The following is a 57671-nucleotide window of genomic DNA, read 5'->3' on the forward strand; positions in this document are numbered from 1 at the left end:
GATACTTGCCGAATTAACGGTTGTGCCGCCATATCCTGTCGCATTTGAAATCTGGATACCCGGGATAATGCCATTTAGTGATTTACGGTTGAAATACGAGCCTTCAAAACTTATCCTGTTATTCAGAAATTTTAATTCTAACCCGGTTTCAAATTCTTTCAGCTTCTCGTTTTGCAGGTAAGGGTTTCCAAGGGTAGAGCTTTGTAAAAAGCCAGGCTGGCTCTGGAATGGAAATGGAAAATAACCGGCATTTGTATTTCTACCGGCAAGCACATATGGCGTATTCAACGCATACGGCCCTACCGCATCGTTACCCACGGTTGCATAGGACAGGCGAAGTTTACCAAAATTCAATACCTGCGTTACCTGTTCAGGTAAAAAATGGGTGAATATAAAACCACCGGCTACTGATCCGTAAGGATAAAACTGCTTTTTCTCGTAAAGTACCGAACTACCATCATAGCGACCGGTGAGCGATAAGATCAGGAATTTGTCATATTCAATATTTGCCTGGGAGTAAAAGCCAATTTTCCGTTGGGAGCTGTGACCCTCAGAACCAGTTAAGGTTGAACCGGCAGCTACGTTATAGAAGTCTTTTACAGCCAAACCAGTACCGGTTAAATTGGTACTTTGCGTATAAATCGAATTATAATTATTTCCCAGTAACAGGTTCAGATCAAACTTTCCTACTTTCTGGCTTGCATTGGCGATCAGGTCATGATTGAATTGTCTGTAATTAACATCCTGGTTTTTTATCTGTCCCTTCAGGCCGATAGCCTCGCTTGGATTTTCCGTGTATTTGTCCTGTTCGGTATAAATGTCTGCCCCAAGCCTTTCTGTAATAGTCAGCCATTTGGTTGCGGTATAATTAAAAGAGGTTACCGGTAAAAACCTGTTTACTATAGCTGTGTTACTGATATTGTCTAATGTCCATAAAGGTGCGTTTCTGGAGAATCTGTAAAGCCGTTGGGAACCATCCGGGTTAAGTACCGGGTAAGGGTTCCATGATATGGGCTGCACTAAAACAACAAACAAAGGTCCATTACTTGCTCCCTCCGGCAAACGTTCCTGGGCCGAATTGGAATAGCCCAACTGGAAACTTGTGGTAAGGTTTTTTACAATATTGGTGGTATATTTAGTGAAAAATGAATGTCTTTTAAAATCATTGTTAGGTGAAATACCCTGTTGATTTAAATATGAATAGGAGATAAAGTAAGTGGAATTCGTGCTACCTCCGCCAATGCTTAAAGTATTGGTGGTAGTGTGCCCGGTTCTGAAGAAAGAAAAAGGATCATAGGTTGGCGCTTTTACACCATTGATCTTAAGGGTATCCATTTTGGGCCCCCAGGATGCACTGGTTTTCTGGGTTTCGCCATCGTAAAAAACGCCGCCCGTGCCCTGCCCGTAAATATTTTGTTTTTCAGGGAAAAGACCTTTTTCAAAGGAATAGTCGGACGTAAATGTTATTGCCGCCTTTTTATTAAGTGTGCCGCTTTTGGTGGTAATGAGTACGGCACCGGAGGCACCTCTTGAACCATACAAGGCAGTGGCTGCGGCCCCTTTTAAAACGTTTACGCTTTCTATATTATTGGGATCGATATCAATAATACGGCTGCTTCCGGCCCCGGCCGCGCCACCGCTTATGTTGCCGGTTTCCGTATTATCAATCGGAACACCGTCCACAACAAATAAAGCCTCATTATTACCGTTTACAGATACCGCACCGCGTACCACAATACGTGTAGAGGCACCCGCGGTACCGGACGAGGATGTGATTTGTACGCCCGACAGCTTACCATCCATAGCATTGATAACGTTGGATTCTTTAGCGCGGTTGAGTTCTTCGCTTTTTATTTCCTGTGTGCTGTAGGTAAGCATACGTTTTTCGCGTTTAACGCCTATTGCGGTTACCACGACGTCGCTAAGTTGCGTTACATTTTCAGAAAGTTTAATGTCAATACTGGTTTGTGAAGAAATCGGGACTTCAAAGGCTTTGTAACCCAGGGCGTTGACCGTTAAGGTGCCGGGCTTGGTATAACTTAATGAAAAGTTGCCGTTGCCATCGGTGATGGTCCCGCCGGTGCCCCCTTTAATTTTAATCAGGGCACCCGGAATGGCTTCCCCGCTTTCTGAACTTACGTGTCCCTTCAGTATAGTCTGAGCGAGAATTGTAAGTATTGAACAACACACAAATACGTGTGTTAGTAGCAATTTTTTTAGTAATGGTTTGATATACATAATTTTACAATTGAAGGTTTCTGATTTTCAACTTGTAAAGTTATTGGTGGCCGCAGGCTGTTTTTGTTTATAAATTAACCGAAGCTAATTATATCTTAACTTTTAACGTGCTGACTTTAAAATCGCCGTGGCTGAAGATGCATCCGGGGGAAATTAAAGCTTTAAGACCTTGACGGGATGCCGACGTAGATGTCAACATCGTTAATATATAAGAATAAGTTATCAATATCCTGAATTTCCCCCGCCGCTTGTCATCGTTAATTTTGATTATCAGTCAGATAACTTACCTAACTCCCGATCCTATTTAATTTACCCATAAAAAGTCCGTATGATGGTGCCGCGGATTTTACCGTACCGGCAAATACCGCTTATTTATGGCTGGTAGTAAGCGGTTCCCCGACCCGGCATTGGGAACATATCAGCGATGGGAACGCGAATAATGATGAAGAATGGCCGTACCAGATCAAACTATCAGGTACTACTTTGCATAGTTCTGTTATTAAATAGTTGAAATCGCAATATTCTTGTCCTGAAATGGCAAGACATAAAAAAGGCCTGAACCGCGAGTGTAAACCGTGATTCAGGCCTTTTTGCTGGCTGGCTACTATAGTTTTATTTCACCGCCCATTCATGGATTCCGGTAGAATTGTCGGCAGGAAGCTGGATCACCATTTTTAAAGCAGTGGTGTTAACCGGTTCAAACGTTATCTTATTGTAACTATCCTTGCTTATGGTATAGGGCGTTGTGTTTTTTACAGGTACCCATTCTCCGTCTTTTTTATAAAATAGCTGGTATGAAGCTGGTATACGGCAGCCTCCCCATGGTCCGTCGTCATACCAGTATACTTTCGATTCACTAATGGTATGCTCGGTATTAAAGTCATACTGCACATATTCACTGGTATTATGGGCCGGCCACCAGTGCAGGTAAGGGTAGTTGGTATCGCCCGAACTGCCTGGCTCATACTGATCTTTAATAGCCATGTACATTCTTTTGTTTTTTAATGACGAGGATACTGTACTGGTGCTGGCGATGGTTGGTGCCGGTTTCGGGCTTGCGGCTGATGCTTCATAAGGTATCCATACCGTCATTTCACTCGGCCCGCGGTTGGCCCAGGCATAATAGGGGATGGCCTTTACTTGTTGATCTGTTTCTATCAGGCTATCACTGTTTAACTGCCTTTTGGTGCTTTTACCGCCAATACTAATAACGTCCACGCCATTTAACAGGTCGGTTTTATAATTCGCTTCGGCAATAGCATTCTTATCAATTAATATGTTCTGAACAAGGCTGTCGCGGTTATCCGGTCCTTCCAGGCAATAAACTATCGGGCCGCGCTCAAATGCAAAACGGCCTCTATCGTCTTTTACATTTTCATTAGCCAAAACCTTTTCAGTCTCTAAAGGTAATGCCAGGGAAACTTTATCGCCTTTTTTCCAGCTGCGTTTTAAAACTGCATAACCTTTTTCGGTTACAAATGAGGTTGCTTTGCCGTTTACATATAGGACAACAGGCAGCGGAGTTTTATTCATAAAGGTATACAGGTTGCCCGGAACGGGTTGTTGTTTGGCCCAGCCCGGTATACGTACCCTTAAGGTAAACGCTGTTGTTTTTACAGGATTAACAGTAATATCAACCTGTCCTTTCCACGGGTAATCCGTTTGCTGAACAATGTTTACATTGCCCGAAGTAAGCTTAATATTGCTGGAGTTGCTCATGAACAGGTTTACATAAAGATCATTTTTGTTTTTGGCGTAAACGTAACCCGGCAACGATGGTAAAAACCGGGTCATGTTACTGATGCAGCACGCACAGCTGATCCAGGCACTGCGCTGGTGTTGAAACATGGAAGCTAAGGGATTGGGGTAAAAGAAACGATCGCCGCTCAATGATACGCCCGATAACAGGCCATTATAAAGTGTTCTTTCCAGTACATCAATGTATTTGGAGTCGCCATGCAGTAAAAACATGCGGTTGTTCCAGTAAACATTACCTATGGCCGCGCAGGTTTCTGCATAAGCCGACATATTGGGCAACTGGTAGGCATCACCAAAAGCCTCGCCGGCACCGGTGGCGCCTATGCCGCCTGTGATGTACAGCTTTTTATTAACCACATCGCCCCAGATGTCATCAATAGCATTTAAATATTTGGTGTCGCCTGTTAGTGCTGCAATGTCTGCCATGCCGGTGTACATGTAGGCGGCACGTACAGCGTGGCCTTCGGCTTCATGCTGGTCAACCACTTTTTTATTGGCTTGATTATAAGCATCTCCTTTTGGTCCGCGAACGTCTAAAAAGAATTTAGCAAGATCCAGGTATTGTTTGTTGCCCGTAACCCTGTACATTTTTGATAAACCGATCTCCACGATCTGATGACCGGGATATTCTTCGATCTTACCCGGTCCGAAGGTTTTTACCAGCAGGTCGGCGTTTTTTATGGCGATGTTAAGCAGGGTGCGTTTGCCGGTAGCCTGGTAATGGGCAACAGCGGCCTCATACAAATGCCCGCAATCATACAACTCGTGACTTAATATCTCTTCATTCACCCAGCGTTTATCACCAATCCATTCGTGTGGTTTTTTTGCATGCACCGTACGGAAGGTGTACAGGTAGCCATCAGGCTCCTGAGCAGCACCAATAATATTAATAAGTGTATCTATGTACCTGTCAAGCTTTGGGTTCTTTTTATTTTGCATGGAATAAGAAGCACCCTCAATTGCCTTATAAACATCCGTATCATCAAACGGAAACTCGCTTAGCTTATCGCCATCCAACTGCTTGCCTGCACGCAAAAAGTTATCCATGCGGCCATTTTTTTTGCATTGCGCAAGCACATAAGGGATGGTTACATTCGCGTTAACCTCCATTTTAGGTTCCCAAAATTTGTCGTTTACATGTACGCTGGTAAATGCTACAGGCTGTATAGGGTAATCCTTTTGCTGCCCAAACACTATGTTGCTTATTCCTATCATTGATAATAGCAAACAAGCTACTTTTCCTTTTTTTATCATTATATAGTTTCTTGAATTGTTTAATTAGTTCTTTACCATGCGACTGCCATAAACCGGGCCCGCGCTGTTGTCTTTTTTGGGCAATAATTTAACGGTTACTTTTTGTTTGCCTTTAGTAAGTTCGATAGGAATAAGATAGCTGATATCATAAAAGCGGCTTTCCTTATATTGATTCAAATCTTCGGTAGATAGCTTAATATCGTCTATCATGATATCAAATATACGGCCCCGGTTATCCATGCCCCAGTAGGTATTAATGAGCGTGTTTTGGCTGTTGGCATCAACCTTCATTTCATATTGCAGGTAACCTCCGTTTTCGGTAGATCGCCATTTTTTCTGATGATCTTCCCCTGTGACAGCGTTTTCCCCGCCAAAATTGTGGTCACGTTCGGGCTGCATTTCGCCTACGCGCAAAATATCTGTAGTACGTGCTTCCAGTTCCTGTTGTTTCTTCCTTTGCTCATCGTACGCCTTTTGCTGTACAGCCCATGAGTCTGGCGTAAATACATCCCAATAAACAGAATAGTATTCGTTTTTGGTTTGATTAAAAGGGATCAGCTTAACATCGGTTGGTTTGGCAATATTGGTGGCATTAAAGCTTAATTGCTTTTTATCAACCATCTGCAACCACTTGTTGGGGTCGGTTTCGCTGGTTACAAATACGGGCACACCCTTAAGCGGGTCGGGTTCGGTATTGCCTAAAACGCCTGCCAATAAAATCGGTCCGTAAAATACCGCGCGCCTGTTGGCGTTATCCGGCATGGCTTCGGTGTAAACATCCTCAGGCATGGTGAATTCAATTTTATCGTTGTTTTTCCATTTGCGGTTTAAGACCAGGTAACCCTGTGCATCTGCAGTAAGCTGCTGCTTTTTCCCGTTTATGCTGATACTGGTATTAGCGGCCCATTTGGGTTTACGTACGCGGATGGCCATCTGAACAGGTTTTACGGTTGTTACCGTAAGTGTGGTTCTGTCGCTCTCGGGCAGGTTGCTTTCCTGTTTTATTGATAAACCTTTTTCTTTCCAGTTTAATACCGATGGGATAAACAAATTAACATATAAGCTGCCATCGGCACCTCTGAAATAGATGCTTTCATTATACTTAACATGGTTTTCCATGCCCGAGCCTACGCAGCAGGTAAAGGTGTCAAAGGGACTGCTGTAATCCTTTTTTCCGCCCATCCTTAGAGGTACAAAGTAGCACATCATGCCTGTTTCATGGTTTTGCGATGCCAGGATGTGGTTATATAAGGCCTTTTCGTAATAGTCCATAAACTTTGCAGATGGCTCAAGGGCAAATAAATGCCTGGTGAGTTTAAGCATATTATAGGTATTACAGGTTTCTGTCGTATTTTCTGTAAGTTTATCGTTTAGTTTGTTGGGTTCGCTTAAATACTCGTAATTGCTGTTACCCCCGGTGGCATAAGAGTGATTATTTACAATGGTTTCCCAAAAGAAATCGGCAATGGCTTTGTCTTTTTTATCGCCGTTAAGTTCATACCGCCTGGCGCTGGCAATTATTTTAGGAATCTGCGTGTTGGAATGTTTACCGGGCAGTATATCTTTCTTTTCGGCAAGCGGATCTAATATGCGTTTGTCGTAAAATTTATAGGATAGGTCAAGGTATTTCTTATCGCCAATTATGGAGTATAAATTAACCAGGGTTTCTGCCATGCCTCCGTATTCGCAAAGCAACATTTTCTGCAGCTTTTCATCATCGAGGTTTTTAAGAGTTTCCCCGGTCCAGTCGGCCATGCCTTTGCATATTTTTAGCGCCTGGGTATCGTTACAGTATAAATAGGCATCCAATAGTCCGGCCATTACCTTATGTACAGTGTACCATGGCGACCAGCCACCATTCAGGTCGAAACCGCGTGAGCGGATATCACCTTTTGCTACTTCGGCCCAAATGGTATCTTCTTTTGGGATAGCGCCCACATAACCTGTTTTACGTGCAACCTGGCATTCCCCCAATTCTTTAACTATATAGTTTACCCGTTTTAAAAATTCAGGATCGCGGGTTGATGCATAATGCATAGATAGGGCCGATAGGTAGTGACCGAGTGTATGCCCTGCTAAGCCCGATGTCTCCCAGCCTTCATACATTTTTCCCTTTGGTTTTAACCCCGAGTGAGAGCGGAAGCCAGCTAATAACCTGTCGGGCTCAATGGATAATAGGTAAGCCGCATCAGCCTGCATAGCCTGTTTAAAAGGGCTATTAAGTAATTGTACATCTTTTAAATCAAAAGTGTAGGCCTTGATCTCGGTTTGGGGTTTCACTTTTAAGCGGGTCTCGTTCCACTCGGGTACGTATGATTGCGCATAAGTTATGTTGGCGGTTAGAAAGCCCAAAACAACAACTACATTTAATATAAAACACTTTTTATTTACCATAGCATTATCGGTTAGTTAGATCTCTTTATGAAAAATCTAAATTACTACGACTGCATGAGCTATTTTTAATCATATTTGCTATAAATAGCAGGATTTTAGCTTCTTTATTTAATTGGTAATGTATTTGCCTTTTTTACCAATACAATCGAAACTTCATTTTTTTTGATTAAACAGGAATCTGGTGGCTTTCTCTTTTTAAAAGATTATTTGGGAATAAGAAGGATTGATGCCCTGTATTCTACTATTATTGTGTAATCGACAATTATTATTTTGAATGCTTCAATTTTACCCATATTAAGTATTGTATTCACAATATATTAGCCTGTTGTGGTTGTAAATTACCTTTTTGGCGGTAAAATTTGGATTCTAATATTAAATGATTGTAAATTAAACACTAATTAATCTTGTTGTTATGAAAGTTTTACAGTTTACTATTCCGGTAGCGCATGATAAAAGCGTGATCGCAGAAAAGGTTTGTCAACCGTATCATTATCCCTATTTACATCGCCACAAGGAAATTCAGCTTACGTGGATTAAGAAAGGGGAGGGGACTTTAATTGTAGGAAATAATATGCATCATTATGTGGCAGGTGATGTGTTTTTAATAGGCGCTAATATGCCCCACGTATTCAAAAGTAGCCCTGAGTATTTTTTACCAAATTCGGGTAAAATGGTAGAAGCATTAACTGTTTTTTTTAATTCTGATGGGGTACTGGCCAATGTATTTAATCTTCCGGAGATGAAGCCCAGCGCTATCTTTATACAACAGCACCAACAAGGCTTTAAATTGCCTAACTATACTTTAGGTAAAATTTACAAGGCTATGAATCTTTTACAAGATCAATGTGGTTTGGATCAGTTTATGGCTTTTTTAAACCTTTTAAAAGAATTTACCTGTATCAGGGCAAAATTAGATCCCTTATCTACCTACGGTAATTTGCCGGGAATAACAGAAAACGAAGGTATCCGTATAGGTAGTATTTATAATTATATCATGCAGCACTTTATGGAGGATATTACTTTAGAGGATGTTGCAAAGGTTGCTTTTATGACCCCGGAGTCTTTTTGCCGCTATTTTAAAAAACATACCGGGCATACATTTGTAACTTTTCTTAATGAAGTAAGAATTAACGAAGCTTGCAAAAAACTCATTGCACACCGCTTTGAAAGCATTAATACGGTTGCTTACAAATGCGGATTTAAGAGCATTACCAATTTTAACCGCGTTTTCAAACTTATCATAGGCAACTCGCCACGAGGATACCTGGATAATTACCATCATAATATCATTACCCTTGCCAGGGCGGCCAGCTAAATCATCCTGAACTATTTTTTTAATTATTTTACTTTTTAATACTTACTAAGTGATAGTCCGTTGCAATAACATAATATCAAATTTAATGGTAGTTTTTTTGGTCATGATAGCTTTTATGACCAAAGCACAGAATACGTCTTTTTCAAATCCTCTTTTTGAACAGACAAGCGAGGTTGCAGGGAAGATTATACAATATGGACAGGATATCAATGCCATAAAGGATTTTTACTCTCCTTATAATGTTAACAAACATGCAGAGGATCAGTATAAACTTCACGTTCTCAATTCTCCGGAGCAAAGAAAAAGATTATTGGAAATAAACGCGGATTACCTGAATCAACTGGGCGAAATGGATTTTGCATCGATGAGCATATATGGCAAAGTGGACTATATCCTCCTGAAAAAAAGAATTAACTATGAAATTGACATGCTTAAAAAGGAGGATGATCAGTATAACCAGGTGGCCAAATTTGTTTCATTTTCAGATAGAATTTATGCGTTGGAAAAAAAGCGCCGCCGGGGCGATTTTGTTGACGGAGAAAAGGTTGCCGGCGAATTAGTCCTTATACTGCAGCTACTTAAAAAAGACTCGACTGTTTATTCCAAGCTGCCAAGCATAGATTTGCCATTGGCAAAAAAAATGCATGATGCGCTTTTGGGGCTAAAAGGGAGGTTGACAGATTTTTATGATTTTTATTATGCTTATGATCCTTCATTTACCTGGTGGGTACCTCAATCTTATCAAAAACTTGATAACTCGCTAAAAAAATATAGTGATTTAGCGTTAGTTAAAGGTAAACTAAATACTACGCAAAAGGCCGATAGCAGTGGTATTAAAGGGGTTCCGATTGGCAAGCAGGAATTGATAAGGCAGCTTCAGTCCGAAATGATCCCTTACACGCCGGAGGAACTGATAAAACTGGCTAATAAAGAATTTGCCTGGTGTGATAAAGAAATGCTGAAGGCCTCGCAGGAAATGGGTTTCGGCAACGAGTGGAAAAAAGCGCTCGAAAAGGTAAAGAACAGCTATGTGCCTGTGGGCCATCAGCCAGAACTGATTGTTAAACTATATAACGATGCTATAGGCTTTATTAAAGAGCGCGACCTGATCACCATACCACCACTTGCCGAAGAAACCTGGGGCATGGTTATGATGTCGCCCGAGCGCCAATTGGTCAATCCATTTTTTACAGGTGGAAAGGAGATCAGTATCTCTTACCCAACCAATACCATGGAGGCGCAGGATAAGCTCATGAGTATGCGGGGCAACAATCCCTATTTTTCCAGGGGGACTGTACAGCATGAGCTGATTCCCGGTCATAACCTGCAATATTTTATGAATAGCCGTTATAAGGCCTACAGGCAGGATTTTACTACTCCCTTCGCCGGCGAAGGCTGGTCTTTATATTGGGAGTTATTGTTGTATGATAAAGGTTTTGCTAAAACGCCCGAGGAGCGGGTTGGTATGCTGTTTTGGCGTATGCACCGCTGTGCCCGTATTATATTTTCTTTAAACTATCATTTGGGCAATTGGACCCCGCAGCAGTGCATTGACTTTTTAGTAGATAGGGTAGGCCACGAAAAAGCAAATGCCGAAGGCGAAGTAAGGCGCTCATTTGAAGGTGGATACAGTCCGCTTTACCAGGTAGCCTATCTCCTGGGCGGATTACAGCTGATGGAACTGAAAAAGGAGATGGTTGACAGCGGTAAAATGACCTATAAGCAATTTCATGACGCCGTAATGAAAGAGAATCTTATTCCCATAGAAATGGTAAGGGCCACATTAACCAATCAACCCTTAACCAGGGATTTTACTACCAGCTGGAAGTTTTACGATTTTAACAAGTAAGCATCAATACTTATTCCTCATTTTTTTAAATAAAGATCAAAATTTTGCATGGATACTAATACCTCATTTAAACCATCGTTAAGATTAATTGATGCAACTATGCTGGTAGCAGGTAGTATGATCGGTTCGGGCATTTTTATTGTAAGTGCCGATATTACCCGTAATGTAGGCAGCGCGGGCTGGCTACTATTTGTTTGGCTCATAACGGGCTTTATGACCCTCACAGCCGCCCTTAGTTATGGTGAATTAAGTGCGATGTTCCCAAAGGCCGGCGGACAATATATTTACCTCAAAGAAGCATATAATCCACTGGTAGGTTTTTTATATGGCTGGAGTTTTTTTACCGTTATTCAAACGGCAACCATAGCAGCCGTAGGTGTAGCCTTTGCAAAGTTTACTGCCTATTTAATTCCGCAGCTTAGCGAAACACTGGTAACTGTTGATCTCGGCTTTATTACCATTTCGCCCGCGCAGTTGCTTTCTATACTGGTTATAGTACTGCTCACCTACATCAATACGCGAGGGGTAAACAGTGGTAAAATTGTTCAAACTATATTTACTATGGCCAAGCTGTTAAGTCTGCTGGGTTTAATTGTGTTTGGCTTATTTGCCGTAAAAGCCTCCGTATGGAGCAGCAACTGGCATAATGCCTGGACATTGCATAGCTTAAAAGCCGATGGATCAATTGCATCTTATACTACCCTTGCTGCATTAGGTGCCATCGCCTCGGCCATGGTTGGTTCCATATTCAGCAGCGATTCCTGGAACAATGTTACCTTTATTGCTGGCGAGGTTAAAAATCCGAAAAGGAATATTGGTCTAAGTTTGGCTTTAGGTACAGTGATCGTTACGGTTATTTATATTTTAACTAACATCATGTACACAGGTGTGCTGTCATTACATGATATTGCTACGGCAGATAAGGATAGGGTAGGTGTAACGGCATCTCAACAGATATTTGGCAGCTCTGGTACTATTATTATAGCTCTGCTTATCATGGTATCCACTTTTGGTTGTAATAACGGGCTGATCATGTCTGGTGCCCGTGTTTATTACTCCATGTCGAAGGATAAATTGTTTTTTAAACAAGTTGGTATACTCAATAAAAACTCGGTGCCTGGCTTTGGCTTATGGCTGCAATGCATTTTTGCCTGTTTGTGGAGCCTTAGTGGTAAATATGGCGATCTGCTGGATATGATATCATTTGTTGTTGTCGTTTTTTATGTACTTACCATCATCGGCATATTTATTTTACGCAAAAAAATGCCGGATGCCGAACGACCTTACAAGGCCTTCGGTTATCCTGTTTTGCCTGTAATTTATATCATTATGGGGCTCACCTTTTGCCTGTTGCTCATCAAATATAAGCCCGCGTATACCTGGCCCGGATTAATTATTACGCTTACCGGGATTCCTGTTTATTACCTGATAGGCAGAACCCAACAAAAAAAAGGAGCAGGCGAATCGTTGTTGGTTAACGATTAATCACGCTGCTTATCAATATAACTATAACATGATCAGATTTTTCATAGGCATAGCGCTTTGGTTTTCAATCCAGGTAGCCTATGCCCAAAACGGCAAATATTTAAAGCTGCCAGCCGCTAAATTTTCTATAGGTGATGCATCCGACTGGAAGGCCGCTGCTTTTAATGATAACCAATGGAAGGATATTAAAGTCGGTGAGGTGTGGCAAAGTCAGGGTTACCCAGACTATCACGGATATGCCTGGTACAGGATACATGTTACTATCCCATCGTCATTAAAACAAAGCGCGGTATGGGGTGATAGTTTGCGGGTTTTTTTAGCTCACGTAAACGATGCCGACGAAACTTATCTTAACGGTACATTGATAGGGAAAACTGGGGCGTTCCCTGATGACCAGGGCGGTTACATAAGCAAGTGGCCCGCCAGCCGCAATTATTGTGTCGCGGCCGGCAGTCCTGCTATAAAATGGGATGCAGAAAATATTATTGCCATAAAAGTTTTTGATGGTGGTGGTTCCGGAGGCATATTTATGGGGTCGCCATTTATCGATATGCTCGAAAAGTCTGATGGTATTGCATTTAATCTTTCCGGAATAGAATTTTTGCCTGGCAGCAAAGCTGAACAGAAGTTAACTGTAAGCAATAAATTCAATACTGCAATAGCGGGAATACTTCATTACCAGGTAATAGACGAGTTAAAGGACAGGGTTATTGAAGATAAATTGATACCTGCTTCTTTACCCGCATATTCTGGGAAAGCTTTTACACTTGCCTTTCCACACCGCGAAGGAATAAAACTTGTTTATGATTTTAAAGAAAAGGCATCAGGAAAAGTAAAAAGCTTTACAGAAATTGCCCCATACCTGCTAACCCCCAAAGAGCCCCTGGAACCTTTAATTAACGGCGCCGGAGTGTTGGGCGTACACGCGGGTTCACCTATAATTTATAAGGTACCGGTAAGCGGGCAAAGGCCTTTTAAATATAGTATTCAACACCTGCCCGCAGGTATAAGCTTTGATACACAAAAGGGTATTATAACAGGTAGCCTCCCAAAAAACGGGAGCTATACCTTAAACATTAAAGTAAGCAACCGTTTTGGGGAAAACAGAAAAGCATTTATAATTAAGGTTGGCGACAAGCTGGCCTTAACCCCGCCCATGGGCTGGAATAGCTGGAACTGCTGGGGATTAAGCGTGAGCGATGCAAAAGTAAAAAGTTCGGCCCGGGCCATGATTGATAAAGGACTTACTGATTATGGCTGGAACTATATTAATGTTGATGATGGCTGGCAGGCGGCACAAAGGTTAAACTCAGGCGAGATCATCCCTAATGAGAAATTTCCGGACATGAAGGCTTTGGGCGGTCAATTGCACCAGGAGGGGTTGAAATTTGGCATTTATTCTTCGCCGGGGGCTAAAACATGTGGCGGTTTCTTAGGCTCATTTGGTCACGAAGCGCAGGATGCCATGACTTATTTTAACTGGGGAGTTGACTATTTAAAGTATGACCTGTGCAGTTACTCTGATAACACAGCTGGTGATACAACACTTTATGCCCAGCAAAAACCCTACATAGTAATGCGCGATGAATTGAAAAAACACCAGCGTGATATGGTTTACAGTATCTGCCAGTACGGTATACATGATGTATGGAAATGGGGCGCGGAAATGAACGGCAGCCTGTGGCGTACAACCGAAGATATTACTGATACCTGGGAAAGCCTTTATAGTATTGGCTTTAGTCAAACCAATAATGCGACCTATGCACATCCGGGCGGATGGAATGATCCCGACATGCTGATAGTGGGCATGGTGGGCTGGGGCGAGAACCTGCACCCAACAAACTTAACCCCGTATGAGCAATATACCCATATAAGTTTATGGAGCCTGCTATCAGCGCCATTGCTTATTGGCTGTGATATGAGTAAGCTGGATGAGTTTACCCTGAACCTGCTAAAAAACCGTGAAGTGATAGCCCTTGATCAGGATGTATCTGGTAAGCAAGCCGAGCGGTTGATAAATGATAATGGGATACAGGTTTGGCTAAAACCACTTGCGGATGGCAGTAAAGCGGTGGGGGTATTTAACACCGGCGATAAATATAAAAACTACAACCTGCAGTTTAAACAGATAAACCTGACAAAAGCAACCGTTGTAAGGGATGTTTGGAAGCAAAAGGATATAACTGCTGCACCGTTAAAAAATATATCCTTTAACATACCGCCACATGGGGTAAGGCTTTTAAAGATAATTGGCAGGTAATGACTGATTAAAGGGTAATTGCTGGGTAATAGTTGGTAATTTATTGAAAAAATGATGCCCGGCTATTATTTAATTTTAATAAACATAAACTCTTATCGTTATGCATGGTACGCGTTCGCACCTATACTCATTTTTTTTAATTCTGCTTGTTTTTTCAGCAGCTCACACTTATGCCCAGCAAACACCGGTTGCACCATATTTACCCACTCACCAGGAGGTATTACAATCCTATATCCATGCCGATAAACTTGATTCGGCCTGGAAGAAATTGGCAATTAACTATAACATTAAGCCCAACTGGCAGCCAAATAACAAACAATTTTGGTATGGCAAGCGGGTAAAAAACAATGAAACCGATTATTATTTTGTAGATGCTGAAAAAGGATTAAAACGCAAAGCATTTGACAGTAAACAAATGGCTGATGTTATTAGCACAGTACTTGGCAAACCATTGCCGGTGAACAAGCTGCACATCACGAAAATGTTTTTTAGTGCCGATGAAAAGCAGGTAACGCTTAAAATAAATGATAGCTGGTTGAAATGTGACCTGAGTAATTATCATTGCGAAAAAACAACCGATACGTTATTTAAGAGTTATGATCCTAATGAGCCGCTTCAAACACGCAGGTACCGTTGGGAAGGATTAGTAACTGATTCTGTTTCGCCTGATAAACAATGGGCTGCTTTTATAAAGGGCGGTAATATTTATGTAAAGTCATTAAAAGGGTCTGCCGAAATTCAATTCACTACTGATGGCAGCCTTGATAAACCTTATGGCGAGGTATCATGGGCTCCTGATAGCAAACATTTGGTAGCCTATCATATTGACCCTAAAAAAACAAAAGAGGTATACTATATTCTCAGTTCGGTACCCGGCACAACACGTGGTAAGCTTAAATCGCATGAATATGACCAGCCGGGAGATGAATTTACCACTTATGAGCCGTTTATTTTCAGCATAACCGATAAAAGTAAATTAAAGGTTGATGCAGAAAAACTTGACTTTTTTGGGGCCCCAGTGCTGCACTGGCGCGACGGGAACAGCCGATATTTTACGTATGAAAAGGTTGACCGGGGGCACCAGCGCTTCAGGGTTATTGAGGTGGATGTACAAACCGGGAAAACACGCAACATCATTGATGAAAAAACAAACACATTTATCTATGAGCAAAGGATTTATACACGTTATTTACCCAAAACGCATGAGATAATATGGGTTACCGAGAAGGACGGGTGGCGCCACGCATATCTCGTTAATGAACTAACAGGGAAAGAAAAGCTGATCACCGCAGGTAACTGGGTTGTGAGGGATATTGATAGTGTAGATGTAAAGAAAAGAGAGATCTGGTTTAATGCGAGTGGCAAAAATGCAGGCGAAGACCCCTATTTTATCCACTATTATCGTATAGGTTTTGATGGCAGGAACCTGGTTGACCTAACCCCCGAAAAAGGGAACCATAGCCTTACCTTTTCGCCTGGCAGGAAATATTATATCGACACCTATTCAGAAGTGAATATAGCGCCGCGTATGGTGCTTAAGAACACATCAACATTTAAAACAATAACCGAACTTGAACACCAGGATCTGAGCGATCTGTTAGCTACCGGTATTAAATTGCCCGAGGTGTTCGTTGCCAAGGCCCGCGATGGCAAAACAGATATTTGGGGCGTTATCTATCGCCCGGCTAATATGAACCCTAATAAAAGCTATCCTGTTATTGAAAATATATACGCCGGTCCGCAGGATTCATTTGTTCCCAAGAGTTTTTCAGTGATCAATGAAATGCAAAGCATCGCGCAGCTGGGATTTATAGTGGTACAAATTGACGGAATGGGCACGGCTAACCGCTCCAAAGCTTTTCATGATGTATGCTGGCATAACCTTGCTGATGCCGGTTTTGCTGACCGTATTTTATGGATGCAGGCTATGGCTGCAAAATACCCGCAGGCGGATATCAGTCGGGTAGGGGTTTATGGTACATCAGCCGGGGGACAAAATTCAGCAGGGGCATTATTGTTTCATCCCGAATTTTATAAGGCTGCAGTATCGGCCTGCGGGTGTCATGATAACCGGATAGATAAACAATGGTGGAACGAACAGTGGATGGGCTATCCGGTAGGGCCGCATTATGAGCAGCAATCAAACATTACCAATGCTGATAAATTAAAAGGTAGTTTATTGCTGATTGTAGGTGAGGCCGATAACAATGTTCCTCCGGAGTCGACTTATCGCTTTGCTGATGCCCTGATAAAACATAATAAGTATTTTGACCTGCTAACTATACCCGGAATGGGTCATAGCGATGGCGGCCCTTATGGCCGTAAAAAGAAAAGAGATTTTTTTGTAAGGCATTTGTTAAACACCGAACCTCCTGTCCGTAATACAGATGAACTTACCGCGGTGAGCATGGAAGAATAATCGCCTGGGTTTCCTCATCAATTGGTTGTTTGCTGAGAAATTAAACTTCATGTATTTTAATTTTACCATTATAACACTTATAACCTGTAAAAAGGCACACCACTCAGTGGTGTGCCTTTTTAATTAATTGTTTATCAAGTAATTAAATGTTAAAAATAGGATAATATATTGTTAATATGTGTTAAAATAACAATTAAAAAGCATAAGGTATCCGCATACATTTATCATATATAAATTACTTATTGATATTGAATTTAAAGTGATAATTTATGACAAGAACCTTTACACACCACAAGAAATTTTTGATCCTTTGTACACTGTTCTGTTTGCTTATACCCTGGCTGGCATTTGCGCAGAAAACAGTTACCGGAGTAGTTGTTGATAAAACCAATGGCGGTTTGCCCGGTGTAAGTGTAATTCAAAAGGGTACCACAAACGGAACAGTGACCGATAAAGAGGGGCACTTTTCCATAACCTTAAAGGGGGCCAACACCGTACTTCTATTCCGTTTGGTTGGTTTTAAAACCAATGAGTTTCCTGTAGGCTCAAGAAGTACCTTAAAGGTATTGCTTGATGATGACCTTAAATCGTTACAGGAAGTTGTGCTGATAGGTTATCAGGGAGTTCAAAGGCGTAAAACCACAGGCGCAATAGCCACTGTAAAGGGTAAGGATATTGAAAATACACCTTATGCCTCCTTTGATCAGGCCTTGCAGGGGCGGGTTGCCGGTTTATCAGTACTAAGTACCTCAGGTGAACCTGGTGCAAGCACTCTTGTTAATATAAGGGGCAGCAGTAATATTAACCAGGGCAGCAGTACAGCGCCTTTGTATGTAATAGATAATATCATTTATGATGTAAATGATAAGCAATCAAGCTATGGCAGCAACCCTTTAGCCATTATTAACCCTAATGATATTGAATCAATTGATGTTTTAAAAGATGCATCAGCTGCTGCCATATATGGTTCGCGCGGATCAAATGGTGTTATCATTGTTAAAACAAAACGCCCTAAACTCGGCATCCCCCAAATTCGCTTATCAACCTATTACGGTATTTCTGATAAGCCTTCATTAATACCTGTGGTTACGGGAGCTGCAGAAAGGCGTTTAAAATTAGGGATACTTTATGACCAGGGTGCTTACACCAACATACAAAACGGGCTGAGCCCAATACTTACTGATAGCTTGAATACTGCCTTTAACAACAATACCGACTGGCAGGGGCTACTTACCCAAAGGGCTACGCTCTCAAGTATTGATGCCAGTATTAGCGGAGCCGAAGAAAAATACTCTTATAAGTTCTCAATGAACAAGTATTATGAACAAGGTGTATTAAGAGGGTATGATTTTAACAGGTTAACGCCAAGCTTATATTTCCAGGTTAACCCGGTTAAAGCTATTCAATTCAGCACCAATGTTATTTATGGTACCACCAAATCAAAACATGGTATTGGTTCGGGCGATCCATTTGTCACTTATCCGTTCAGCGTTCAAAGTTTTCCTTCTTCGTTTTTTCAGATCAGGCCTGCCGAACAAGCGTTGTATGAAGGCCGGTATGATGACCTGAGAGATGATGACCGCAACACTTCTCTTTTGGCCAACTCACAACTGGTAGCAACACTGGCTAAAGGCTTAATATTTAACAGTAGTTTTTCATTTAACACCGATAATAATACCAGGAATTATTTCTTACCCGCCGAACTCAATAATGGTGTAAGTATGGCTTCAACAACAGTTCTGCAGCAAAGGATCTGGGAGGTTAACAATTTTTTATCTTATGACTTTAAGGTAAAGGAAAACCATAACTTTTCGGCATTGATAGGGCAGGGCGCTTATGACCTTACAAGGGATAATTCTTTTTTACAGGGACTAAATCTATCTATTGATGGCGTTAAAACCGTACAGGGGGTTGCTCCGGGTGCAAACTTAATAGGTAACTCTTACTCTGAAGAAAACAGGAAGCTATCATATTTTGCCAGGTTTAGTTACGATTATAAGGGTAAATACCTGTTTCAGGCAAATTATCGCAGGGATGCATCATCAAAATATAGTCTTGAACACAGATGGGGCAATTTTCCTTCTGTTTCAGCAGGATGGATACTTTCTGACGAGCCATTCTTTAAACCATTGAGCAAGGCCATCTCCTTCCTGAAAATAAGAGGAAGTTTTGGTATTACCGGGCAGGACCCATCTAATTATTATGCGCAGTATACCACACTTATTTCGGATGCATACTATGACGGATCATCGCTGGCTAATGGTACTGCGGGCGAGAGGCGGCTTGTAAATATCCCTACTTATGGCGGCACCCAGGTGGCTTATCCTAATTATTATATACCGGCAGCATCCCCAACCATTAAATGGGAAAGCAGCCCGCAGTTTAATATTGGGGCCGATATCAACTTTTTTAATGACAGGATAAATTTTACCGGCGATTATTATATCAGGAATACAAATAACCAGGTGTTTTCGGTACCGGTACCTATTACAACAGGTTACACCTCAATAAGCAGTAACTTTGTTGGCACGCGTAACACAGGTGTTGAAATTACCATCAATACCCGTAATATGGCAAGCTCTTCAGCTTTCCAATGGTCAACCAACTTTAACATTGCCTATAACCAAAATTATGTAACCAAATTGCCAAACGGCAACAGGGATATTACTTACGGGCCACCATACCTGTCAGAAAACTTAACGGTAGGTAAGCCATTATTTTATTACAATTCATGGATAGTTACCGGGGTGTACGCTAAAGATTCTGATGTGCCCGTTGATCCTTTAACCGGCCTTCGTTTGCGTCATGACAGCAAATCAGGTCCGTTTTATTCGGCAGGTGACCCTATACGGAAAGACATCAACGGCGATTACATTATTGATGATAAAGACAGGGTGGAGAACGGGAGTCCTAATCCTAAATTCACAGGAGGTTTTACAAATACATTCACCTATAAAAACTTCTCCTTAAGCATATTAACAACCTTCATGTTTGGCCGCCAGATCAGGAATGGTTATCTGTCAGATCTGTTGCAGGTTGCCGGAACTAATAATCCTTATGATGTATATGGTACAAATGCTGCAGTAGCCTTAAAACTTAACGACGGACAAACATTCTGGCAAAAACCGGGTGATGTAGCCACTTTCCCGGGACTGATAACCAACAATGTAGATAAGTGGAACATAGCCCAGTCAACCTTTGTACAAAACGGAAGCTTTATAAGAGTTAAAAGCGCAAGATTAAGTTATGCATTGCCGGCAAAATTAGCCAGCCGGTATAAATTACAATCTATCAGGATCTATTCCATAGTTGATAACATCTACCTTAAAAAGTATGCTAACATACCCGATCCCGAACTGGTGGGAGTTGATGGTTATGCAAATGGTACATCTTATCCTCAGCCTAAAAAAATAACATTAGGCCTCGACCTGACATTTTGATAAAGCCCGGTATCTGGCAATGAATAATTTTTACAACGTAAATCATCAAAAATTAAACAAATGAAAAAGACATATATAATAGCAATACTGGTTAGTATGAGCATATTAACTTTTTCCTGCAAGAAATTTCTGGATCTTAAGCCAGTTAGTACACCTATTACCACTGATTTTTTTAAAACAGCCAATGAGGCAAACAGTGCTGTTGCAGGATGTTATTCGCTATTGCGCACCGCGCTCAATAATAAAACAATAACGTATTATGCTTATGGCGACGTGGCTACAGATGAGTATTCCTCATTTGGAGGGGTAGAGGATATGAATGATGTTGGAAATGTTAACTGGTCATTACCGGTTGCAGCAACATCCGATTACCGAACCATGATAAACCTGCGCAGGTGGGATAATTTTTACAGGGTTATTGATAACGCTAACCTTTGTATCCAGAATATCCCCGGCATTGATTTTACTACCGATAACTCAGGGAATGATCTGGTGGTAACCAAAAACAATTTAATTGGTGAGGCTTATTTTATGCGGGCGTTTACCTATTTCTATATATCAAGGGTATGGGGCGATGTACCGCTGGTGATTAAAAGTGTTAATGCAGGCGATGCGGTAAGTACTGCAAGAACCCCGCAAGCCACCGTTTTGGCTCAATGCATCAGCGATTTGAAAAAGGCTATACCGCTTATGCAATATGGCTACGTAAACTCAAATAACCGCGCTGTTAGGGCAAATCGCGGGAGCGCTTTTGCCTTGCTTGCGCATATTTATGCATGGCAGCAGGATTATCAGAACTGCGCGGCAGCAGCAGATTCTGTTATAAAAAGAGGAAACTACCAGTTAGTTGACAGGAGCAGTACCGGGTATTTAAGTATTTACAAGGGTCAGTCGACAGAAGGTATTTTTGAGATAGCCCAAAGTGCCTCAAACGAAGGTTCAACAGCCGGGATCCCTTTTTATACCACCAAAGCTCCTTATAATACGCTGATAAATGGCTCCGCGGTATTTGTTATGAATACAGATCATTTAAACAGCCTTTTTGCAGATACCACCGATCTTAGGTTAAAGAACGCTTTTGCATTTACGGGAACTACAGACCCCATTTGTATTAAATACTCCAACTTTCAGTATACACAGCAAAATACCAATCAAATAGCCGTTGCTTACTATAACATTATTGTTTTCAGGCTTTCGGATATCATTTTGCTCAGGGCCGAAGCTTTGGCCGCAATTGGCCAGTCGGCACCGGCTATTACCTTGTTAAACCAGATCAGAACAGCAGCAGGCATCAAACCTTACAGCGGCACAGCTGATGAGTTGTTTGAAGCTATAATTGATGAACGTGGCCGGGAGCTGTTTTTAGAGGGACATCGTTTTTATGACCTGGTACGTCTTGCCCGCCAAAAGGGCATAGCCGAATTTGGCGACACCAAAATAAGCCTGTCTGAATTTAACCGGGGCAAATATTACTGGCCTATTGACCCTATTCTTATTACACTCGATAATAGTTTAAAACAAACCCCTTACTGGTCATCAAAATTGTAATAACATGAAAACTAATAGAACAACATATTACTTTTTTACACTGTTAGCTGCGGCTTTAATGATGACCACAGCCTGTAAAAAAACATACATAAGTGGTGGTGGCACACATACCGCTAAAACATCACTAAGTACATTTGATTATCTGCAAAGCCATCCTTACCATATTTTTGATACGCTTACCACCATTATAAAACACTATAATATGGTGGATGAGGTAAACAAAGCAGGTACCTTTTTTGCAGTTACAGATTATTCAATAAACAGGTACCTGGCCCTGCAAACCCACCGCGTTCAGTTAATTGATGAAAATAACAAGTTCACGATGGATAGCTTGTACGCCAGGCTAACTCCCGATTCATTGAGGCAATACTTGTTTACCAAGCAAATAAAAATCACCGATTTTAATGATGAGTTAATTCACGTGAATACCAATCTTGCCAAATTATCGTGCGGTATACTGCGTATAAAAAGTACTGATCCATCCTATTATACCAACTCATCGGCGCCGGTTTACTTCCTGTATTATGTAAAAATCAGGGGGGCAATTGATGTGCCGGGGCAATTGCCCACACCGGCAAATCCGGCCGATGTTACGGTAGTTTGCCAAACGCAAGGGATCGAAACTTCATCGGGAGGCATCCTGCATGTGCTATCCAACACCCACACTTTTGTAACATTTTAATTTGCACTACGATGAAAAAGAACTTTATATATTTATCATACCTTGCTTTTTTACTAACCTTAGTTATCTGTGGTTGTAAAAAACCAGAAGTGGGTTACATCAGCAATAACCTCAATTATAGCCCGCAGTTGCTTATTGTACCCCAGGGCTTAACCATGTATTCAAATTCCATCAATTCAGATCAGTCAACCCAGCCTTTAATGGTTAAATTGTTGGCTATCAGGAATAAAATTACGGGCAAGCCTGCTCCTGAACTTTTGCAGCCGGATACAATCAGTACATTTTCTGGTGAGATTACTGACGCCGATTCAACGCTTGCATTGTTAAATGCCAAGATCACCAAAAGCCTGAAACCACCATTTCATGTAAACCCCATAGGTGGCAGGCTTGAATTTAGTACAGCTACCGTGAATGTTGATTCGGGGTTATATACTATTGATGTAGAGGTAAGCAATCAAAGGGGAACAAAAACACTGCTTAACGCCTGTGATATTCAGCTGGTGGCTAAAATAAATTCGTCTATTGGCACCACGTTTTCCTCCTATTCAGATGTAGGGGCCGAAACTAATTTTATTACACTGCCCAATCCTGAAGCAACCATCGAGCGTACGGCCGGTCCTGATAAAATTATTATCAAGGTGGTTGATAAAAACGGAAAACCCTTTAACCCATCAGCAGGCGAGGTTATAAACAGGGGCGACAGGGGGAATTTTGCACAAATGAATCCATATTATCCGATGGTTAAAACCGTAACAGGCATGGAGTGGGGGTTCCCGGTTTTGCCAAATGGTTTCCCTATAAAATTAGGAGCCAACGGTACACTGAGTTATTACAGGATACCAGGCACGTTCAATACGTTAAATAAAAATGTGAACTTGGCTTTTGATGCATTTAAAGTGTATTCTCCAGGTACTTATACACTTACGATTACCTTGCCTACAATAACAAAAAAATAAAAATAAAATAGTTGATCCTGGTTAATTTAGTTGAAACGAAGATGGCCGTCCTGCAAAGCGCAGGCGGCTTCTTAGGCTTAGTTAATATCAACAAACCGAAGGGTTATTTATACTTTCTTACATGAGTTTACAACGGTGTGTTTTACTGACTTTTATTCTGTTTGCATGTTTCATTACCGCAAAGGTTTTAGGCCAAAGCCAAGCCGTTTCGGCAGGGAATGGTAACCCTATAATCCCCGGCTATTTTGCCGATCCGACGATAAAAAAGTTTGGAGATACGTTTTACTTGTATACAACAACCGATGGTAACGGTGGAGGCCTGGGACCGTCACAAGTATGGACTTCTAAAGATTTTGTGAACTGGACAATGCAGGACATGAACTGGCCTACCACACACAATTACTGGGCGCCTGATGCAACCCGGGGTAACGACGGGAAGTATTACCTGTACTATTGCCAGCCCACAGTTGAAATATATGGGGCATCAGCTTCGACACCGGTTGGACCCTGGACACCTTTGTATGCCGATAATAAACCCGTACTGACCAATTTATACGTTCCTGGTGTAATAACGCTTGACGGGCAAACATTCAGAGATGACGATGGCAAATTTTATATGACCTGGGGCACCTGGGGTATTTACCCGGGTTATGGGTGTGGTATAGGGCTTTTAAACCCCGATATGAAAACATTTGCTAAAACAGCGCAGATACCCAATACCGATGCTAAAGATTTTTTTGAAGGTTCATTCCTGTTTAAGCGCAAGGGTATCTATTATCTGATGTATTCATCGGGTTTTTGCGAAAATGAAACCTATCGGGTACAGTATGCCACGAGTAAGGCCGGGCCGATGTCTGGCTATGTGTATGGGAAAAACAGCCCGATACTTACTACCAATGCCGATGGAACGATTCATGGGCCGGGCCATAATTCGGTATTACAGGTTGGGGACGATTATTACATTATATATCATCGCCATAATAACCCGCATTCGGGTGGGGGCTATCACCGGCAGATCTGTGCCGATAAGCTTGTTTTTGACGCGGATGGCAATATTGAAAAGGTAATCCCGACGCACACAGGCATAGGCTTACTGGCGAAGACCACTAACCCGTACCCCAACCTGGCTTATCAAAAAAAGGTGACCGCTTCTTCATTTTACAGCGACGATTATAAGCCGGAATTCGCAGCAGACGATAATAACGGAACTTTGTGGAAGTCTAAAGATAACAGTACGGCTCCGGCATGGTTACAGGTAGACCTTGGCGCTGTGACGACAGTGAAAAAGGTGCTGACGCAATTTGAATACGCCACCTGGTATTACCAGTATTTTATTGAATACTCCATCAATGGAAAGGATTGGCAAATTTTTGCTGATAAAAGGGACAACCGGTGGCACGGCAGCCCCGTGATTGACGAAAAGGAGGTAAAAGCACGGTATATCAGGTTGACGATCACCGGGACGGAGTACCCGGGTTTATATAAGGCGGTGTGGAACTTAAAGGTGTTTGCTGACAGCGGCCACGATGTTGTTCCGGTTAATATCAATCCGCCGGCAAACAGAGCCAGCTTCAAACAACAGGGTTTACTTATCGATGTTGACGCGGATGGCCTGCAACCGGGAACGATGGTTAAGGAATGGGCCAATAAAGGCAGTTTAGGCAGTTCATTCCAGACACAAGGCCGGTCCCCTTATGTAGATTTAGTTGTGGGCAAAAAAGCGGTTGTTTTTAAAGCCGGGCAAACTTTGAGTTCGGGCTTTAACGTGCCATATTCGCTGGCTGGCAATAACAGTTATACGGTTTGCTTTTGGGCTTATACAGGCCAGCAAAAAGGCGAAAACCCGGTGCTTGACTGGGCCGATGGGGGTGGAGAGTTAACGGTTGCCACTTTCGGTTACGGTAGTAACCGCGATATGGGCGCCGCCCGGCATGGGGGATTTGCGGATCTTCCGTACCGAAAGGACATGGACCTTACCGGCAGGTGGCATTACGTCGCCATCAGTTTCGACGGTACGTTTGAGAAAGTATATGTTGATGGCGAACTGAATAACCTGGAAAATAAAATGCTTTTCGTAAAGCCGGCCGCTAAGTTTTTGATCGGCGGTCAGCAAGCCGGCCCTGGTCGTTTTTCAGGGGCCTTAGCTTCACTTCAGGTTTATGACAGGGTTTTGCCCGATACAGCGATAAAAGCGGCCTTTAGCCACGTAAAACAGCCAGATGTAGCCGTTTACCTTGATGCGGCCAAGCTGCCTTATGGCCAATTAAAAAGCTGGGCTAACGATGGCGAAGCGGGCGGGCGTTTTACACCTGCAGGTACGCCGCCCGAGGTGAGGGATGCGGCCGGGCGGATAGCCGTTTATGTAGATAGTAAACATTCCCTGGTATTAGATAAGGCCTTATTCATCGGTAACGGCAATGAAGGTTATAGCATAGTAGCCATGGTATACAGTAAGGCATCTCAGCAGGGCAAATTTGTCAGCGGTTTTATGCCTGCCGCGATCAAAAATAATGAGGGTTTAAAATTTAATGCAGGTGCAGGCAAATGGCACCTGCTCGTTAAAACGTATACAAGTAACCTGGTAAAGGAATACCTGGATGGTTATTTGACCGGCACGAAACGGTCAGCTGTATCCGCAAAAACAACAGGTATGCTGGCACTGGGTGCTGCGGATGCGCATGGTTTTACAGGTTCGATAGCCAGCCTGGTGGTCTATAAACATGCGCTGACAGCTGATGAAATCAACGCCATGGCTGCTACCTGGCGTCAAAATATCCACCGGCCTGCCGGGGCTGACCTGGTTTATAAAAAACTACCCAAAGCCTTATCGCCGGGAATGATAGCCATGGAAGCGGGTTTGGCTAACCGGTCTGCCGACCTGCAATATCTTTTTTCAGGTGGAGATGAGTTAATACCCGGTAACTGGACTGATAATCCCTATTATATCGATTATGGGCTTTCCCCGGGTAAAACTTACCGGTACAGCTATAAGGTAAGGGATAACTTTGGCAATGTTACTGGCCCTTCTGCCGTAGCGACCGCCAGCACCGGTTTATCACAGTTTGTGATAGCCGCGGATGATTTTTCAATCCGTAAGGATTTTACTACAGGCGATGTGGCAGGCTTCATATGGGATGGGATGCTGGGTAAGGGTACTACACAGACTAATACCAAAGTAGTAGCAGGTGACCATGCGCTCCGGATGGCATCCGTTGGTACCAACTGGGATGGAAATTCACCCTACGGTCCCTTTTTATACAAAAAAGTGAAAGGTGATTTTGTTGCCGAAGTGGAGATCACTAATGTGAGCGGGCTGGCTGAAAAAAAAGTGGCGGGAAACCATGAGGCAGGACTAATGGTGCGGGTGCCTCGCGGTGAGACAAGCGGTAGTGGAGGTGAGCAGCTTTTACAAAATGGCATTTTTCCTGCCTGGAACGTAGGTAATATGCTCACCAACCTGATGGATGGTGACCGCAGGCAAACCAACGCTCAATCTGCCTGGAATTTTAACCGTTACCTTCAGATCCAGCGCAGCGGGGATATTTTTTATATCCGCACCAGTAATGATAATGTTCACTGGGTGGATCTGCCCGGCAGCCCGGTTTTACGCACGGATATGAACGGTAAGGCAGTGCAGGTTGGGCCGTACCAATGCACTTATGGGCCGCAACCTGGATTTGGGGACTTTGCAAATTTTAAGCTGGTATGGGCCAGGTGATTAGGTGATTTTGCTTATCAATTGATTGCTGTACGAAACAGTGTGTTGACTGCTTCATTATCAAAATAATGATATGAGCCTCCGACTGGAAAATACGGAGCATCTTATAATTAAAAAACTCGGATCGGCGGCGAACAAAAAGGTGAACAAAGTTAAATAGTCGTTTTTAATTTATTGATTTGTAGATGAAAAGGGGATTGGGCTGGCATCCTGCCGTGATTAGAACCCGCATTACCTTCCCTGTCTATAAATGGGATTATCAGAGTTACCGATCAAAGAAATTCTAACACTAATTGCTCCCATTCCTTTTCCAGAGATAGGTTCGGGCGGATTTGCCGTGCTTTGCTATACCAATAATCGGCGTTCCCAATATCACCTTCTTTACGATGCAGGTAGGCATGGACCCACGCCGATGCTTGATCTTCGAGATGATCAACCTGTGCATGCGCTTTATGCCAATCGCCTTTACCATCATACCAAAGACTTTTCAACTGTACAGAGTACTCGCTAAGGGGCTGTTCTAGATTTAATGATGCTTTAAATTCCGTTAAAGTTTTCATTTTGCATTAATTTTTTCGACAATCAACGTTAAAACGTGGTTTGTAAGGGAGCTTTTAATAATTCGAGGTTTGTTAGACCACATAGTTTCGATTCATTACCGGCATCAAATCCTATAATCTTCGTAAAGGTCCTAAATTAATCGGGAAAATTAACCAGGATCTATATATGGGAAATTACTGGAAAAAATTAAATAGCAGTCATCGCTATTGTTCTGCTACTGACAATTTTTTTAAGGTGTTTTATTTTGGCTTGGTTTCGATAACAAAAGCTTTTAATTCGGCCATTTTGCCATCGCGAAAACGCCAAACATCGCAGTAGGAGTAGTCAATTACTTTTCCGTCTTCGTCCTTCATGCTGATTTTACCAATTGCTGAAACAAAATCACCTCCTGCGATTAAATTTTCGACGTCAAACTCCGGTGGTTCCACGTATACCTCTTTCATATACGCTCGAACGGCTTCCTTTCCCATTAAAGTCTTGTCGCCTACAAATTCCCATTTTATATCTTCGGTACATAAAGATAGGAACCCTTCATTGTCGCCTTCAGTCACAAAAGTATTTGCTTTTAATAGTATATCCTTATTATTTAAACTCATGTTTTAATAAACATTATCAGTACAAAAAGTTTCATTACCCCCGATAATTAATCATGTTGAAGCAAATGTATAAGTCTCAATTTTACCGGCAGCAATATCTTTCAACATGGCTGTTCCACCCGGTGTGCCGCCAATATAACCGCTTCCTTTTTTGTCCTGGCAACGTTTGAGTTCTGCCAGCATATAATTAAGCCGCCTGTTTAGTTCTGCATCATTGGTAGCAGCATACATATTAGCCAGTGCAGATAAATAGTGCCCACCAATATGGCCATCTAAACCAATATTTTCCCAGTTTCTGAATAGCTATACAGATTGTTTTTTCCTTATTTTTCTATACACAGTAATCCCAGCCAAAAGGATGGCCAATCCTGACAGATGATATTAAAAAGGGTGCTGTCTGGGCATCGGATTTCGAATAGCAGCCAACACTACAAAGAAGTGCACCTAAAAATATTTTTATTCTCCCCATAATACTTATTAGTCACCGGGAGAGGGAAAAACGTTACAATAATTTTTCTTTTTGTTACGTGATGACAATTTTCCGTGTCTACTTATAACATTATTAATAACAAAAAGCAAAGCTGTATTAAAACTGTATGGTAAGGGATGTTACCTCCTACTTTGCAAACAACGTCTGGCCTGCAAAGAAAAGGTTCTGCTTCAGTTTGCCCGTAAGGCCCGAAGACCCGTTGGCTAAATATGATGATTGGGGGCAATTATCGTTAGCTGTGGAGTTTGGTTATCATACTTTTCGTAACATCAATGAACCAGGTGAAAGCCGGCCTGGTAAATTCATGCTTCTTTGGCGGCAAAACTCCGGTCGCTGGCAGATTACCAGGGTTATCAGTTTACATCAGCAATGAAAGTTTAATCACCAAATACACCTCTATATTGATAACAGAACCACTGAGAAAATCAATTGATAAGCGTGGTATATTAAATATGCTTAGTCCCGGTTGCCAGTTTTTGCCTGTCGTGCCGAACCATCGTTGCTGATCTTGTAGGTTAAACTCACTCTGTACCGTGCACCGTTGAACCGGCTCATGGTGGTAAGTGAATAATCCTGTCCTGTTACAACCGTACGATAGCGCCGGGTGTCGAAGATGTTGGTCGCATCAGCGGCGATGGAAAAACGGTCATTTAACACTTTTTTACTCATGCCGAAATCAACCCATTGCATGGCACGTATCCGGGTTTGTGCGGTTGAGTTAGGGCCGTTATAATAGTAGCGTGTTTGTATGCCCAGTGCCTTTGGCAATTTAACCTGTACAGTAAGGCGCCCACCCGATGAGGTGCCGGTATAGTTGAAATTGAACCCGTTGTAGCTGCCCTTTTGGCTGAAACGATAAAGGTTAAAATCAGCATTCAGTTGTAAAGCAGTAATGGGATTATACATGAAGTTAAGCTCAAAACCGTGACGCTGCTCCCCGGAGATATTAACCGGTATCGTAACAAAATAGCCTTCCGGATCACGATAAGTATAATCAGAAATAGGTTTGGCGATATGCTGATAAAAGATAGTTGGGTTTATCGTAATGAATGAGCTTTGTTTTAAGAACCCTAACTCATAAACATGCGCGTATGATGGGTTAAGGTCAGGATTGCCTATTTCCCTTGAGGAGAGGTCGGTAAGTTCAGCGAAAGGTGATAACTGGTAGAGTGAAGGACGGCTGATGCGTGTACTGTAGTGCACCTGCAGCTGTGATGTGGTATTTATTTTATAATCAAGATGCAGCGTAGGGAAAAACCAGGTGTATGCTTTCTTTGGGATATGATAATTCTTATCGTCCTCAAACCTTACCGCCGTAGCTTCCATACGTAATCCGGCAAGATAGCTCCACTTTTCGTTTTTGTCACTTAGCTGGCTATAAGCTCCCTGTATTTTTTCGTAGTAACGTAAGTCGTTGTTTATGTTATCATAGATCGTAAAATTATCTCCTGTTTGCTGTTCAGCTACAAAGCTATACCTGACACTCCGGTTCTCTGTTTTTAAGCCAGCTTCAAGCAATAGGTTGCCAGTCAGTGGTTGTACCCAATCAGACTGGATCAGAAGATCATGATTAGCGTTTGTATTATTGGTGCGAATAGCGGGATATTCCGCCTTTTCCGGTGCTACCTTATCTGTTTGTAATTGCCAGTTCTTATGACTGTTCCACCAATCGTATTGAAGGTCAACAGTCCATTTTTGCTTAGGCCTTTTAAATAACTGGGTATAGTTATACTCCAGCTGGTTGTAATTCCGGTGTTCCCGGGATTCGCCGCTACGTTTGAGTGTGCTGTCCGGTTGAAGGCTGCTGTAATCGTAATTTAGCCAGGTTTTGTCATGATCATGGGTACCATGCCACAGGTACGCGGCCGTCATGGTTTGTTTTTCACTCAGCTGGTAATCTGTCCCTGCATAGAGCATTTTACCATCGTCATGCCGGTCTTCATCCTGAAGCATGGCTAAATTATTAGCAGGAGCAAATTGGTTGGAGGAATATTTGCCCTCGTAGTCAGATTTGCGCATGCCCATGGTGGAAAAGAAATTGAATTTTTCGGATTTATAATTAAGGCTTGGGTTTAGGCGGGTATCATTTGGAATACCGGCCATTACCTGCACCTGTCCGTTGAAACCTGCTTTTTTATTTTTTTTGAGGATGATATTGATTACACCGGCGGTGCCGGAAGCATCGTAACGGGCAGAAGGACTGCTGATAACTTCGACCCGTTCAACCTGCGCCGCCTGCAGCTGTTCCAGGGCATTGCCTTGTACCAGGCCTGAGCGGCGGCCGTTAATAAGAACGACAACCCCGGGGTTGCCACGAAGGCTGACCTGCCCCTGCGGGCTGACGCTAACGGAAGGTATACCATTCAGCACATCGCTCACGGATCCGTTCTGGGAGAGCACATCTTTGCCCACTTCAAATACTTTTTTATCCGGCAGGATACTTAAGGCTGATTTTTCGCCGGTAACAACTACTTCAGCAAGTGTTTTCGCATCCGGGGATAATGCCAGGCCGGCAAGCGCCAGCTTTTGGCCTGTACTGAGTCGAATCGTACGTGTTATAGTCAGGTACCCCATAGACCTGCACTCAAGGATATAAGAGCCGGGTTTTACCGGGCCAAGCACAAAGGTTCCTGTTTCTCCGGTCATAACACCGCTTACCGGTTTGTTCAGGCTATCCAGCAGACTCGCTGTTGCATATGGCAGGGGCAAACCGGTTTTTTTTTCAATCAGGGTACCGGACACCGTTTGCGCTATGCCCTGGTGGGAAAGCAAGATGAAAAGGAAGAATACAAAGAGTTTTGCTACATAATTCATGAAGCAAGATTATAATGTATAATTCACAGCTGCCACTAAAATGCTGTCAGCTGCACTATTGCCTTTTTAACTGCACTAAAACTTATCTAATTCAATTTATCTTTACCTCATGCAAAAGTGGCTGTTAATCCTGTTGTTGTTTTTCCTGGTTTCCTGTACACGTGATATCAGGTATACTGCAAGTGATGCAGTAGTAGATACAACTTCAGCCGGCCAATTTCATGCACGCGTGTATATCAACCTGCAAGAAAAGAAATTTGCGACTCCGCTCGGTGTACAGGTGCACAGTTTCGGCGCTTTTGATGTTTACTGGGATGGCATAAAAGTAGGCCGGAACGGTATCCCTGCAGTTGCGGGTTCTGCAGAAGTGCCGGGTACTGAAACCAGCTACTACCAAATACCTGATGCGCTTTCGGGATTGGGAAATCACCTGGTGGAAGTAAAAGGATCGCAAATGCATCTCAGGGAGACAGGTCGGATAGTCATGGCTAAGCCCGAAAGTTACCTTAAGTTACTGCGACAGCCGCTGATAGAGCTTTCATTAGTAAATCTTATGGCGGGTGCTTTTTTAATAGCGGCCATTTACTATGCTTTTTTATATATCAACAGCCAGGCGCGACCGAAAACAATGTTGTTGTTTGCACTGATCTGTTTCCTGTTCTTTTCGCTGCTGGCAATGGAGTACATCAAGTTTTACATTGATATTCCCTATACCCGCTTTTATACCAGGCTGAAAATTGTTGGCTGGCTTACTTTTGCCATTGCGCTGCTTATTCCCTTGTACTTTGCCATTCACTACCGCTTACCGGGAACCGGTATTTTTATAGGTTCGTTTACTGTTGTCCTGTTAGCCATTTATATAATTAATTATGAGCATTACGACCTTACCGCTCATTTGCACAGTCTGGCCTTATGGATTGCTTCGGTGCTCGTATTGCTGTACGCCCTCCTAAAAAAGCAAAAAGGCAGTACGCTGGTACTTATGGGTTTTGTTTTATCTATGGTGGTTAATCAGTTTATGTTTTACGATTTTGGTTTGTACATTGCCTTTACCATTATTCTGCTTTGCATATTATACCTGCAAACAACCACATCAAGGCAGTTGGAAGAAGCCCATCAGGCGTCTCTGCTGTTATCATCGCGTCTGCAGCTCGAACTGGTGAAAAAAAATATCCAGCCGCATTTTCTTCGCAACACGCTTACTTCGCTCATTGATTGGGTGGAAGAATCGCCTGCCGATGGTGTAAAGTTCATCAAGGCCCTGTCGGGCGAATTTGACCTGATGATGGAAATGGCAGAAGAAACATTGGTATCCGTGCGGCGGGAAATAGACCTGTGCAGACATCATCTTGAAGTGATGCAATACCGGAAGGAAATAATATATATTTGGGATGAACAGGGTATAGATGACCATGAGATGATTCCGCCGGCGATTATTCTAACATTAGTAGAAAATGGGGTAACCCATAGTATCCCTGTCAATAACCGCATTCGTTTTGTTTTTAATTTTAAACGGTCGGGACACATTAAGGAATATGTATTGGAAACCTATGGCGATAACCGCGTCACTGAAAAAGCATCGGGCGGAAATGGATTTAGGTATATTAAGGCAAGACTAACGGAAAGTTATGGAGATAACTGGCAATTCAGTGCAGAACCGTTTTCCGGGGGCTGGCGCAGCAGTATTCAGATAAGTATATGAATATTTTAATTATCGAGGACGAGATGCGTATAGCACGGCGGTTAGCCCGTATGGTACGCCTGTATTTTGAACAGGAGGGAGCCTCACTTATAATTTGCGATGACCTGCAGGACGGCTTAGCTTATCTGGAAAAGCATACTGTAGAACTGCTTCTGCTCGACCTTAATTTGAACGGCAAGGATGGCTTTACGGTACTGGAAGCCATGGTATCACGCTCTTTTCAAACTATCATCGTGTCTGCATACACCGATAAAGCCATAACCGCATTCGCTTACGGCGTGCTTGATTTTGTACCAAAACCATTTGACGAGGAGCGTTTGTTCCGGGCGTTTAAAAGATTAGACAGAGCCAGCCCTGCTGTCACGGGATATGAATTGAAATATCTGGCTGTGCGTAATAACGGCATCATCAAACTTGTAAATGTAAGTGATGTACACAGCGTTAAAGGAGCGGGGAACTATAGCGAGCTGCGGTTATACAATGGCAATAGTTGGCTGCATGATAAAAGCCTTGATGCAATTGAACGGCTGCTTCCAAATGACCAGTTTGTGCGTATACATCGTTCATATATCATCAGATGGCTGGAAGCTGTAAAACTGTTAATAGAGCCGGGAGGCAGATATTCCATAGAACTGAAAAATGGAGAGGTGCTTCCTGTGGCACGTTCAAGGTATCCATCGTTGCGCAATATATGTTTATGAAAGCGGTACAATGAGGGTTTATTGATCTGTTAGCATCCTTGTCTCAAACAATTCTCGAACATCTTTATTAAAGTTTAAATGGAAAAGCCGTGGCTAAAACTATGGCTCTTTTACTAAATAACCAATGTCGCCTGGCATCCGGAAGATTTCAATTCATCCAAATTCATGATTTTTATTTTTACCCCCTATGATTGCTCCCAGATCCCCCCTTGGGTTTCCATTTTGGAGGCGATATTTGGTTATTGATTCACAAATCAATAACCAAATATCGCCTTACAATTTGCCTGAGTTAATGGATAAACAACAACTGTAATTTTTACGACCAAACGAGGGAAACCTTAAAAAAAATAATCACCTGAAATAAGTGTGACACGCTATGGTTGCGAATGCATAGTAATGGAAATTTAATATTCAGACTATCACATTTATTTCAGGATAGGAGCAGGAAACCTATATGTAAACTGAAGGAAGTAACCAATGATTAAATCGGTATAAATTGAAAATATGAGAAAACAACTAACCTATTTTTTTTCGTTAATTTTTGTGGCATTACTTTCTATTACTGGCCTGGTGTACCGGGCTCATGCCCAAACTTTTGTGCATCCCGGAGTTCCTTTCACCCGGGCAGACCTGGATCAACTGAAAGGCAATATTACCAAAGAGCCCTGGCTTACAGGATATAACTCCCTCAAAAGCGATTCGCATTCGCAATTAAGCTATTCCATGAGGGGGCCTTTCGCAACGGTAACCCGTGCGCCTAATTTAAACAATCCGGCCTGGCTGGATGATATGATCGCTATTCATAACCTGGCGTTCATGTATGTTTTTACAGGCGACTCCGCGTACGCCCGAAAAGCCACTAATATGCTGGATGCCTGGGCAGTTACTAATACCAGCTGGGGCGGTGGAGAAAACATGCTCGATATTGGCGACCGTGTAGCTTACTTCGTTGCAGGGGCCGATATCCTGAGAGGTACCTTTCCGGGATGGACAGCCGCTAATGATACACATGTAAATAATTATTTCAGAAATGTTTTATACCCGACTTCATGGGTACCCAACCCTTTAAGAGATGCAAATAAAGGAGCCCTCCAATTGGGAATAGCAGTGGGTATTGCCGCTTATCTGGGCGATCAGGCACTATGGCAGCAGGCCATTGAAGTATACCGCATGGATGCGGGTGGAGGATTACGCAATAGCTTACCTAATGGCGAGGTAGGCGATTCGGGACGTGATGACCATTGGTTTGAGCAAATTCAGGCGCTTGGATGGAGCGCGGAAGTAGCTTGGAAACAAGGTGTTGACCTGTTTTCGGAATTTGACAATCGTTTGCTTAAAATCAGCGAATTATATAGCCAGTATAGCCAATCGCCTGCCGGCACCTTATCTTTTGTACCATACGGGGCCTATGCCAGCTATTGGACCAATTGGGGAATCCCTCCCGGGTATGTTCACAGGCATCCGTTTAACAATATTATTAAGGGAGCGTATGCGCTGCGTAAGGGCATTCCAACCCCATATACCGAACAAATACGGGCGCTGGCAGGCGAGGATGGCTTCTCCTTTTTATATTTAAAGTCGGCAGACACCTCACATGCCACCCCATTAACGCCTGTTGTTTATCCTGCCGATCTCGCTCAACCGGTTAGCAACCTCAGTAATATTGATATTGGCAGTACTGGTTTAACCGGTTCCGCGTCCTACAATAATGGTACCTGGACGGTGAAGGCGGCAGGGAAATCGGAATACAATGCGAGCAATTTTACTTTTCAACAGGCTAATGGCGATGTTGGTATGATTATGAAGGTTGAAAGTAACTCCATGAATACAGCTGTTACAGGTTTGATGATCCGGTCATCGCTATTACCAACAGCCAATTATGTAGCTGTAGATCTGGGCGGAAACGGCAGCGTTTGGGCAACAGCCAATGGTTCCAGCGCGCAAACATCTTATTCCCATTATCAGCCGAAAGCGCCCTGGTGGCTAAAAATAGAACGTGTAGGCAACAGGGTATTTGCTTACCACTCGCAGGACGGTATCAACTGGACAAACCATGCATTGTACATTATTGCGCTCCCGGCCAACACCTATATTGGTTTTTATACCATTTCCAATAATACTTCGGCCTTAAATACGGCTATACTAACCCATGTATCTGTTAACAGTACATCCCCTACAGGGGCGCCTCTTATAACCAGTGCAACCTCGGCAAGCGGAGTAGTTGGTAATACATTTAATTACACCATTACAGCAACCGGCAATGCAACAAAATACAATGCTACAGGTTTGCCTGCTGGTTTAAGTATTGATACACTTGCGGGTGTTATTACCGGCACCCCAACAGCTATAGGCCAAAGTGTGGTAAATTTACAGGCTACCAATGCTAATGGCACAGGAACGGCCAGCCTGGTTATTAACGTAACCAGTAACACGGCCCCGGCAACACCGGCGGGTGTTACCGCCGCGGTAACCAATGTTTCAAATATCAGCATTGCATGGCCTGCAATAGCAAATACAAGTAGTTATAGCGTAAAGCGTTCACTCTCGGCAAGTGGTCCTTTTACTACCATTCAGGACAGTGTAACCAGTACCTCTTATATTGACGCATTGCCCGTGCCCGAGGTAAACAATTATTATGTTGTTACGGCCCTGGCCGGAACATTGGAAAGCGGAAACTCAAATGTGGTTTTTGCATCGGTTCCGCCCGCGGCGCCAAATCAGCCGGCGATTGTCAATAAAAACAAAGAGATTGATTTAAGCTGGGACACTGCCTCAGGAGCAGCAACATATAACGTAAAAAGAAGCACCGTAAGTGGTGGTCCTTATACAACCGTAGCCAATGTGCCGGGTACCAGTTACGCCGATGTGAATGTAAGCAACGGAAGCCCATATTATTACGTGATTTCGTCAGTTGGGCAAACCAAAGAAAGCGCAAATTCGATAGAGGCATTCGGAGTTCCTGGGTCTGGTTCTTATACCTGGAAACCGGCATCCGAAACGGATTCATTAAAACTGGCTTCCAATTGGGTAGAAAATGCTATCCCGGCAAGCCCAGCCATTATAACGTTCAATGCATCGGCCGATACTATTTTGACTAATGACATTAAAGGGCTGGCGGTTTCGCGGATGCAATTTAACGCGGGTGCGAACAGTTATACCATATCCGGCGATACTATCCATTTAAGGAATGACCTGGTTAACAATGCCACAACCTCACATACCCTGAGCATGCCTGTTGTGCTGGATACTTTGCTCAATGTAAACACGATAACCGGTGGTACGGTATCCCTCACCGGAGGGATAAGCGGAAACGGAAGTTTGCTAAAAAACGGTATAGGATATCTTTATATATCAGGAAACAATACCTATACCGGTACCACCACATTAAACGGCAACGGGCAAAGCTGGCCCCCTGTATATGGTTTGGAGGTATCGGGCATTGGTACCGGAACACCTTCGGCTCCAACATCCGGCCCGTTGGGAACAGGTAAGATCATTATGAACGGTGGGGCATTGTTTTCAGTGAATGGCGATGCAACCTTTTATAACGACTTTGAAATAGCTGCCGGTAAAACCAGTTATTTTTATCAAACCAGTAACGCAATAAACCTGCGGGGCAAGCTTTTGGGTAGCGGCACCATTATACAGGATGGCAACGTTTACGCGGGCTTACACCTTTTTGGCGATAACAGCAATTTTACTGGTACTTTTGTATCCAAATTACGTAGCGGTAACAACCGGGTGCGTTTTGAAGTCCCCGAATCAGGCAGTGCCAAGGCCTACTGGAACCTGGATGCCAACGGAAATGACTGCCAGGGCATACTGTTCGCTACGGGAACCATCAGTTTTGGCGCACTTACCGGGAGAGGGGCGATCCGGACAGATGCCGGGGGTAGTCCTACAATCAGCATTGGGGCATTAAACCTTAGTACAACCTTTGGCGGCATTATGTCGGGTTCTATGAATGTAGAAAAGATAGGTGCCGGCGTGCTTATTTTTACCGGAAATAACTCATACAGTGGTACAACCACTATCAGGGGTGGAAAACTTCTGTTAAACAATGATCCGGCATCGGGGGTTTTTAACAGTCCTCTTACAGCAGAGGCCGGTTCGTTCGGCGGAACAGGTAAGGGCACAATGGCAGTTACCATTGGAACAGGAAGCGGAACAGGCGCAATCCTTGAACCCGGGAACCAGGCTGTTGGTTCTTTGATAGCCGGTTCCTTAACCTTAAAATCTGATGCTACCTACAATGCTGAAATTGATATGGGTAGCGCCACTGGCGATAAAATAACAGTTACCAGTGTTAGCCTCATTAACAACCCTAAATTATCAGTAACGGGCACTGCAGACACGTTGCCATCAGGTGCAGCCTACACCATTATTGATAATACAGGCAGCACTGCCATTGCCGGAACCTTTAAGGACCTGCCTGAAATGGCTTTAATTATAGTGGGCGATTACAATTTTCGCATAACTTATAAAGGTGGAACAGGTAATGATGTGCAGTTGCTGGATGACCGCACTTTGCCCGTTACCATTACCAGCGCATTGGCCGATACCGTTGTTGTTGGAAAGTCTTTTACCTATACCATCGGCGCTATCAAAGCGCCCAATAGTTTTTCGGCAACTGGCCTTCCCGATGGGTTGAATATTAACACAGGTACGGGAGTTATTTTAGGTACCCCAACCCAAACCGGTGTTTTTCCCGTTACTCTAACCGCGTCAAACGGAAATACCACGAGTACGGTAACCCTGGTTTTAACCGTGCAAAGCAATATTGTTAGTGGGTTACTGGTTGCGGCGGGAGATGCTAAAAATATAATAGAGTGGGGACCCGTGTCAAACTTTACTTATAAGGTTAAACGTTCAACTACTTCGGGCGGACCTTATACCACAATTGGGAATGTTAGTACTACAAAATACACTGATGTAAACGTTACTAACGGAAGTACCTATTTTTATGTTGTTACCTCGATTGACAGTACTGTTGAAAGCCCAAACAGCACTGAAGTAATTGCAAAGCCCAATATTGGCCAAAACGATTATTATAAATTTGATGAACCAGGCGGAACAAAAGGGATTGACGCATGGGGAGCTAATCATGCCACGCTTGCGGCCACAGGCAGCCGAGGCACCGGTAAGTATGGGCAGGCGCTCCTGCTGGATGGAACAGCCAATGCCTATGCCACGCTTCCATCGGGTATTATGAGTACGTTAAATGATTTCACCATTTCTGCCTGGGTGCGGATGGATGCTATTACTACCTGGATGCGCGTATTTGATTTCGGATCGAGTACTACCCAGTATATGTTTTTATCGGTTCAAGCAGGTATAACAAGCGGGAAATCGATTGTGCGTTACGCGATAAAAAACGGGTCGGCGGCTGAGCAAAATCTTAACTTTAATTATACTTTTCCGCTCAATACCTGGACTAATCTGGCCATAACCAGATCGGGCAGCACCTGCACCATGTATATTAACGGTGCCTCTGTAGCGTCTACCACGGGTATCACCATTAAGCCATCGGCGCTGGGAACAACAAGCCTTAATTATTTAGGAAAATCGCAGTTTTCTGCTGATCCAATGTTCAAGGGAGCGATTGACGCGTTTAAGATCTACAGCAGAGCGTTAAGTGCGTCAGAAATTGCTGATGGCCTTTTGGGTGAGCAAATGATTGCCTTTAACCCGATAACTCAGAAAGTAATAGGCGATCCGGATTTTGCTATCAATGCTACGGCAAGTTCCAATTTGCCGGTAAGCTACACGAGTTCAGATACTACAGTGGCTACGATAGTTAACGGTAAGGTACATATTAAAGGTGCTGGAACAAGTACGGTCATAGCATCCCAAACCGGTAACGAGCAATATACAGCGGCAACTCCTATAAGCCGCATATTGAAGGTTATCCCGCTTAACCTGCAGGTGCAATACCAGGATGGAGATGCCGGGCAATTGACCAATAACATTATCCGTCCTTATGTGAAGATAATGAATGCCGATTCCGTTGGTGTTGCCTATAGCGAATTAACTATGCGCTACTGGTTCACTGCAGAAAATTACGCGGGCGTTAATACGTGGATAGATTATGCCCAGTTGGGAAATAGTTATGTAAAAATGAAATATGTTTCTTTAGCTCAACCCCGTAATGGCGCTTTTGGTTATATGGAATATAGTTTCACCGCACCAGGGAATCTTGGAGCTGGCAGCAATACCGGGCAAATACAATCCAGGCTTGCCAACCAGGACTCGGGAAATTTGAATGAGGCAGATGATTATTCTTATCAAAGTAATACTGGCAGCTATGGCGCTAATAACCACATTACGCTTTACCGTAACGGTATGTTGATATGGGGAATTGAACCGACTGATGTTTCCCCTCTTACCAGCCTGAACGTATTCTATCAGAATCAAAACCAAAGCACAGGCAGCAATACCATCAGCACTTATCTTTCCATCAATAATACCGGGAATGTGCCGGTAGCCTATGGAGATATCACCGCGCGTTACTGGTTTACCAAAGACGGGACACAAAGCCTGAATTACTGGATAGATTATGCTAAAAAAGGCAGCGGTAACATAAGCGGCAACTTTGTATCATTAGGTGCCGCGCTTAACGGTGCCGATACTTATTTCGAGGTAGCGGTAAACGCTGCTGTGGGCACACTTTACCCCCTGAGCACATCGGGCAATATTCAGTACCGTATAGCCAAATCAGACTGGTCAAACTTTAACGAGCTGAATGATTACTCGTACCTGCCCAAAGATGTGATGAAGGAGAATAACCATATTACTGTTTATTACAAAGGGCAGTTAATTTATGGAACGGAACCTGGTATAACAGGGACCATGGCATTAAAGAATACCACATTAGCGGTATCCCCGCCGCCAATCACCGTAAATGATGCAATTGTAGTGCACCCAGGTCTCTCGCCCAATGGCGATGGCATCAATGATTTCCTGACCATAGACGGGTTAACGGCATACCCCAATAACAAGTTGATGATCATGGACCGTAATGGGGTTAAGGTGTTTGAAGCCAGGGGCTATGATAACAGCTCAAAAGTATTTGACGGACATTCCAGTATCAATGGGGCCATCCAGCGGCCCGGCACTTATTTTTATTCGCTGGAATACAAGGCAGGTACTGAAAATAAACATAAAACAGGTTTCATTATCATTAAATACTGATAGCACGATATGATCCCGGATATCAATAAGATTAATAGTGACAAGAAACCCCTGCTTGTCACATTAAGCCTTTGCCTGTTACTTATGGTAACAGGCAATAGGGCTGTTGCCCAGCAGCAAGCTTTTAGTTATACACAATACATGGATAACTTAACCCCGTTTAATCCAGCCTATTCCCTGCTGGATAAGGCCGGGTCAATTAATACACTGGCCCGCAGGCAATGGGTAGGGGTAGACGGGGCACCGGTAACTTATCTGATCACGGGTAATCTCCCCATTGAATCTATCAATGCTTCTGCAGGAGTGATTGTATTTAATGACCAGGTTGCCATAGAATGCCAAACCGAGGCAAATGTATATTTTGCAAAGGGGATACAATTAGATTCAAGAAGCATTTTAGCGGTATCGATAAATGCCGGTGTACGAAACTATACCGCCAATTATTCAACCCTGGATGCCACAGATCCAACCTTCAGGAATGATGTCAGGGGAACGAAACCCAATATGGGGTTTGGCGTTATGTATTACACCGACTGGTATTATCTCGGCGTATCGGTGCCCGAACTCACTATAACCAGTCTGGGGACAGCATCTGTACAGGATAATACCAATTTCAGAAATCATTATTATTTCTCCGGGGCATTGATAACCAATGTAAATGAAGATATAAAATTCAAACCGGCTACACTGTTCTCCTACGCAAAGGGGGTACCGCTTACTGCGGATATATCCGGTATATTTTATATGAAAGGAACATTGGGACTTGGTTTAAACTATCGTACCGATAAAGAAATGTCGGGGATCCTTACTTTAAACATTAATGCATTCCATGTGGGCTATGGCTATCAGTTCGGTACATCATCAACCAATTTGGGGACCTTTAATAATGCCACCCATGAAATATCCCTAAGTTATCGTTTTGGCAGGTGGGCATCCGATCCAAAATTGCTGTAATATATCTGGTTAATAAAAGAATAGTAAAATAGGTAATGCAAAGCAATCCTAAATACCTGTCTTATAAATTGTGATATCGATAAAATAATTAAATATTATTAATTATTACCCCCTTAAATGGTCTATTAACCCCTCATGACTATTTATTATTTACTATATGTTTGGCTTGCAATTATTACCTAATAGTCAACACGAAAGCCAGTCTTTTTACTTTGGTTACATTTTTTTACTAATTATTTCTTTACGAAATAATTGAGTTTGGTTTTGCGTTTTGACAAATTTTTTGTGCTGAAACCAATTAACCAATTTATATTTTAACCAAAAATCTAAAAAAATGAAGTCAAAAATTCTAATTTTTCTTAGTTGTTTATCCCTGATGTTTACATTGGGGTGTAAAAAATCGACTTCGCTTATAACAGCGAATAGCTCGTCTGCACCCACTTCCAAACTGGAAGTAAACGCAGTTTCAGCGTTTATTCATCCGGGCATGTTGCACAGCCAGGCAGATTTTATCAGAATGCAAACCATGGTTAGCGCAGGTGCGGATCCCTGGCTCTCCGGATGGAATAAACTGACAGCAAACACACACTCCGCATCAACCTATTCCATGCAGGGGCCTGTAGATACGGTTTACAGAGGTTCTGGCTCTCCGCAAAACTATTCAAAGTTATATAATGACATCGCCGCTGCTTATCAAAATGCTTTGCGTTGGAAAATCAATGGCGATGTAGCCTGCGGAAATAAGGCAGTGACTATTATGAACGCCTGGTCGTCTACCCTGACAGCTATCGGTGGATCTGCAGACAGATGGCTGGCTGCCGGTATATATGGTTATGAATTTGCCAATGCAGCCGAGATCATGCGTGACTATAGTGGTTGGTCAGCAACAGACTTTACCCGGTTTAAAAATATGATGCTCAACGTATTTTATCCGATGAACCATGATTTTTTGATAAATCATAATGGAGCCTGTATAACCAATTATTGGGCAAACTGGGATTTGTGTAGTATGGCATCAATTCTGTCGATAGGCATATTATGCGATGACACCAATAAGTTTAATGAAGCGATAACTTATTTCAAAACCGGTGCCGGCAATGGGTCAATTGATCATGCGGTGCCATTTTTATATAATTCAGGTCAGTTAGGCCAGGGACAGGAATCGGGCCGGGATCAGGGACATCAATGTTTGGATATTTCTTTGTTGGGTGCATTCTGCCAAATGGCTTATAACCAGGGCCAGGATCTATTTGCCTATGAAAATAATAAAGCGCTGGCTGTTAGCGAATATACAGCCAGCTATAATCTTGGAAACACAGTACCTTTTACCACGTATAATTATGCCAACGGACAAAATTGTACGCCTCAAACACAAACGGTGATTGCGGAAGGTGGCAGAGGAGACATTCGCCCAAGTTGGGAGTTGATCTATAATTATCAGAAATCACATGGTATTACCGGAACAACCTACAGCGGCCAGTATGCTACTAATGTAAGGCCGGAAGGTGGTGGCGGCGATTATGGGCCAAACAGCGGAGGGTATGATCAGTTAGGGTTTGGAACGTTAACCCATTCTGTAGGGGCACAGCCCATAACCAATGGCACTTATAAATTGATTAATCGCGCCAGTGGAAAATACCTTGATAATTTGGGTGCAACTACTAATGGTGCAAATGTGGGTCAATGGGCTTCGAGCGGCAGCAATAATCAGAAATGGGTATTAACCTATAGCGGTGGTTACTATAAATTAGCTTGTGTAACCGGTAGCAAATGCCTGGATAGTTATGACCATACCGCCGATGGATCAACAGTTGCACAGTGGGCAAGCGGCAGTAGCACCAATCAGCAATGGACAATCATACCTGTAGGTTCTTATTACAAAATTGTTAACCGCACCAACGGTAAATGTCTGGATTCAGGAGGCGGAGCTACGGACGGAGCTATCATGCAATTTTGGCCAAGTGGTAGTAGTAACAACCAGCAATGGACCATTGCGCCATGATATACTTGTTGCAGTAAAAAAGAACGGAAAACCTATATTTAATTAAACAAAAACGGCGTGAGTGTATAGCTCATGCCGTTTTTGTTTAAACCATCCCCCTTATTTGACCCATCAAACCCCCTTGTGAGTCTTTGTTTTACTCTACTTTCGAAACACGATTATAAACGATTTTTCCGGATATGCTTTGCACATATCATTAAATCCATTTAGTAATTATTAATCTACCCCCTTGTATAAAGCAAACGGCTTTATATATGATTAATGAATAGATTACTGTGAGGTATGTGGTAAGGTAAGTAGAAATAATAGCAAAATTATGAAAGGTAATTACTTGAAAATTTGTTCTGATGTAGTAAGTTCCAATATGGTGTTAATCATCCTGTTTTTCTTATTTGCAGCATTTCAGGTGGATGCTCAAATCAATTTGCAGGTATTACCCAATATAAATTATTGTGCAGCACAGGCTCAAAAAACATTAAACACTATTCCCGCAGGTGGTAATAACCTGCCCCGTAATGTAGATAACGGTAAAACAGACTGGCGTTATGTAAACTATCAGGATTGGTGCAGTGGTTTCTGGCCCGGAATATTATGGTATTTATATGAAGGGACCCATGGTCAAAAATGGAAAACAGCTGCAGATAAATTCACTCGGGAGTTAAAGCCTGTTTCTGAACATAGCGGTTTTGATCATGATCTGGGTTTTATAGTATTTAACAGTTTTGGCAACGGATATCGGCTAACCGGAGATCCGGAATATAAACAGGTTATATTAAGATCGGCAGATTCACTGGCTACACTATTTAACCCCAAGGTAGGCACTATTTTATCATGGCCGGGAATGGTAAAAAAAATGAACTGGCCACACAATACTATTATTGACAATATGATTAACCTGGAACTGTTATTCTGGGCTTCAAAAAATGGTGGCAGCAGGAATTTATATGACATTGCGGTTAAACATGCCGAAACTACGATGCATAATCATTTCAGACCCAATTATACTTCTTATCATGTGGTGGTATACGATACGGTTACCGGGAAAAAGATAAAAGGAATAACCCATCAGGGTTATGCGAATAACAGTATGTGGGCCAGGGGACAATCATGGGCTATATATGGCTTTACCATGTGCTACCGCGAAACCAGGAAAACGGAGTTTTTAGATTTTGCACAAAAAGTAGCAGATGTATATTTAAGCCGTTTACCGGCTGACCTCATACCTTATTGGGATTTTGATGATCCGGTTATACCCAATACCCCTAAGGATGCTTCGGCTGCATGTATAACCGCTTCGGCATTATTGGAGTTATCAACCTTTGTAAAGGATAGAGCCAAAGCCAGTATTTATCGCCATAAAGCCGAAGCTATGTTGCAAACGCTTTCTTCATCAGCTTACCAGAGCCGTGGTGTAAATAATGCCTTTTTACTGCATTCAACCGGACACCATCCTGCAGAGACGGAGATTGATGCATCGATCATTTATGCCGACTATTATTATCTGGAGGCCCTGCTGCGGCTGGAAAAATTACAACATATCAAAGCTTATCACCTTTATAAATCACGCTAAATGAGACATTTTCTATTGGTTATGGTTTCATTTATCACCTTAACCGCCAGGGGACAAAATACCATAACTAACACTCCTGTTAATCTACAATCACCGGATCAAAACCTGACGTTAAAATTTAATCAAAAATCATTTATTGGTAACAAACGAATGATGTATTATGAAGTGAGTTATAAAGGTAAGGAGGTGATAAAAGAATCGGCATTGAATATACAAATGGATAACCAGCTCTCAGAAAAGGCAATGGCTTTAAAAATAGATCAGCATAAAGACTGGTGCGAAAACCTGGAAATAAAGGAGATCAAAACAGTAACCCATGATACCACCTGGAAACCGGTAAACGGCGAAAGTAGTCAGATAAGGGATCATTACAACGAAGTAGATATTACACTGGTAAAAGACGATAACCCGATATATGTAGTGCAGGTGCAGCTTCGGGTTTATAACGAAGGTGTGGCTATACGCTATTTCTTCCCTGAGAATGTAAAGGGAACTTATTATAATGTAACGGCAGAAAATACAGAATTTAGCTTACCACCCGGCACACAAGCCTGGTTTGCCAATTGGGCACAGGCGCCTTATTATAAACTGCCATTATTAAACTGGCCCGGAGAAAGTGAGCGCCCGTTAACTCTTGAACTGCCAAATGGTTTATTCGCAACACTTGCCGAGGCGCAAATGGTAGATTATGCACGTACCAAATTTAAGTTAAGCACCAATAAGCCCAATACCATTATTACATCAATGTTTGGTGAGGCCCAGTTGATATCGCCGGTGTATACTCCCTGGCGGGTAATTATGGTGGCAGAAAAACCGGGCGATTTAATTGAACATGACTATTTGATACTTAATCTGAATGAACAAAGCAGAATAACCGGCAATACCGATTGGATAAAATCAGGTAAAATTATGCGGGTGATGACACAAACCACCGCCGATGCGAAAGCCTATATTGATTTTGCTGCCCAACAGAACCTGCAGTACATATTATTTGACTGGAAATGGTATGGGCCGGCCTTTAGCTTTGATTCCGATGCAGCAAAGGTTGCCATACCCGATTTCGATTTACCGGGAATTATTCAGTATGGTAAAGACAAAGGAATAGGGGTTTGGCTTTACGTTAACCAGCAGGCACTGTTGGCACAAAGTGACAGCCTGTTTGCCCTATATTGTAAATGGGGGGTAAAAGGTGTCAAATTTGGTTTTGTGCAGGTGGGATCACATCGTTGGACCACCTGGGTAGAGAAGGCTATACAGCAGGCGGCAGCCAGCCAGATGATGGTTAATATTCATGATGACTGGCGCCTTACCGGCGAACAGCGCACATGGCCAAATCTGATGACAGCCGAAGGTATAAGGGGTAACGAAGAAATGCCGGATGCCACCCACAATACTATTTTGCCCTTTACCCGGTACATAGCAGGTCCGGCTGATTATACGATCTGTTATTTTGATAAGCGGATAAAAACTACTCATGCCCACCAGCTGGCATTGGCTGCCATTTACTATAGCCCAATTCAAACTTTATTTTGGTACGATAATCCATCGCAATACCACCAGGAACCTGAACTGGAATTCTGGAGCAAAATTCCTACCACCTGGGATGAAACAAGGGTGATACAAGGTGTGCCTGGTCAATTTATTACTACCGCCCGGCGCAAAGGAACAAAGTGGTTTGTGGGAACCATCACTAATAATGAGGCGCGAAAATTACAACTGTCGCTAAATTTTTTATCAAAAGGGAAAAAATATATAGCCAGTATTTATTTCGATGATCAACGGATAAAGACAGCCACACATGTGAAAATAACCCATCAAAAAGTAGATGCTTCAACGATTTTGGATATTAATCTAAAGGCTTCCGGTGGGCAGGCGATTTATATTACAGACGAAATGCAGAACAGATAACACAAAAAATATAACATAAATGCAAATTGATAAATTGTCTGGTTCATTTATTTTAACGGCCGACATTGGCGGGTCGCATATTACATCAGCCATATATGATCGAAAAAAAAATAGCATTATTAAAGAAAGTATTTCCCGTGTTGCGTTCAGTAGTAAGGGAAGTGCCCAAAATATATTGAACTCCTGGGCCGGGGCCCTGTCTCAAACGCTGGGAAAAACCGGGATAGCCATTTCGGGAGTTGGTATAGCCATACCCGGACCTTTTGACTATGAAACGGGTATTTCCTATATAACCGGGCTTAGTAAATATGAGTCGATCTATGGCATGAACATCAAACAACATCTGGCCGAAATACTGCAGCTGCCTTCTGAAATTTTCAAATTCAGGAATGACGCGGAAGCCGCAATTGCGGGAGAGGTAACTGCGGGTGCCGGCAAAGGATTGAATAGTATTATTGGAATTACGTTGGGCACCGGATTTGGATCGGCCTGGAGTTTAGATGGTATTACGAAGGACTTAAATTTAGGCAATGAACCATATAAAGATAGCATTGCCGATGATCATTTATCTACCCGATGGTTTCTAAAACGTTATCATGAATTAACGGGTCTTTCCATTACAGGTGTCAGGGAGTTGGCTTTATTGGCTAAGCATAGTCCAATAGCCAGAGATATATTTAATGAGTTTGCTGTAAATATGGGCGATTTTTTATTGAAACCCGTTCTGCACTTCAAGCCCGAAACTTTGATTATTTGCGGAAATATAGCCAAAGCATCGGCATTTTTTATGCCTGTGGTGGCCAGCCGATTAAATATGACTACGGTGAAGATTGGGCAATTAGGTGAATATGCAGCTCTTATAGGGGTTGCCAACCTGATTTAGACCAAATGATATCATCCAGATGCTTATTCAGATCATCTAAACCCTCAGTATAATGATGAAGAGAAAAATCACCATCAATGACATTGCCAGAGAACTGAATATCTCTAAAACCTCAGTATCATTTGTTATTAATGGTAAAGCGCGTGAAAAAAACATCAGTACGGGATTAGAGAAAAAGGTATTAGCCTACATTGATGAGATTGGCTATCGTCCCAACCATTTTGCTCAGGGATTACGTACCGGTAAAACAAAAATGATCGGGATGCTGGTCGAAGATATATCGGATCCCTTTTTTTCTGCTATCGCCCGCATGATGGAAGAAATTGCTTATAAAAAAGGATACAAGATCCTTTACAGCAGCACCGAAAATGATACGCAAAAAGCAAAGGATTTGATTGAGATGTATCGTGTCAGGCATGTAGATGGTTATATTATTGCTCCTCCGCCCGGTATTGAACCGGAATTAAAGGAGTTGAGGGATGATGGTTTTTTTGTATTGCTATTTGACAGAACCCTGGCGGGACTGGAAATCAGCAATGTGGTAGTAGATAACCTGGAAAGCAGTTATAAAGCCGTTAAACATTTAATTGATAACGGCTACAATAATATAGCAATGATTACCTTATTGTCTGATCAAACACAGATGCTTGACAGAAAATCTGGTTATACGAAAGCATTAGATGAAGCTAAAAAGCCATACTTACTAAAAAAAATAGCTTATCATGATAAAAGGGAAAACTGCATTCGGGAAATTCAGGATTTCCTGATCGCCAATCAGGAGATCGACGCGCTGTTTTTTGCCACCAATTACCTTGCCGAAAGCGGGTTGGAAACATTAAAGCTTTTAAAGCGCCGTGTTCCTGAAGATATAGGAATTGTAGTGTTTGATGATCATTATCTTTTTAAACTATTTACGCCATCTATTACTGCCATAGCCCAACCGATCAAGGAGATATCAGAACAGGTAATTCATTTGATGTTGAAAAGTATTTCTGGCCCTAAGATCAAAAAAACGGTTAAAACGGTGGTTATTCCCACATCACTCATTGTCAGGGATTCTTCTTTACCTCAAACAAAAACAAACAACGATTCCTGGGTTAAAAGACTGGTCAAAAATAAGTTCTGAGCAAACAAAATATTAAAAAATTAGACCCTCTTTTTTCCTTATAAAAGACCCTTCAAATTGATTTTTTCTAAGAAGCAGGGGCAAATATCGCTTATCTGGTCATTTGATGAAAAAGAGGGTGTTTTTATTGATTTACCCCCCGCTGTTTGACCCCGTACACCCCTTTTTATTTTTTTCCTACACTATACATTAGCAGCCAATTATAAACAACTATTGATATTAATGCCTTGCGTATTTGTCAATAAATCAATTTAGTAACCTATTCTTAATTTAAACCAATTTATGATGGAAAATTTTACTTTGCTATCAAGGTACAAAGCTGCAACAATTACGCTTTTTCTTTCCTTGTTATTTTGTTTGAACTCCATGGCGCAGGACGGGACTGTGACAGGAAAATTGATCGACGCCAAAACCCGCGAAACGATTATAGGAGCAACTATAAAAATTAAGGGAACCCAAACGGGAACTGTAACTGATGTAACGGGTGTGTTTAAGCTTAACGCTGCGTCCGGAGCAGTTTTGCAGATCAGTTATATCGGTTATCTGACAAAGGAAGTAGTGGCTGATCCGGGTAAACCAATGATCATTAGTTTAACAGCCAACAGTAGTGACTTAAGCGAAGTGGTAGTAGTGGGCTACGGTACGCAAAGAAAAGCCACCCTTACCGGGGCCGTGGCAACTGTTTCATCCAAAGTTTTTGAAGACAGGGGGCCGATCAATAATCCACTGGCGTCCTTACAGGGGCAGATACCGGGTGTGATCGTAACCCGTAGCTCGGCGCAACCAGGAAGGGAAAACTGGAATTTCCAGATCAGGGGAGCAACATCCACCAATGGGCAGGACCCGCTGGTTATATTAGATGGAGTACCCTTATCAAGTAATTTCCAACCGGATCCTAATAATAGTTACACTACCAGTAATGCTGCATTAAATTCAATCAATCCGGATGATATAGAAAGCATTTCAGTTTTAAAAGATGCTGCAGCATCTATTTATGGCTCAAGAGCTGCATATGGTGTCGTACTGATCACCACTAAAAAAGCAAAGAATGGTAAAATGATAGTTCAATATGATGGTTCTGTTTCCAGAAAGATTCTCGGCTTACAGCCAACGCTCATCAACGATAAACAATGGGGTGAGGGATTAATGCAGGCACTAACGAACGATAATTATGGCATAGCACCAACCGGTTACCTATGGTACCAGTTAGCAGCCCTGGCGACCAATCCACCTGCTTCCGGCTATATTGATATTACCAAACTACCTGGTTATGCTGGCTCTGCAAACGGTGTATTATACAATGGTGTACCGCTCCCATCTTTTGGAGATGTTAAGGATTTTACCTTTTTTGACACCAATCAGCAAAAGATTTTGTGGAAGAATGCGACTTCAACCCAGCAAAATCTAAGTTTTTCCGGCAGGACCGAAAAGGCGGGTTACCGGGTATCATTGGGTTATTTAAATGATGGGAGTCAGCTGCGGTGGGGAACCAACGGAAACCAGCGATACAATTTGCGGTTTAATAATGATTATACCTTTAGTGATAAAGTTAAACTGGAGACCAATATATCATTAGAAAGAAATAGCATACAGCAACCATCCCTGTATAGTTATAATGGGTATAGTTCCCTTAGTGAGTATGCCCAGCCCGGATTACCGGCCTTTACTTCACAAGGTCAGCCCTATGCATGGGGAACTGTTTTTAGTGCGGCTGCTGCAGACAGGGATGGCGGCTCCAATTTGGAGGTTAACACCAGGGCTCTTCTTAACAGTACACTTACCTACAATTTTGCCAAACACCTGACCTTTACCGGTGTAGCAGGTTATAATACCTGGTTCCAGGATAGCAGGATCCAACAAAAGCAGGTTCAATATTATAATTATGCCGGTAATATCCTGGTGCAAACTTTACCATCAGCTGGTGGAAATAATAATGTTAATAATACCTGGTATCAAAGGATGAATACCACAGAACCTTATTATAACCTGAATGGCAGGGTAGCCTATAATAATACCTTTAACAAGATACATGATGTAGGCTTGATGATAGGTGGCTCTTATGAAAAGGATGAATTTAATTCTTTTGTAACCAGGACATATAACCTAAGCAATGATGCTATTCCATCATTAGGGCTTGGTTTAAGTAATGGAACCGCGGGTTATGTAACCAATGGCGAAACCCAGAACCATTATGCATTAGGTTCATATTTTGGCAGGGCAACTTACTCCTATAAAGGTAAATACTTATTGGAGGCGATAGGACGATATGATGGGTCTTCTAAATTTATTGCAAACAGCAGATGGAAGTTTTTCGGCGGTGTACAAGGCGGCTGGCGGATCATTGAAGAGGGTTTTATGAAAAATCAGAAGGTGGTTGATGAGCTTAAACTTCGGGTTTCTTATGGAACAACAGGTAACCAGGGCGGGATAGGATTGTATGATTACATTCAGTCATTAGCTGTAAATTCAGGCGGTGCTCTGCTTGGATCGGGTACCGCAACTACGGTAACAACATCAGGAAACCTGGTTTCATTAAACAGAACCTGGGAAACCGTAAAAAAGAAAAATATAGGTTTCGATTTTGGTTTCCTAAATAATCACTTGACCGGCAGTTTCGATATCTATCGAAATGAAAATACCAATATGTTGCTGGGGCAAACCTATCCTGGTGTTTTAGGAGCCGGCGCTCCTGCTTCTAATATCGGCGATCTGAAATCGTGGGGCTATGAGGGCAGCCTGACCTGGAAATCAAAAATTGGCAGTGTTTCCTATAGCATAAGCGGAACGATAACGGATAATCAAAATAAACTGGTGCATTATGGCGGGGCCAATGTGCTGAGTGCCGGCTTTAACCCAACAGTAGAGGGATACCCACTGAACTCCTATTTTGGGTTGAAATATGATGGCCGTTTGCAAACTCAGGCACAGGTTGATGCTTATAATGCTAAATATGCGCCGGCGGGTAGTCCCAATAATATAAGTTTACCTGTTCCAAGCCCTTTAGCCAACCCTGCTGGTCAGGTTTCCGGTCTTCGTCCGGGTGATAATACTTTCAAAGACGTAAATGGGGATGGTAAACTAAGTATAGGAACAAGCACCAGTGATCCTGGCGACCTGGTGTACCTGGGCAGCAACGACCCGAGGTATAGTTTTGGTTTTAACCTGGGGTTGCAATGGAAAGGATTTGACTTTTACACCATTTTTCAGGGAGTTGCTAAAAGAACGATCTTCAGATCAGGAAATATGCGGATTCCTTACAAGTCAATCTATCAGGGACAAAGTGATGAATATGTTGGTAATACCTGGTCACCAAGTACTCCTGATGCCTATTATCCTAATTTACATTCAGCGCAGAACAATGGTATTAATACTTACAATTTCCAGATATCTTCCTGGTCTGTTGAAAATGGCGCCTACATACGTTTAAAAAACCTGGTGGTAGGATATACGCTACCTAAGCAATGGCTTGAAAAAAGCGGTGTGATCAGAGGACTTCGCATCTATTTTTCAGGAAGCGATTTATGGGAGCTAACAAAAATTCATGACGGGTGGGATCCCGAAGTAACAAGAACGGTTAGTGGTAATGAAAGATTTCCTTTCTATAGGTATGTAACCCTTGGAGCTAATGTTACTTTCTAATTTTAATAATTAACGAAAATGAAAAAGAATAGCAAAAAATATATATTGGTATTGATAGCAACCCTATTTACCATAAGCCAGTATGGCTGTAATAAGACCCTGAACTTAAAGCCGGCTGACCAGATTAATGATCCGGCATTTTTTAAAACACCTGCTGATTTTAAAACCTTTGCCAATCAATACTATGGCTACCTGAAAAACTTTACAACATTGTTGGGGGTTACTGATGCCCCGCACTCGGATGGCCGCTCTGATTTAACGGGCGGTGGTGGGAGTTTCGGTGCGGGCACGAATAGCGTACCGGCTACCGAAGCGGGGCAGGGTAATGCCGGTAACTGGACAACAGATTATGCCCGGATCCGGGCAACCAATTATCTGCTCAGCAAAGCTACATCATATGCAGATCAGGCTGGTATTGCGCAATTTGTGGCCGAGGCAAAGTTTTTCAGGGCATACGTTTATTTTGATCTGTTGCAACAATATGGTGGCGTCCCTATTGTTACGACTCTACTTGACCCTACATCGCCCGAATTATATGGAGCAAGGGCAACCAGAGACGCGGTGGCTGATTTAATTATTAGTGATCTTCAGGCTGCTATACCCGCTTTGCCGACATCTATCGCTGCAAACTCTGCCGACTATGGCAGGGTTACACAGATGGCTGCGCAATCCTTTTTATCAAGGGTGTGCCTTTATGAAGGTACCTGGCAAAAATTCAGGAGCGGGGATGCCACAAGGTATAATGGACTACTCGACAAAGCCATCACCGCATCCAATGCTGTTATTGCCAGTAATCAATATGCACTGTTTGGCACACCTGCATCCAATGCTTTGGGCGGCAACAGTACCATCTTAGGCGATTCTGCTCAGAAGTACCTGTTTATTTTAGAGAACCCTAAATCAAACCCGGCTGGTGTTACAAAAGCTGCTAACCACGAGTATGTATTGGCGGTAAGATATGATGATGTTATAAAAGTAGCAGGTGTAAACATTAGTCGTTCCGCACGTAATGGTACCGGAGTAAACAGGAAATTTGCCAATATGTTTTTATGTACAGATGGCTTGCCTATAGAAAAGTCGCCATTATTCCAGGGGTATCAAACATATACTTCAGAGTATCAAAACCGGGATAGCCGGATGCGCTATACAATTAAAGTGCCCTATCAATACTACTGGTTTGGTTTGCTTAATGGCAGGGTTAACTGGACGAATGATGCTGCTGACCGGGCAACCGCAGAGCAGGTAGTAAGACCTGCCGGTTATGGGGGCCAAAAATGGATTTCGGAGCGCCCGGTAGCTGATAAATTTGAGTCGGAAGATTATCCGGTGATCAGATACGCTGAGGTATTATTGAATTATGCAGAGGCGGTTTATGAACGTAATGGAACCATCAGTGATGCCGATCTGAATAAATCATTGAACCTGGTTCGTTTGCGTGTCAATAACGCCATGCCTCCTTTAAGTAATAGCTTTGCCGGTATGAATGGCCTGGATATGAGAACCGAGATCAGACGGGAGCGTGCTATTGAGTTGTTTGATGAAGATTTCCGATTTGATGATATCAAGCGCTGGCATAGTGCCGCCATTGATCTGGTGAGCAATATAGGCGGTACAGCTTATGGCAATCTGGCTGAATTTGTAAGCCCCTGGCCTCTGGGTACTAAATATACAGGCACACAGGCACAGCTTGGGCCAGATCCTATAAACCCAGTACCTACTAATCCAAAAGATGCCAATGGCTGCCTGATCACCGATCAAACGGCAAGGCAGTTTAGTGAGAAGAATTACCTTTATCCTATACCGGCACAACAAATTTCTTTAAACCCAAAACTTGTCCAAAATCCCGGCTGGTAATAGCAGGCAAAGCTATAATGACTGCTTTTATGCAGTTATTATAGCTTTTAAAATGAAAATGTGGTAAAGCTTTTTAGATGACCGTTATTGATGCTCTTACCTAGTTTATTTATCTTTAAACCAACACAGCTGTAATTCAATAATTGTTCCTGTAATTTAGCTGAAATGTTAAAATTATTCACGGATATTTGTGTTAACCAATTAAGTGTACAAAGAACAATCATTTTGCAGAAAAATGAAATATAACAAGCTTTTAATCCTGTTTTCTTTTATTTTATGCAACGTGATGGTAGCGGAGTGTCAGCCATTGTCGTACATCGGTATTGACCAGGGTTTATCTAATAATTCCGTTAGGTGTATTTACCAGGATCACAAAGGTTTTTTATGGTTCGGAACATATGATGGCCTTAACAGATACGATGGTTACAGCTTTAAGATTTTCCGGAACAAATTCAAAGATCCCGGTTCGCTGATCAATAATTACATATTTTCAATAACCGAGGATGAGCAATCCAATATGTGGATAGGTACTCATGGAGGAGCATGTATATACAATAATCTTTCGGGCAAATTTTCAATGGTTAATTACATATCCCGGCAAGGGGGGCAGAGCAAGGAAATAACGGTTGGGGTGCGGGTTATCAAGTCAGATCAAAAAGGCAACATGCTGTTGGGGACATTGGGTAAAGGGTTGCTCTTTAAAGGCAAATCGGCACAAGCGGCTGTAGAGATACCTATCAGTAATGGCAAAACCCAGCTATGGGATTATGATGTTCAGGCTATTAAACCGGACAATAGGAGACGGATCTGGGTATTTATACCGCAAGTTGGGCTTTGTATGCTCAGTAGCGATAGCCGTAAATTAAGTATTATTAGTTCCGCAGTCAGAAATGCCTATTGTATTGAACCCGATCAGGACGGTAATATCTGGATAGGAACGGGCGAGGGCTTGTTTTTTTATCAGGATAAAGCAGGGGTAATGACCAAGGTGCTTGATCAGGGTAAAGGAAAATTGATCTTTAGTAAAGTATCAGACATGGTACTGGATAAGCATGGACTGTTGTGGATGACCATCAATGGCGGAGGGATAAATATTTATAACACGCTGACGCAGAAGGTCAGTTACTTAAGGACAGATAATGGGATCAGCCCGCTTTCAAACGATGCTGCCTATACGATATATCAGGATAAGGACAACCGGTTTTGGATAGGTATTCTGAACGGAGGTGTTAATGTAATTGACCCACAGAAAGGACGGTTTAAAACACTTAGCCATGACCCTGCAGATCAACGTTCCTTACCTAAAAGAGCAATGTATGCGCTTTACGAGGATATTAATGACGACCTGTGGATAGGCACAGAGGGTGCAGGTATCGCAGTATGGAACCGGAAAACAAATGTTTACAGTCAACTTAAAAATGAAACGGGAAACACAAATTCGCTTAGCGACAATTTTGTAACCAATATCATCAGGGATGATGAGGAAAATATCTGGGCAGGTACTTTTTTTAATGGGGTGAATAAGTATGACAGATCAACACATACTTTTGAGCGTTATAAATGCATAAACCCTTTATCCAATACCGAAAACAAGGTTGTATCAACCATGTGTCAGGACCAGGACAAGCATATTTGGGTTGGAACATTAAAAGGGGATGGTATTAATGGAGCCTTATATACCTTTGACAAAGAAGACAACCGTTTTGTTGCATTTGACACCAGTCTTTCAGATCTGTGGAGTCTTACCCCTGACAATGAAGGAAGGCTATGGGCAGGAACGCTTACTCAATTAGTTCAAATAGACCGGAAAAATAAAAGACATCGTTTTTTTGAACTGGGATATTATTTACGCAACATTTATGAAGATCGTAAACATAATTTCTGGATAGGGACAGAGGGTGGGGGACTGGTGCTGTTTGACCGTGCCAAATCTGCAATTGTTGCCCGTTATACTACCGAAGATGGATTATGTAATAACTCGGTATTGAATATATTGGAGGATAAGGAGGGCGATTTGTGGCTAAGCACATTTAATGGCTTGTCTAAGTTTAACCCGCGTACCAAAACTTTTAAGAACTATTACAAAAGCGATGGATTGCAAAGTAACCAGTTTCACTACAATTCCAAGGCTGTTTTGCACACCGGCGAACTGGTACTTGGCGGCATAGAGGGTGTTAATATTTTCAGCCCTGAAAAGATTACTGATATTAACACCACGCCTAAACTGGTATTGTCAGGGATAACGGTCAATAACCTGGCATTAGAGAAAAATGCAGATTGGGTCCGGAATATTTCTGCTGATGTGATTAAAAAAATAGAAGTGCCTTATGATAAAGCTGTCTTCGCTTTTGATTTTACAGCGTT

At 42.5% G+C, this 57671-nt stretch carries 30 protein-coding genes and 1 pseudogene (2 of these 31 cut by a window edge); 24 read left to right on the forward strand and 7 right to left on the reverse strand.

Annotation, left to right across the window (positions count from 1 at the left end):
• A protein-coding gene (locus M2273_RS11205; protein WP_429396760.1) for a SusC/RagA family TonB-linked outer membrane protein crosses the window boundary here: on the reverse strand, positions 1–2238 show its 5' portion. The gene continues 786 nt to the left of window position 1, outside the view; the window shows 2238 of its 3024 coding nt (coding positions 1–2238); its start codon is at positions 2236–2238; its stop codon lies off the left edge, out of view.
• A 315-nt stretch (positions 2239–2553) separates the two neighbouring features.
• Here M2273_RS11205 and M2273_RS11210 point away from each other — a divergent pair, with 315 nt between their 5' ends.
• Positions 2554–2745, forward strand: a complete 192-nt coding sequence (locus tag M2273_RS11210; RefSeq protein ID WP_429397500.1) for a DUF6055 domain-containing protein — start codon at positions 2554–2556, stop codon at positions 2743–2745.
• Between the two features lie 105 nt (positions 2746–2850).
• Here the strand turns inward: M2273_RS11210 and M2273_RS11215 are convergent, their stop codons facing one another.
• Both M2273_RS11215 and M2273_RS11220 read right to left on the reverse strand, forming a co-directional pair.
• On the reverse strand, positions 2851–5250 hold the full coding sequence (locus M2273_RS11215) for a glycoside hydrolase family 127 protein (RefSeq protein WP_429396762.1): 2400 nt from the start codon (positions 5248–5250) through the stop codon (positions 2851–2853).
• 24 nt (positions 5251–5274) lie between these two features.
• Positions 5275–7644, reverse strand: a complete 2370-nt coding sequence (locus M2273_RS11220) for a beta-L-arabinofuranosidase domain-containing protein (protein ID WP_429396764.1) — start codon at positions 7642–7644, stop codon at positions 5275–5277.
• A 412-nt stretch (positions 7645–8056) separates the two neighbouring features.
• On the opposite strand from M2273_RS11220, the gene M2273_RS11225 reads away from it, so the two are divergent.
• The 10 genes from M2273_RS11225 to M2273_RS11270 all read left to right on the forward strand — a co-directional run bounded on the left by M2273_RS11225 (position 8057) and on the right by M2273_RS11270 (position 27316).
• A complete protein-coding gene (locus tag M2273_RS11225; RefSeq protein WP_429396766.1) occupies positions 8057–8959 on the forward strand; it encodes an AraC family transcriptional regulator in 903 nt (300 codons plus the stop codon).
• Between the two features lie 85 nt (positions 8960–9044).
• A complete protein-coding gene (locus M2273_RS11230; RefSeq protein WP_429396768.1) occupies positions 9045–10808 on the forward strand; it encodes a DUF885 family protein in 1764 nt (587 codons plus the stop codon).
• Positions 10809–10856: 48 nt separating this feature from the next.
• Positions 10857–12293 carry an APC family permease gene (locus M2273_RS11235; protein ID WP_429396770.1) on the forward strand — a complete coding sequence of 479 codons (1437 nt, stop codon included), beginning with the start codon at positions 10857–10859 and terminating at the stop codon, positions 12291–12293.
• 28 nt (positions 12294–12321) lie between these two features.
• Positions 12322–14553 carry a putative Ig domain-containing protein gene (locus M2273_RS11240; RefSeq protein ID WP_429396772.1) on the forward strand — a complete coding sequence of 744 codons (2232 nt, stop codon included), beginning with the start codon at positions 12322–12324 and terminating at the stop codon, positions 14551–14553.
• Positions 14554–14653: 100 nt separating this feature from the next.
• On the forward strand, positions 14654–16972 hold the full coding sequence (locus M2273_RS11245) for a prolyl oligopeptidase family serine peptidase (RefSeq protein ID WP_429396774.1): 2319 nt from the start codon (positions 14654–14656) through the stop codon (positions 16970–16972).
• A gap of 269 nt (positions 16973–17241) precedes the next feature.
• Complete coding sequence (locus M2273_RS11250) at positions 17242–20412, forward strand: SusC/RagA family TonB-linked outer membrane protein (RefSeq protein ID WP_429396776.1); 3171 nt, start codon at positions 17242–17244, stop codon at positions 20410–20412.
• A gap of 60 nt (positions 20413–20472) precedes the next feature.
• A complete protein-coding gene (locus tag M2273_RS11255; RefSeq protein WP_429396777.1) occupies positions 20473–21960 on the forward strand; it encodes a RagB/SusD family nutrient uptake outer membrane protein in 1488 nt (495 codons plus the stop codon).
• A 4-nt stretch (positions 21961–21964) separates the two neighbouring features.
• A complete protein-coding gene (locus M2273_RS11260) occupies positions 21965–22642 on the forward strand; it encodes a hypothetical protein (protein WP_429396779.1) in 678 nt (225 codons plus the stop codon).
• 11 nt (positions 22643–22653) lie between these two features.
• The gene (locus M2273_RS11265; RefSeq protein ID WP_429396780.1) at positions 22654–23598 is read left to right on the forward strand and encodes a hypothetical protein; all 945 of its coding nucleotides are present in this window, start codon (positions 22654–22656) and stop codon (positions 23596–23598) included.
• A 121-nt stretch (positions 23599–23719) separates the two neighbouring features.
• Positions 23720–27316: a family 43 glycosylhydrolase gene (locus M2273_RS11270; RefSeq protein WP_429396782.1), complete on the forward strand. Its 3597-nt coding sequence runs from the start codon at positions 23720–23722 to the stop codon at positions 27314–27316.
• 272 nt (positions 27317–27588) lie between these two features.
• On the opposite strand, the gene M2273_RS11275 is transcribed toward M2273_RS11270, so the two are convergent.
• The 3 genes and pseudogenes from M2273_RS11275 to M2273_RS11285 form a co-directional block, all read right to left on the reverse strand.
• Positions 27589–27876 (reverse strand): hypothetical protein, encoded by a 288-nt coding sequence (locus M2273_RS11275; protein WP_429396784.1) that lies wholly within the window; start codon positions 27874–27876, stop codon positions 27589–27591.
• A gap of 240 nt (positions 27877–28116) precedes the next feature.
• Positions 28117–28473 (reverse strand): nuclear transport factor 2 family protein, encoded by a 357-nt coding sequence (locus tag M2273_RS11280; protein ID WP_429396786.1) that lies wholly within the window; start codon positions 28471–28473, stop codon positions 28117–28119.
• Between the two features lie 51 nt (positions 28474–28524).
• Positions 28525–28758: pseudogene (locus M2273_RS11285) on the reverse strand (beta-L-arabinofuranosidase domain-containing protein); the annotation flags it as partial.
• 311 nt (positions 28759–29069) lie between these two features.
• Between M2273_RS11285 and M2273_RS11290 the strand changes: the two are divergent.
• Positions 29070–29336, forward strand: a complete 267-nt coding sequence (locus tag M2273_RS11290) for a hypothetical protein (protein WP_429396788.1) — start codon at positions 29070–29072, stop codon at positions 29334–29336.
• An 83-nt stretch (positions 29337–29419) separates the two neighbouring features.
• On the opposite strand, the gene M2273_RS11295 is transcribed toward M2273_RS11290, so the two are convergent.
• Positions 29420–31777 (reverse strand): TonB-dependent receptor domain-containing protein, encoded by a 2358-nt coding sequence (locus M2273_RS11295; RefSeq protein ID WP_429396790.1) that lies wholly within the window; start codon positions 31775–31777, stop codon positions 29420–29422.
• A 109-nt stretch (positions 31778–31886) separates the two neighbouring features.
• Here M2273_RS11295 and M2273_RS11300 point away from each other — a divergent pair, with 109 nt between their 5' ends.
• The 12 genes from M2273_RS11300 to M2273_RS11355 all read left to right on the forward strand — a co-directional run.
• Positions 31887–33479: a histidine kinase gene (locus M2273_RS11300; protein WP_429396792.1), complete on the forward strand. Its 1593-nt coding sequence runs from the start codon at positions 31887–31889 to the stop codon at positions 33477–33479.
• Complete coding sequence (locus M2273_RS11305; RefSeq protein ID WP_429396794.1) at positions 33476–34180, forward strand: LytR/AlgR family response regulator transcription factor; 705 nt, start codon at positions 33476–33478, stop codon at positions 34178–34180. The genes M2273_RS11300 and M2273_RS11305 overlap by 4 nt, the downstream gene beginning before the upstream one ends.
• A 504-nt stretch (positions 34181–34684) precedes the next feature.
• Entirely contained in the window at positions 34685–41371 is a 6687-nt protein-coding gene (locus tag M2273_RS11310) for a cellulose binding domain-containing protein (protein ID WP_429396796.1), read from the forward strand.
• Between the two features lie 9 nt (positions 41372–41380).
• Entirely contained in the window at positions 41381–42325 is a 945-nt protein-coding gene (locus M2273_RS11315; RefSeq protein WP_429396798.1) for a PorP/SprF family type IX secretion system membrane protein, read from the forward strand.
• Positions 42326–42659: 334 nt separating this feature from the next.
• The gene (locus tag M2273_RS11320; RefSeq protein ID WP_429396800.1) at positions 42660–44327 is read left to right on the forward strand and encodes an RICIN domain-containing protein; all 1668 of its coding nucleotides are present in this window, start codon (positions 42660–42662) and stop codon (positions 44325–44327) included.
• A 316-nt stretch (positions 44328–44643) separates the two neighbouring features.
• The gene (locus M2273_RS11325; RefSeq protein WP_429396801.1) at positions 44644–45897 is read left to right on the forward strand and encodes a glycoside hydrolase family 88 protein; all 1254 of its coding nucleotides are present in this window, start codon (positions 44644–44646) and stop codon (positions 45895–45897) included.
• Entirely contained in the window at positions 45898–47805 is a 1908-nt protein-coding gene (locus tag M2273_RS11330; protein ID WP_429396803.1) for a glycoside hydrolase family 97 catalytic domain-containing protein, read from the forward strand.
• Between the two features lie 19 nt (positions 47806–47824).
• On the forward strand, positions 47825–48688 hold the full coding sequence (locus M2273_RS11335; RefSeq protein WP_429396805.1) for an ROK family protein: 864 nt from the start codon (positions 47825–47827) through the stop codon (positions 48686–48688).
• Between the two features lie 52 nt (positions 48689–48740).
• Positions 48741–49814, forward strand: coding sequence for a LacI family DNA-binding transcriptional regulator (locus tag M2273_RS11340; protein ID WP_429396807.1), 1074 nt, complete (start codon positions 48741–48743; stop codon positions 49812–49814).
• A gap of 282 nt (positions 49815–50096) precedes the next feature.
• Positions 50097–53453, forward strand: a complete 3357-nt coding sequence (locus tag M2273_RS11345) for a SusC/RagA family TonB-linked outer membrane protein (RefSeq protein WP_429396809.1) — start codon at positions 50097–50099, stop codon at positions 53451–53453.
• Positions 53454–53471: 18 nt separating this feature from the next.
• Positions 53472–55307, forward strand: coding sequence for a RagB/SusD family nutrient uptake outer membrane protein (locus tag M2273_RS11350; protein WP_429396811.1), 1836 nt, complete (start codon positions 53472–53474; stop codon positions 55305–55307).
• Positions 55308–55542: 235 nt separating this feature from the next.
• Positions 55543–57671, forward strand: partial view of a hybrid sensor histidine kinase/response regulator gene (locus M2273_RS11355; protein ID WP_429396813.1) — the 5' portion only. The gene runs 1987 nt beyond the window's last position; 2129 of the gene's 4116 nt are visible here — the first part of the coding sequence; the start codon lies at positions 55543–55545; its stop codon lies beyond the right edge, outside the window.

It is taken from the genome of Mucilaginibacter lappiensis, assembly GCF_050433765.1.
Classification (GTDB): Bacteria; Bacteroidota; Bacteroidia; order Sphingobacteriales; family Sphingobacteriaceae; genus Mucilaginibacter; species Mucilaginibacter lappiensis_A.

Bases quoted from the DNA above. Each gene is read 5' to 3' on its own strand.
- M2273_RS11275 (WP_429396784.1), bottom strand. From the start codon at position 27,876: ATGAAAACTTTAACGGAATTTAAAGCATCATTAAATCTAGAACAGCCC.
- M2273_RS11280 (WP_429396786.1), bottom strand. From the start codon at position 28,473: ATGAGTTTAAATAATAAGGATATACTATTAAAAGCAAATACTTTTGTG.
- M2273_RS11340 (WP_429396807.1), top strand. From the start codon at position 48,741: ATGATGAAGAGAAAAATCACCATCAATGACATTGCCAGAGAACTGAAT.
- M2273_RS11345 (WP_429396809.1), top strand. From the start codon at position 50,097: ATGATGGAAAATTTTACTTTGCTATCAAGGTACAAAGCTGCAACAATT.
- M2273_RS11330 (WP_429396803.1), top strand. From the start codon at position 45,898: ATGAGACATTTTCTATTGGTTATGGTTTCATTTATCACCTTAACCGCC.
- M2273_RS11350 (WP_429396811.1), top strand. From the start codon at position 53,472: ATGAAAAAGAATAGCAAAAAATATATATTGGTATTGATAGCAACCCTA.
- M2273_RS11290 (WP_429396788.1), top strand. From the start codon at position 29,070: ATGGTAAGGGATGTTACCTCCTACTTTGCAAACAACGTCTGGCCTGCA.
- M2273_RS11260 (WP_429396779.1), top strand. From the start codon at position 21,965: ATGAAAACTAATAGAACAACATATTACTTTTTTACACTGTTAGCTGCG.
- M2273_RS11325 (WP_429396801.1), top strand. From the start codon at position 44,644: ATGAAAGGTAATTACTTGAAAATTTGTTCTGATGTAGTAAGTTCCAAT.
- M2273_RS11335 (WP_429396805.1), top strand. From the start codon at position 47,825: ATGCAAATTGATAAATTGTCTGGTTCATTTATTTTAACGGCCGACATT.
- M2273_RS11310 (WP_429396796.1), top strand. From the start codon at position 34,685: ATGAGAAAACAACTAACCTATTTTTTTTCGTTAATTTTTGTGGCATTA.
- M2273_RS11315 (WP_429396798.1), top strand. From the start codon at position 41,381: ATGATCCCGGATATCAATAAGATTAATAGTGACAAGAAACCCCTGCTT.
- M2273_RS11225 (WP_429396766.1), top strand. From the start codon at position 8,057: ATGAAAGTTTTACAGTTTACTATTCCGGTAGCGCATGATAAAAGCGTG.
- M2273_RS11270 (WP_429396782.1), top strand. From the start codon at position 23,720: ATGAGTTTACAACGGTGTGTTTTACTGACTTTTATTCTGTTTGCATGT.
- M2273_RS11265 (WP_429396780.1), top strand. From the start codon at position 22,654: ATGAAAAAGAACTTTATATATTTATCATACCTTGCTTTTTTACTAACC.
- M2273_RS11220 (WP_429396764.1), bottom strand. From the start codon at position 7,644: ATGGTAAATAAAAAGTGTTTTATATTAAATGTAGTTGTTGTTTTGGGC.
- M2273_RS11320 (WP_429396800.1), top strand. From the start codon at position 42,660: ATGAAGTCAAAAATTCTAATTTTTCTTAGTTGTTTATCCCTGATGTTT.
- M2273_RS11230 (WP_429396768.1), top strand. From the start codon at position 9,045: ATGGTAGTTTTTTTGGTCATGATAGCTTTTATGACCAAAGCACAGAAT.
- M2273_RS11300 (WP_429396792.1), top strand. From the start codon at position 31,887: ATGCAAAAGTGGCTGTTAATCCTGTTGTTGTTTTTCCTGGTTTCCTGT.
- M2273_RS11240 (WP_429396772.1), top strand. From the start codon at position 12,322: ATGATCAGATTTTTCATAGGCATAGCGCTTTGGTTTTCAATCCAGGTA.
- M2273_RS11235 (WP_429396770.1), top strand. From the start codon at position 10,857: ATGGATACTAATACCTCATTTAAACCATCGTTAAGATTAATTGATGCA.
- M2273_RS11215 (WP_429396762.1), bottom strand. From the start codon at position 5,250: ATGATAAAAAAAGGAAAAGTAGCTTGTTTGCTATTATCAATGATAGGA.
- M2273_RS11305 (WP_429396794.1), top strand. From the start codon at position 33,476: ATGAATATTTTAATTATCGAGGACGAGATGCGTATAGCACGGCGGTTA.
- M2273_RS11255 (WP_429396777.1), top strand. From the start codon at position 20,473: ATGAAAAAGACATATATAATAGCAATACTGGTTAGTATGAGCATATTA.
- M2273_RS11250 (WP_429396776.1), top strand. From the start codon at position 17,242: ATGACAAGAACCTTTACACACCACAAGAAATTTTTGATCCTTTGTACA.
- M2273_RS11295 (WP_429396790.1), bottom strand. From the start codon at position 31,777: ATGAATTATGTAGCAAAACTCTTTGTATTCTTCCTTTTCATCTTGCTT.
- M2273_RS11245 (WP_429396774.1), top strand. From the start codon at position 14,654: ATGCATGGTACGCGTTCGCACCTATACTCATTTTTTTTAATTCTGCTT.